The sequence below is a fragment of the Actinomadura rugatobispora genome (genome assembly GCF_055379765.1).
Genome location: NZ_AP029191.1, coordinates 57275 through 114945, shown reverse-complemented (window position 1 = coordinate 114945; position 57671 = coordinate 57275). Strand labels below are relative to the sequence as shown.

General features: G+C 72.5%; 48 protein-coding genes and 3 pseudogenes (2 of these 51 running past the window's edge). 23 read left to right on the top strand and 28 right to left on the bottom strand.

Features of this window, described 5'->3' with window-relative positions; translation table 11 throughout:
* A protein-coding gene (locus ACZ466_RS00515) for a FadR/GntR family transcriptional regulator (RefSeq protein WP_378288986.1) crosses the window boundary here: on the bottom strand, positions 1–572 show its 5' portion. It extends 241 nt beyond the left edge of the window; 572 of the gene's 813 nt are visible here — the first part of the coding sequence; it begins with the start codon at positions 570–572; the stop codon falls past the left edge of the window.
* Between the two features lie 278 nt (positions 573–850).
* On the opposite strand from ACZ466_RS00515, the pseudogene ACZ466_RS00510 reads away from it, so the two are divergent.
* Together ACZ466_RS00510 and ACZ466_RS00505 are read left to right on the top strand one after the other, a co-directional pair.
* Positions 851–1207 (top strand): annotated as a pseudogene (locus tag ACZ466_RS00510) (AMP-binding protein); the annotation flags it as partial.
* Between the two features lie 179 nt (positions 1208–1386).
* Positions 1387–1521, top strand: a complete 135-nt coding sequence (locus ACZ466_RS00505) for a hypothetical protein (protein WP_378289045.1) — start codon at positions 1387–1389, stop codon at positions 1519–1521.
* Positions 1522–1600: 79 nt separating this feature from the next.
* Here ACZ466_RS00505 and ACZ466_RS00500 read toward each other — a convergent pair whose 3' ends face one another.
* Complete coding sequence (locus ACZ466_RS00500; RefSeq protein WP_464042610.1) at positions 1601–2272, bottom strand: alpha/beta hydrolase; 672 nt, start codon at positions 2270–2272, stop codon at positions 1601–1603.
* A gap of 251 nt (positions 2273–2523) precedes the next feature.
* Here ACZ466_RS00500 and ACZ466_RS00495 point away from each other — a divergent pair, with 251 nt between their 5' ends.
* Entirely contained in the window at positions 2524–2991 is a 468-nt protein-coding gene (locus ACZ466_RS00495; protein WP_378288990.1) for a DUF4189 domain-containing protein, read from the top strand.
* A gap of 72 nt (positions 2992–3063) precedes the next feature.
* Here the strand turns inward: ACZ466_RS00495 and ACZ466_RS00490 are convergent, their stop codons facing one another.
* The gene (locus ACZ466_RS00490; RefSeq protein ID WP_378288992.1) at positions 3064–5526 is read right to left on the bottom strand and encodes a glycoside hydrolase family 2 TIM barrel-domain containing protein; all 2463 of its coding nucleotides are present in this window, start codon (positions 5524–5526) and stop codon (positions 3064–3066) included.
* A gap of 167 nt (positions 5527–5693) precedes the next feature.
* Between ACZ466_RS00490 and ACZ466_RS00485 the strand changes: the two genes are divergently transcribed.
* Positions 5694–6671: a LacI family DNA-binding transcriptional regulator gene (locus ACZ466_RS00485; RefSeq protein ID WP_378288994.1), complete on the top strand. Its 978-nt coding sequence runs from the start codon at positions 5694–5696 to the stop codon at positions 6669–6671.
* 2 nt (positions 6672–6673) lie between these two features.
* Here the strand turns inward: ACZ466_RS00485 and ACZ466_RS00480 are convergent, their stop codons facing one another.
* From ACZ466_RS00480 to ACZ466_RS00445, 8 genes and pseudogenes are all read right to left on the bottom strand, one after another.
* Positions 6674–8788: a hypothetical protein gene (locus tag ACZ466_RS00480; protein WP_378288997.1), complete on the bottom strand. Its 2115-nt coding sequence runs from the start codon at positions 8786–8788 to the stop codon at positions 6674–6676.
* Positions 8789–8814: 26 nt separating this feature from the next.
* Positions 8815–10158, bottom strand: a complete 1344-nt coding sequence (locus ACZ466_RS00475; protein ID WP_378288999.1) for an MFS transporter — start codon at positions 10156–10158, stop codon at positions 8815–8817.
* 76 nt (positions 10159–10234) lie between these two features.
* Positions 10235–11533, bottom strand: a complete 1299-nt coding sequence (locus tag ACZ466_RS00470; protein WP_378289001.1) for a glycoside hydrolase family 1 protein — start codon at positions 11531–11533, stop codon at positions 10235–10237.
* Between the two features lie 337 nt (positions 11534–11870).
* Complete coding sequence (locus ACZ466_RS00465) at positions 11871–12347, bottom strand: (2Fe-2S)-binding protein (RefSeq protein ID WP_378289003.1); 477 nt, start codon at positions 12345–12347, stop codon at positions 11871–11873.
* An 11-nt stretch (positions 12348–12358) separates the two neighbouring features.
* Entirely contained in the window at positions 12359–14662 is a 2304-nt protein-coding gene (locus ACZ466_RS00460) for a xanthine dehydrogenase family protein molybdopterin-binding subunit (RefSeq protein ID WP_378289005.1), read from the bottom strand.
* Between the two features lie 223 nt (positions 14663–14885).
* Positions 14886–16677 (bottom strand): annotated as a pseudogene (gene dnaK, locus ACZ466_RS00455) (molecular chaperone DnaK); the annotation flags it as partial.
* Positions 16678–16722: 45 nt separating this feature from the next.
* Positions 16723–17457: pseudogene (locus tag ACZ466_RS00450) on the bottom strand (serine/threonine-protein kinase); the annotation flags it as partial.
* Positions 17458–17610: 153 nt separating this feature from the next.
* Complete coding sequence (locus ACZ466_RS00445; protein ID WP_378289007.1) at positions 17611–18204, bottom strand: TetR/AcrR family transcriptional regulator; 594 nt, start codon at positions 18202–18204, stop codon at positions 17611–17613.
* 53 nt (positions 18205–18257) lie between these two features.
* Here ACZ466_RS00445 and ACZ466_RS00440 point away from each other — a divergent pair, with 53 nt between their 5' ends.
* The 3 genes from ACZ466_RS00440 to ACZ466_RS00430 all read left to right on the top strand — a co-directional run bounded on the left by ACZ466_RS00440 (position 18258) and on the right by ACZ466_RS00430 (position 21266).
* A complete protein-coding gene (locus tag ACZ466_RS00440; protein WP_464042606.1) occupies positions 18258–19667 on the top strand; it encodes an ABC1 kinase family protein in 1410 nt (469 codons plus the stop codon).
* Positions 19645–20739: a cytochrome P450 gene (locus ACZ466_RS00435; RefSeq protein WP_378289011.1), complete on the top strand. Its 1095-nt coding sequence runs from the start codon at positions 19645–19647 to the stop codon at positions 20737–20739. The genes ACZ466_RS00440 and ACZ466_RS00435 overlap by 23 nt, the downstream gene beginning before the upstream one ends.
* A gap of 149 nt (positions 20740–20888) precedes the next feature.
* Positions 20889–21266 (top strand): hypothetical protein, encoded by a 378-nt coding sequence (locus ACZ466_RS00430; RefSeq protein ID WP_378289013.1) that lies wholly within the window; start codon positions 20889–20891, stop codon positions 21264–21266.
* 72 nt (positions 21267–21338) lie between these two features.
* Here the strand turns inward: ACZ466_RS00430 and ACZ466_RS00425 are convergent, their stop codons facing one another.
* Complete coding sequence (locus tag ACZ466_RS00425; protein ID WP_378289015.1) at positions 21339–21875, bottom strand: glutathione peroxidase; 537 nt, start codon at positions 21873–21875, stop codon at positions 21339–21341.
* Between the two features lie 235 nt (positions 21876–22110).
* On the opposite strand from ACZ466_RS00425, the gene ACZ466_RS00420 reads away from it, so the two are divergent.
* Positions 22111–22917 carry an SAM-dependent methyltransferase gene (locus ACZ466_RS00420; protein ID WP_378289017.1) on the top strand — a complete coding sequence of 269 codons (807 nt, stop codon included), beginning with the start codon at positions 22111–22113 and terminating at the stop codon, positions 22915–22917.
* Positions 22918–23047: 130 nt separating this feature from the next.
* On the top strand, positions 23048–25195 hold the full coding sequence (locus ACZ466_RS00415) for an acyl-CoA dehydrogenase (protein WP_378289019.1): 2148 nt from the start codon (positions 23048–23050) through the stop codon (positions 25193–25195).
* A gap of 45 nt (positions 25196–25240) precedes the next feature.
* On the opposite strand, the gene ACZ466_RS00410 is transcribed toward ACZ466_RS00415, so the two are convergent.
* Positions 25241–28495 carry a glycoside hydrolase family 97 catalytic domain-containing protein gene (locus ACZ466_RS00410; RefSeq protein WP_378289021.1) on the bottom strand — a complete coding sequence of 1085 codons (3255 nt, stop codon included), beginning with the start codon at positions 28493–28495 and terminating at the stop codon, positions 25241–25243.
* A 198-nt stretch (positions 28496–28693) separates the two neighbouring features.
* Here ACZ466_RS00410 and ACZ466_RS00405 point away from each other — a divergent pair, with 198 nt between their 5' ends.
* The 4 genes from ACZ466_RS00405 to ACZ466_RS00390 all read left to right on the top strand — a co-directional run bounded on the left by ACZ466_RS00405 (position 28694) and on the right by ACZ466_RS00390 (position 33787).
* Positions 28694–29851: an ROK family transcriptional regulator gene (locus ACZ466_RS00405; protein ID WP_378289023.1), complete on the top strand. Its 1158-nt coding sequence runs from the start codon at positions 28694–28696 to the stop codon at positions 29849–29851.
* 245 nt (positions 29852–30096) lie between these two features.
* Positions 30097–30591, top strand: coding sequence for a (2Fe-2S)-binding protein (locus ACZ466_RS00400; protein WP_378289025.1), 495 nt, complete (start codon positions 30097–30099; stop codon positions 30589–30591).
* Positions 30592–30593: 2 nt separating this feature from the next.
* Entirely contained in the window at positions 30594–31583 is a 990-nt protein-coding gene (locus ACZ466_RS00395; protein ID WP_378289028.1) for an FAD binding domain-containing protein, read from the top strand.
* Entirely contained in the window at positions 31580–33787 is a 2208-nt protein-coding gene (locus tag ACZ466_RS00390; RefSeq protein WP_378289030.1) for a xanthine dehydrogenase family protein molybdopterin-binding subunit, read from the top strand. Before ACZ466_RS00395 ends, ACZ466_RS00390 begins: the two co-directional genes overlap by 4 nt.
* A 24-nt stretch (positions 33788–33811) precedes the next feature.
* Here ACZ466_RS00390 and ACZ466_RS00385 read toward each other — a convergent pair whose 3' ends face one another.
* The 9 genes from ACZ466_RS00385 to ACZ466_RS00345 form a co-directional block, all read right to left on the bottom strand.
* Positions 33812–35239 carry an aldehyde dehydrogenase family protein gene (locus tag ACZ466_RS00385; RefSeq protein WP_464042601.1) on the bottom strand — a complete coding sequence of 476 codons (1428 nt, stop codon included), beginning with the start codon at positions 35237–35239 and terminating at the stop codon, positions 33812–33814.
* A 56-nt stretch (positions 35240–35295) separates the two neighbouring features.
* Complete coding sequence (locus tag ACZ466_RS00380; RefSeq protein WP_378289034.1) at positions 35296–36465, bottom strand: mandelate racemase/muconate lactonizing enzyme family protein; 1170 nt, start codon at positions 36463–36465, stop codon at positions 35296–35298.
* Positions 36462–37385 (bottom strand): NAD(P)-dependent oxidoreductase, encoded by a 924-nt coding sequence (locus ACZ466_RS00375; RefSeq protein ID WP_378289036.1) that lies wholly within the window; start codon positions 37383–37385, stop codon positions 36462–36464. Before ACZ466_RS00375 ends, ACZ466_RS00380 begins: the two co-directional genes overlap by 4 nt.
* On the bottom strand, positions 37382–38431 hold the full coding sequence (locus ACZ466_RS00370; RefSeq protein WP_378289038.1) for an ABC transporter substrate-binding protein: 1050 nt from the start codon (positions 38429–38431) through the stop codon (positions 37382–37384). The genes ACZ466_RS00375 and ACZ466_RS00370 overlap by 4 nt, the downstream gene beginning before the upstream one ends.
* Positions 38428–39252 (bottom strand): ABC transporter ATP-binding protein, encoded by an 825-nt coding sequence (locus ACZ466_RS00365; RefSeq protein WP_378289041.1) that lies wholly within the window; start codon positions 39250–39252, stop codon positions 38428–38430. Before ACZ466_RS00365 ends, ACZ466_RS00370 begins: the two co-directional genes overlap by 4 nt.
* The gene (locus ACZ466_RS00360) at positions 39249–40109 is read right to left on the bottom strand and encodes an ABC transporter permease (protein ID WP_464042599.1); all 861 of its coding nucleotides are present in this window, start codon (positions 40107–40109) and stop codon (positions 39249–39251) included. The genes ACZ466_RS00365 and ACZ466_RS00360 overlap by 4 nt, the downstream gene beginning before the upstream one ends.
* Complete coding sequence (locus tag ACZ466_RS00355) at positions 40106–40822, bottom strand: GntR family transcriptional regulator (RefSeq protein WP_378286793.1); 717 nt, start codon at positions 40820–40822, stop codon at positions 40106–40108. Before ACZ466_RS00355 ends, ACZ466_RS00360 begins: the two co-directional genes overlap by 4 nt.
* A gap of 140 nt (positions 40823–40962) precedes the next feature.
* Complete coding sequence (locus ACZ466_RS00350; protein ID WP_464042598.1) at positions 40963–41184, bottom strand: hypothetical protein; 222 nt, start codon at positions 41182–41184, stop codon at positions 40963–40965.
* Between the two features lie 201 nt (positions 41185–41385).
* Positions 41386–41925: a hypothetical protein gene (locus tag ACZ466_RS00345; protein ID WP_378286796.1), complete on the bottom strand. Its 540-nt coding sequence runs from the start codon at positions 41923–41925 to the stop codon at positions 41386–41388.
* A 110-nt stretch (positions 41926–42035) separates the two neighbouring features.
* On the opposite strand from ACZ466_RS00345, the gene ACZ466_RS00340 reads away from it, so the two are divergent.
* The gene (locus ACZ466_RS00340) at positions 42036–42236 is read left to right on the top strand and encodes a LuxR C-terminal-related transcriptional regulator (protein ID WP_378286873.1); all 201 of its coding nucleotides are present in this window, start codon (positions 42036–42038) and stop codon (positions 42234–42236) included.
* Positions 42237–42330: 94 nt separating this feature from the next.
* Here ACZ466_RS00340 and ACZ466_RS00335 read toward each other — a convergent pair whose 3' ends face one another.
* A complete protein-coding gene (locus ACZ466_RS00335) occupies positions 42331–42585 on the bottom strand; it encodes a hypothetical protein (RefSeq protein ID WP_378286797.1) in 255 nt (84 codons plus the stop codon).
* 842 nt (positions 42586–43427) lie between these two features.
* Here ACZ466_RS00335 and ACZ466_RS00330 point away from each other — a divergent pair.
* The 5 genes from ACZ466_RS00330 (at position 43428) to ACZ466_RS00310 (ending at position 48987) form a co-directional block, all read left to right on the top strand.
* Positions 43428–44381, top strand: a complete 954-nt coding sequence (locus ACZ466_RS00330) for an ABC transporter permease (RefSeq protein ID WP_378286798.1) — start codon at positions 43428–43430, stop codon at positions 44379–44381.
* Complete coding sequence (locus ACZ466_RS00325; protein ID WP_378286799.1) at positions 44378–45262, top strand: ABC transporter permease; 885 nt, start codon at positions 44378–44380, stop codon at positions 45260–45262. Before ACZ466_RS00330 ends, ACZ466_RS00325 begins: the two co-directional genes overlap by 4 nt.
* Before the next feature lie 122 nt (positions 45263–45384).
* Positions 45385–46950 (top strand): ABC transporter substrate-binding protein, encoded by a 1566-nt coding sequence (locus ACZ466_RS00320; RefSeq protein WP_378286800.1) that lies wholly within the window; start codon positions 45385–45387, stop codon positions 46948–46950.
* A 26-nt stretch (positions 46951–46976) separates the two neighbouring features.
* Positions 46977–47993 carry an ABC transporter ATP-binding protein gene (locus ACZ466_RS00315; protein ID WP_378286801.1) on the top strand — a complete coding sequence of 339 codons (1017 nt, stop codon included), beginning with the start codon at positions 46977–46979 and terminating at the stop codon, positions 47991–47993.
* Complete coding sequence (locus ACZ466_RS00310; protein WP_378286802.1) at positions 47983–48987, top strand: ABC transporter ATP-binding protein; 1005 nt, start codon at positions 47983–47985, stop codon at positions 48985–48987. Before ACZ466_RS00315 ends, ACZ466_RS00310 begins: the two co-directional genes overlap by 11 nt.
* Positions 48988–49067: 80 nt before the next feature.
* On the opposite strand, the gene ACZ466_RS00305 is transcribed toward ACZ466_RS00310, so the two are convergent.
* The 5 genes from ACZ466_RS00305 to ACZ466_RS00285 all read right to left on the bottom strand — a co-directional run bounded on the left by ACZ466_RS00305 (position 49068) and on the right by ACZ466_RS00285 (position 53472).
* Positions 49068–50087, bottom strand: a complete 1020-nt coding sequence (locus tag ACZ466_RS00305; protein WP_378286803.1) for an ABC transporter permease subunit — start codon at positions 50085–50087, stop codon at positions 49068–49070.
* Positions 50084–50965 (bottom strand): ABC transporter ATP-binding protein, encoded by an 882-nt coding sequence (locus ACZ466_RS00300; RefSeq protein ID WP_378286804.1) that lies wholly within the window; start codon positions 50963–50965, stop codon positions 50084–50086. Before ACZ466_RS00300 ends, ACZ466_RS00305 begins: the two co-directional genes overlap by 4 nt.
* Before the next feature lie 136 nt (positions 50966–51101).
* Entirely contained in the window at positions 51102–51758 is a 657-nt protein-coding gene (locus ACZ466_RS00295; RefSeq protein WP_464042594.1) for a response regulator transcription factor, read from the bottom strand.
* The gene (locus ACZ466_RS00290; protein WP_378286808.1) at positions 51755–52903 is read right to left on the bottom strand and encodes a sensor histidine kinase; all 1149 of its coding nucleotides are present in this window, start codon (positions 52901–52903) and stop codon (positions 51755–51757) included. The genes ACZ466_RS00295 and ACZ466_RS00290 overlap by 4 nt, the downstream gene beginning before the upstream one ends.
* Positions 52904–52971: 68 nt before the next feature.
* Positions 52972–53472, bottom strand: a complete 501-nt coding sequence (locus tag ACZ466_RS00285; protein ID WP_378286809.1) for a hypothetical protein — start codon at positions 53470–53472, stop codon at positions 52972–52974.
* A 114-nt stretch (positions 53473–53586) separates the two neighbouring features.
* Here ACZ466_RS00285 and ACZ466_RS00280 point away from each other — a divergent pair, with 114 nt between their 5' ends.
* From ACZ466_RS00280 to ACZ466_RS00265, 4 genes are all read left to right on the top strand, one after another.
* Positions 53587–53715, top strand: coding sequence for an RNA polymerase sigma factor (locus ACZ466_RS00280; RefSeq protein ID WP_378286810.1), 129 nt, complete (start codon positions 53587–53589; stop codon positions 53713–53715).
* 308 nt (positions 53716–54023) lie between these two features.
* Complete coding sequence (locus ACZ466_RS00275) at positions 54024–55094, top strand: ferritin-like domain-containing protein (protein WP_378286811.1); 1071 nt, start codon at positions 54024–54026, stop codon at positions 55092–55094.
* 58 nt (positions 55095–55152) lie between these two features.
* The gene (locus ACZ466_RS00270; protein WP_378286812.1) at positions 55153–57408 is read left to right on the top strand and encodes a LodA/GoxA family CTQ-dependent oxidase; all 2256 of its coding nucleotides are present in this window, start codon (positions 55153–55155) and stop codon (positions 57406–57408) included.
* Positions 57405–57671 carry the beginning of an NAD(P)/FAD-dependent oxidoreductase gene (locus ACZ466_RS00265; protein WP_378286813.1) on the top strand. 804 nt of this gene lie beyond the right edge of the window, so the window shows 267 of its 1071 coding nt (coding positions 1–267); the start codon lies at positions 57405–57407; its stop codon lies beyond the right edge, outside the window. The genes ACZ466_RS00270 and ACZ466_RS00265 overlap by 4 nt, the downstream gene beginning before the upstream one ends.

Here is a 57671-nt window from a genome sequence, read left to right as displayed (position 1 = left end):
TCCTGTTCGGACCACAGGCTCTCGAGCGCGCCCAGCATCACGATGAGCGTCTCGTTGCCGCAGGCGCCCACCAGGAACTCGTGGAACCGCCGGCTCAGCATGGTGAAGCGCTCGCCGTCGCCGATCGCCGCCGTCGCCTCCTCGAGGTTCGCCCGCAGGACGGGCACGACCGCCTCGCCGCGGTCGGCACGCGCCGCGCACAGCGAGGCGGCGATCGGCTCGATCTGCTCGATCGCCGTGGCGAGGTCGCTGATCGAGGTTCGCCGGGACTGCAGGACGAGCCCGAAGGTGTAGGCCGACGTCTCGGCGGTCGGGACCTCGACGACCGATCCGCCGATGCTGCCGCGCCGGACCGTGAGCAGACCCTCGTTCTCGAGCTGCCGAAGCGCCTCGCGCAGGGTGGGCCGGCTGATGCCGAACTCCGACATCAGGTCTTCCTGCTTGGGCAGCGAGTCGCCGTTGGCCAGTTCGCCGTCGACGATGCGGTCACGGAGGATTCCGGCGATGACCTCGGCCACACGTGGCTGCCGGAACTGTGCGCGCTGCTGCTTCGGCGAGTCAGCCTCTGCCACTGCGCCTCCTTCCGATCTCCGCTCGCGTACAACATTATCCGGCCCGCGATGTGGCGGCAGAACGAGGACATGGCCGGGCCGCGCTCCTGGGCCGTGGACGCCTGACGGTGGTGGCCTGGGGCGATCTTGGCCTGCGTTTCCCTTCCGGTGCGTCAGCCAGTGCGCGTGACGGCCGGGTCCGGTTCGTTCACCCGGGGATCTCATTGACAAATGTTTTAAAGATTAACACATCACCAGGTGAGAGGAGGGGGTGGGTGTCCACCTGAACCCTGACTTCGGTGAACGCGTTGGGGGTGCGGCCGGGTGACCGTGTCGCGGCCTGCCTGCCCAACGACCTGCCGATCGTCGTGGCGTTCCACGCGTCGCAGCGCATCGGGGCGATCTGGGTCGGTGTGGCCGAGGCGTACCCGGCGGCCGAGCAGGATGAGCTCGTCGCCCTGAGCGACCCGGCCGTCGTCCTCGCCGGAGAGAAATGGAAGGGCGGGCACCCGGGCGCGGTCGATTCCGCGCGCTGGGCCCGCCTCGCCGCCGCCGGTCACCAGGCCCCCGCGCTCACCGTCGATCCGTTCGCGCCCGCGGCGATCGCCTTCACCAGCGGGACGACCGGAACGCCCAAGGGCATCGTGCACAGCCGACACAACCTCGTGCTGCCGGGTGCCAGGGGTCGTCCTACCGCATCTCGGCGCGGCGGCCCGCGACGACGCGGGTGTGCGGCTGCCCGCCGGCGTCGAGGGCGAGATCACCATCGAGGCCGCCTCCACCGGGCCGTGGGCCGGGCTCTGGCCCCCGGCTACCGCGCGACCCGGAATCGGCCGTGCACCACATCGCCGACGCCGCCCGGGTGCGCGAGTTCGCGTCGTCCCCCAACCGCGACCAGTCGATGGCCGGCGACCGTCTGCTGTTCATCGGCGACTGGGTAGGCGACCACGGCCTCACGCTCGACGTGTGACGCCGTCCCCCGCCGCGGTCACCGGCGGCTCCGGCCCGCTCGCGATCGTCCGGGCGGCCCTTCAACGGTTCTTTCATGGTCACCCGGCGGGGAGAACCCGCACCAGATAATCGGCCAGTTCGCCCGGCCGTGACAGCATCACCATGTGGCCGCCGGGCATCTCATCCGGGGTGATGCCGAGCCGCTCCTTCACGTGGCGGCGCACGAATTCGGGGACGAAGAGACGATCGTCGCGGCAGAGCAGGTATCTGGTCGTAACATCCGGCCAGGCGGCCAGCGGCCAGGGTTCGCGATGGGCGCGGTCCATGCTCGTCTTCGCCGCGAGGGCGCGGTCGTGGGCGAGCACCCGGTCGGCCAGATCGCGCGGGACGTCGTGAAAGTAGAGCTCGTATTCGTCCTCGATGCCGGACGCGGGCCGGCCGCTGCGTTCCCACCAGTCCTCGGGCGTCTCGCCTGGACTCGGGATCATGGCGGTCACCAGGACGAGCGCCGCGGCCCTGGCACGGAGGCAGGCGAGGGGGCCGACGAATCCACCCCAGGAGTGCGCCACCACCACCAGGGGCCGGTGCTCGCCGGTCGCCTGGACGACGGCGTCGGCATAGTCCCAGAGCCCTGCCTGAGGGTCGGACATCGGCAGGTCCATCGCGACCGTGCCGTGTCCGCGGCCGCGAAGCTCCGCTTCGAGCAGGTGCCAGTCGAAGGCGCTCCCGCCGCCGCCATGGATGAGAGCGAAGGTGGTCATGATGGTCATGACCGGCGGCGGCGTGAAAACTCATCGCCCCGGTGGGAAATCGCTATGATCTTTTAAATATCCACCCATCCCGGAGAGAGCCGGTCACAGTGCAGCCCCCACAGCCGCCGCAGGGTGGCTATCCACCCCCCCACGGGCCCTCGAGCGGCCCCCCTGTACCGCCCGGACCGCCGGGTTGGGGGCCGCCGCCCGGCCCTCGGCCGCCGAACAACAACGCGGTCGGCATCATCCTCGCGGTCGTCGCGGGCTTCGTGCTGCTGATCGGCGGCGGCGCCGTCCTGTGGCTGTTCGCCGGCTCCGGTGGCTCACCGAGCCGACCGATAGCCGCGACGCCCATGGTGCCGGACATCCCGACTCCGCCGAGCTACAGCCCACCGACCTTCAGCCCGCCCAGCTTGGCGCCGTCCACCCCGGCCACCACGTACTCGCCGCCGCCGCGGAACTACGGAGCCATCGCGGTGGGGCGCAACGGCGCCGTCGGCAAGGCTTGGGACTACGATTCCGAGGCCACCGCCAAACGGCGGGCGCTGAACGAGTGCCCGACCTCCGGCTGCAAGGTCCTGACGACCTTCGTCAACGGCTGCGGCGCGGTCGCGTTCAACTCCAGAACCAACAAGTACTGGGGCGGCAGAGGCGACACACGGTCCGAAGCCCAGAAGGACGCGATCTCCAACGCGGGCGGCGGCCGCTGGATCACCTGGGTGTGCACCACACGGTAGTGAGAGTCCCGCGATCCCGGCCGCGCGGACGGCATCGTCCGCCCGGTCGGGATCGGGTTCAAGGGCGCAGGCTCACGGTCGTCGCCCCTCCTCGACCGTGATCAGGACCTCCGCCGGCTCGCAGTCCGGGGCCGAGGCGAGCAGGCGGATCTTGCCGGGCCCGGTGGGACGCAGAACGGCCAGGGCTCGGCCCTCGTAGGTGCGGCGTTCGGTCGCGTCGAACCCCTCCTCGGTCGAGGGCGCGGCGGTGCCGAACCCCTGCAGGACCCCGTCCCCCGATACCTCCACGCGCACGGGCCGGTCGGCCATGGGGTGGGGTGTGCCGCCGGCGTCCCGCAGGGTGAGGGAGACGAAGGCCAGGTCGCCCGCCGCCGCGGTGATGACCGGCCTGTCGGCCTCGGCGTGCAGCCGCACCGCGCCGTCCGCGGACGTCACGGTGCTGCGGCCGGTCTCGACGCCGTTCTGGTAGGCGATGGCCAGGAGCTCGCCCGGCTCGTAGACGGTGTCGAACTCGGCGCGGAAGCGGTGCTCTTCGCCCGCCGGCCTCCGGCCGAGGGAGCGGTCGTTGACCAGGAGCTCCACTTCGTCGGCGGCGCCGTAGACCTCGACGGTGACAGGCGAGCCCTCGAAGCCGGGCCAGGTCCAGTTGGAGATCGCGTCGCTCCAGGTCCAGGGGCCTCCGGCCCAGGTCTTGCCGTGGTGCTCCGGTCGCCGTACCGCGACGTAGGGCCGGGTGCGGAGGCCGAAGACGATCTCGCGGTAGTAGGACGCGGGGCGGCGGAAACCGGTGATGTCGATGTCGCCGCAGCCCGCCACCAGGTGCGGGTACGGCGCCGTGTGCCCGGGACGCGGGTTCTCCGGGGACAGGTACTGGGGGCGGCCGATGCCGACCTCGCCCAGGTAGTCCCACCCGGTCCAGGTGAAGTCGCCTATGACGTGGCCGTGCTCCCGCACCAGGCGCCAGTTGCCGTCGATGCGGGTGGGGAAGGTCTCGGTGCCGACGATGATCCGGTTGGGGAACAGGTCGCGGTCCTGGGCGTACCGGCCCTCCGAGTAGTTCATGCCGGCGACGTCCAGCACGCCGAAGGACTCCGCCGTCCGCCGGGTCACCAGCTCGGAGGAGCTGACGCGGTCCATCGCGTCGCCGACGTCGGCCATCATCGTGTTGATGCCCCTGCCCTCCTCGGCGCCGTCCTTCTCGCGCATCATGGCGGCGAGGTCGGACATCACGGCCAGCATGCCGTTGACGCCGTTGGTGACGTAGCGGGTGCCGTCCAGCGCGCGGACCTTCTCGGCGAGCCTGCGCCCCCACGCGGCACCGGCGGCCGAGCCCGTCTCGGGGATCTCGTTGCCGATGGAGTAGAAGATGACGCTGGGGTGGTTGACGTCCTTGGCGACCATGGCCTCGATGTCGCGTTCCCACCATTCGGGGAAGCTCAGGCTGTAGTCGAAGTCGCTCTTGGACGAGGTCCACATGTCGAACGCCTCGTCCATCACCAGCACGCCGAGACGGTCGCAGGCGTCCAGCATCGCCCGGCTCATCGGGTGGTGGGACATGCGGATCGCGTTGAACCCGGCGTCCTTGAGGATCCGCACGCGCCGCTCCTCGGCGCGCGCGAACGTCGCCGCGCCCAGCGGGCCGTTGTCGTGGTGGACGCACGCGCCGCGCAGCTTGACGGTTCGACCGTTGATCCGCAGTCCCCGGACGGGGTCGAGGCCGAGCGAGCGGATGCCGAAGGCCGCCGTCTCGGAGTCGATCTGGGTGCCGGCGTCCTCCACGGTCACGGCGGCGGTGTACAGGGCCGGTGAGTCGGGGCTCCACAGTGACGGCTCGCGGACGTAGAGGCGCCGGCGGCTGACGGCCGGCTCGCCGGGCAGCACCGTGACCTTCGAGACGTCGGACGCGACGGCGGTTCCCTGGGCGTCACGTATCTCGGTGACGACGTCCACGGTCCGGATCTCCATCGAGTCGTTCTCGATCGTCGTCGCCGCCTCGACGACGGCCCCCTCGGCGTCGATCTCCGGCGTGGTGATCCGGACGCCGCCGGGGGAGACGCGGACCGGTTCGCCGATGAGCAGCCAGGTGTCGCGGTAGACGCCGGCGCCCGTGTACCAGCGGGAGTCCCGGTGGCCGCGGGCTTCGACGCGGATCTCGTTGTCCTGGCCGAAACGCAGGAAGCGGTCGATGCCGACGCGGAAGAGCGAGTAGCCGTAGGGGCGCTGCCCGGCGTAGTCACCGTTGACGTACACGGTCGCGTCGCGGTAGACGCCTTCGAACTCGAGGACGACGCGCTTCCCCCGGTGCTCCTCCGGCACGGAGAACGTCTTGCGGTAGTCGAAGACCCCTCCGGGGAAATAGGCGCCGGCCCCGCCCTCCATGGTGGCCTCGCCGTCCTGGGCGACGCGCCGCCGCCCGATCATCGCGTCGTGCGGCAGCGTCACCTCCTCGAACGGGACGGACGCCCCGCCCAGCTCGGCGAAGGGGTTCACCTTGGGCCGGGTCCGCCAGCCGTCGTTGAAGGAGAGACGGATCACGAGACCTCCTCGTGGTAGGGGACGGGGATCGCGGCGCTTCATGGTAACGCGCATTAGTGCGCCCGCGGGGGAGTGGACGCGGTCGGCGGGGGGCTCCGGACGCCCCGTCGGCAGGCCGTACGATGGGACGGCGCCGACAAGATCGGCATCCCTGTGACGAAGAGACCATGACGCGACCTGCCAAGCGCCCCACCAGCTTCGACGTTGCCCGTGCCGCCGGCGTCTCCCAGACCACCGTGAGCTTCGTGCTCAACAACAGGCCCGGCCAGTCGATCCCCGAGGGGACCAGGCGCCGGGTGCTGGAGGCGGCCAGGAGCCTGGGCTACCGGCCCCATGCCTCGGCGCGGGCGCTGGCCGCCGGGCGCAGCGACATCGTCCTGCTGGCCGTCCCCGACCTGCCCATCGGGCAGGGCATCAGCCGCTTCGTCGAGGGCCTCGCCGCGGCGCTCGCCGAGCACGGCCTGACCCTGGTCACCCACCTGGCGGGCGCGCACGGACGGCCCCTGCCCGACGTGTGCGCGGCCGTCGGCGCCTCGGCCGTCGTCGGGTTCGGGGCGTTCGACCCCGACACCGTTCAGGCACTGCATCACGCGGGCGCCGATGTCGTGATTCCCGCCCATGGCGACCAGGACGTCGCGATGCAGTCCATCGGGCACCTTCAGGCCGAACACCTCATCGCCCGCGGGCACCGGCGCATCGGTTACGCCATGCCGGCGCACACAGGTCTTGTGTCCATGGCGGAAGATCGACTGAAAGGCGTCATCCAAGCCTGCGCCGACGCCGGCGTCGATCCGCCCCTGGTGGCCCGCACGAGCCTGGACGCGGGCAGCGCCGCACAGGCCGTCACCCGATGGACGGAACGATCCATCACCGGGATCTGCGCCTTCAACGACGAGACCGCGATCGCGGTCCTGGCCGGAATGCGCGAGCACGGCCTGACCGCGCCCGCCGATCTGGCCGTCGTCGGGGTCGACGACATCCCCACGGCGGGTCTGGCGGCCCCGCCCCTCACCACCATCTCCTTCGGCATACAGGAAGTGGTCGCACGCCGCGCCGAAGCCGTCGTCGCGGAACTCGCCGGCAACCGGTTCGACGACGCCCGCCCCTGGCTCTACCCGGAGATCGTGCAGCGCGCCTCGACCTGATGTCAGGGCCACGTGGAGAAGCCCTCGTGCCGGACGCTCCAGCGCCCGTCCCGGGGGAAGCCCGGGCAGTCGGTGTCGCCGCCGTCCCAGCCCGCGGCCATGAGGGAGACGGCGGCGAGCAGGCCGCCGTTGGCCGGTAGATAGAGGGGCAGGACGCTCCCCATCTGCGGATTGTGGCCTGTGGGCAGGTAGCGGTTCTTGGGCGTGTCCATGAGCAGGGCGTCGACGGCCAGATCAGGGCGGCCGACACGGGTGGCGGTCATGGCCATGACCGGGAAGTCCCAGCCCCATGCGCTGTTCCAGTCCCAGTCGTCGCGGACGTCCAGGAGGGTGGCCCGCATGACGTCAGGGTCGATGACGGGCGTGGCGGGCACGACCCCGAGGGCGCAGAGCATCGAGGGATGGTCGTCGCGGCGCAGGTAGGGCCCGGTGGCGATCGCGGAGTAGCCGCCCGCGTCCTGGCGTGGCAGGGCCAGGCGGTCCTGGACGTCCTGCCAGTGCCGGTGGCGCGGGCGGCCGAGGCGTTCGCGCCAGCGTTGGGCGATCTCCAGGCCCCACCACCAGTAGGCGAGCTCGAAGGTGGGGTCCTCAATGGTCCTGGCGTCGTAGAACTCCTGGGCGGGGACGAGCGGCGCCGGCAGGTGGTAGGCGCCGTCGCGCTCCTCGGCGAAGGAGGCCATGAACAGGGCCGTTTCCTCGACCAGCTCGGCGAAGCGGGTCACCAGCCGGTCCCGTTCGGGTTCGGGGCGGACGCGGTGGAGCAGTTCCAGCAGGTAGAGGGGGTGCGGCTGCTGCCAGATGAGCAGCGCCCCGATGTCGGAGGGGCTCTCACGGCCGTCCGGGCCGACCTGCTTGGGCCAGCGGGCGCCGGCGTAGTGCTGGCGCCGGGCGGTGTCGCGGGCGGAGTCCAGGATGGTCAGGTACCAGCCGAGGCTCCGTTCGAGGAGTTCGGGACGTCCCCAGGCGGCGAAGTGGGCGGCGTGCCACCAGTGCATCTCCAGGTGGAACTTCCCCTGCCAGGAGTTGGTGATCAGGCCGGTCTCCTGCGGCGGGGCGGAGCCCGAGCAGTTGACCGCGGTCAGGTACTGCGACAGCACCACGCGGCGCTCCAGTTCGGCCGCGCGCGGGTCGGTGCTGCCGGAGAGGTCGATCGCGGCGCCCGAGGTCCAGAAGCGGCGCCACCGGTCGGCCGCCGTCCCGTGGATCGTCAGGAACTCGCCGCGCCCGAGGACACCGTCGTCGCCGGGGGCGAAGGCCGCCACGATCTCCAGAGTCGTCGCCGAGGTGCTCAGGACGAACGCGTGCGGAGTTTCACCGGCCCGCACACTGCCCTCCGACCAGTCCAGCCGCATGGTGTAGCCGAAGGCGTCGAGCCGTCGGCGGAACCGGCAGGCGCGTTCGCCGAGGGGCGCCAGGTCGGTCTCGTGCCTGTCAGGGGCGGCCCAGTCGGAGGTTCGGAAGAAGCCGTCGCTGGCGTAGGGGAACCTGACGGCGATCGCGGCCCGGCCGTCGGCGAGCAGGTCGGACTCGACGCGGAAGGCGATCCGGGCGTGGTACGGGTCGGCGACCGTGGTGACGCGCACCCGCTGCCCGGCGTAGTGGAACTCGCTGGTGATCGTGCCCGACCACAGGTCGAGGCGCTGGCGCGGGCCGGTGAGCGCGTCGGGGTCGTCCTCCGGCGGGGCGCCCGGCTCCGGACGGAGCAGCAGCCCGATGCGGCCCAGGTCGAGCCGGTGCGGGTTGACGTGGAGCCAGGTGCCGGCGCGGAGGTCCTCGCCCACCTGGCCGCCGAACATCGCGGCCATGTCGAACCGGTCGGGGTACTGCACCGGCCCGCGGGCGGTCTGGTAGGTGGACATCGCGTCGGCCAGCACGAAACCGTCGGGGTCGGGCATGGAATGCCAGCCCCAGGTCGACTGGGTCGCGGTGTTGATCGCGAGCCGTCCCCGGGCGCGGGCGGCGGCCTGGTCGTGAAAGCCCGTGAAGGTCTGCATGCCGGTGACGTCGGCGGTGTAGGCGAAGTCGCCGTTGCCGACCGTCAGGGCCGACGCCGGATCGGCCCGGGTGATCTCGACGGCGTGGCGGTCGACCAGGGCCTTGCGGTCGATCGTGTGCACGGGCGTCCTCCGCGGTCGTGGGCCGTTCAGCGGACGGACCTGACGCGCAGGGCGATCAGGAGACCGCCGAGCAGGCTGAGCGCGCCCGCGATGACGTACAGGAGGGTGTAGTTCTTCTCCCCGCCGGTCGCGCCGACCGTCAGGAACAGCGGTGCGACGAGGGGGGCGATCGCTTGCGGGACCGAGGTGGAGAAGGCGTAGATGCCGATGAAGCGACCGGCGGCGGTCTCCCGGTCCGGAAGGACGTCCAGCATCAGCGCCTGGTCCACCGAGGCGAAGACGCCCAGGCCGGCGTTGCCCAGGAACACGCCCGCGACGATCAGCGGCATGCCGGGCGCCAGCGCCATGACGACGGCTCCCGCGGCGAACACGCAGGCTCCGGCGAGCACGAAGACGCGGCGCCGGCGCAGCCGGTCGGAGAGGAGGCCGCCGCCGAGGGCGCCGAGCATCGTGGCCACGACACCGGCGCCGCCCAGGACCGCGACCAGGCCCGACACCTCGTCCACGCTCCGGTCCATCCGGGCGGCCACGAAGAACGCGGTGAAGGTCGTGTTGAAGGTGAGGCCGAACATGAACAGGAACTTGCCGAGCCAGTTCCAGGCGAAGTCGGGATTGCGGCGCGGGTCGAAGACGTAGGTCGAGGCCAGGCGCCGCGGTGTCAGCGGCTCGACGGCGAGGGTCGTCCCGCGGCTGTCCGGCTCGTGCACGAGGCAGACGAACAGGCCCACGGCCACCACGCCGACCATCCCCGGGACGAGGAACTGCAGGAGGGGGTTCCCGGTGAGCCCGCCCGCCACGAGGACTCCGATGATGGGCGCGATCGGCTGGACCACCCCGGACAGGGCGGCGACCTTGCCGCGCTGGAACTCCGGAAGGCGGTCGGCCTGCGAGGCGATCAGGAGCGCGACGATCGTGCCCCAGCCGAGCTGGGCCAGGGCCCACCCCATCCCCAGCACGAGAACGGTGGGCGCCTGGGCCAACACCACCAGCGCGACGACCCCGACCAGCGTTCCGGAGATCAGGAAGGGGCGGCGGCGGCCCAGCCGGCTGCGGGTGCGGTCGCTGAGCATCCCCACCAGCGGAGTCGCCAGGACGGCGCTGACGCCGCCCGCGCCGGTGATGTAGCCGAGGTACTCCTCGTGTCCGGGGGCCAGGTCGTCGACCCTGATCGCCAGCGAGATCGCGATCGGCGTGACGAACGCCATGTACACGCCGAACACGGCGAAGACGAGCAGCCGGATGTAGCCGGCCCCCGCCGGCGGCGGGTCGCCGGGGCCTCCCGGGGGCGTGCCGGCGCGTTCACCGGCGGCGTCCTGGAGACTGCCGGCGAACGATTCGTCCATCGGTGGCTGGGCGGGGGCGGGCGCCATGGTGACCTCGTCTTCGGGAGGGGGACGTCGTGGATCGATCGCGCCGGCCGACGCGCCGCCGGTACCGGCCTTCGCCTCAGGCCAGGCCGTTGCGCCGGGCGATGGCTCCCAGACGGCGTGCGCTCTCCTTGACCGTGCGCTCCTGGGTGTCACGATCGACGGCGATGAGGCCGAACGCCGGTTCGTAACCGAGCATCCACTCGAAGTTGTCCAGTGCGGACCAGTGGAAGTAGCCGCGGACGTCGAGGCCGTCGTCCACGCAGCGTTCCAGGCCCTCCAGGGCCACGCGGATGTACTCGACCCGGCGGGCGTCGTCGGCGGTGGCGATGCCGTTCTCGGTGACGAACATCGGCAGCCCCGCCGATGCCGCGCGGCGCAGGACGTTCTCCAGGGCCCGGGGGTAGAACTCGTAGCCCATCTGGGTGAGTTCGGCGCCCTCCGGGTGGGGGAGCGCGCCGTCCTCGCCGACCAGCACCCGCGTGTAGGTCTGCACGCCGAGGAAGTCGTCGCCCTCCAGCACCGCCAGGAACTCGTCGAACTCCTCGGCCCACCGCCGGCCGGCGGCCTTCTCCCCGCCCGGGCCCGGCTGGTAGTCCTGCAGGGCGAGGGTGAGGCCGACCCGGGTGGACGGGCTCGCCTCCTTGATCGCGTGACGCGCGAGCACGTGCGCCCGCTTCACCACTTCCAGGCCGGTGTCGCTGAAGGTGAACAGGAAGACCTGCGGCCTGCCGGACGGGGACCCGAACGCTGTTCCGAACACTTCGCCGATCTCCTCGCCGGGGCCGGTCTTCTCGGCCCGCGCCGAGTCCACCCCGACCGGCGCCTGCTCCGCCCCGGCCGGAGCCGGCGCGGCGTCCGTTCCGGCCCGGTCATCGATCATCCGGCGGATCAGGCAGGCGATGTTGGCCTCGTTGACGGTGGCCGCGTACGGGATCAGCGGGCCGAGTTCGCTCATCACCACTCGGCAGTAGGCGGCGAACCGTTCCGGGGTGCCCTCGTACTCCCAGCCGCCCAGCTCCATCAGCCAGCGCGGGCTGGTGAAGTGGTGCAGTGTCACCATCGGGGTGATCCCGAGCTCGTGGCAGGTCTCCAGCACGTCCCGGTAGTGCGCGATCGCCGCCCTGGAGACGAAACCGTCCTCCGGCTCGATCCTCGCCCACTCGATGGAGAACCGGTAGCCGGTGAACCCCAGCTCCTTGAGCAGGGCGATGTCCTGGCGATAGAGCCGGTAGTGGTCGCAGGCGTCCCCGCTGGGCTCGGCGAACATCGAGCCCGGGGCGTGCTCCAGCGCCCAGAAGTCGCTGGCGGTGTTGGTGCCCTCGACCTGGTGGGCGGCGGTCGCCGTGCCCCACAGGAACCCGTCGGGAAAGGCCACAGGCGCTCCTCCTCATGCCCCGCGCCCGGAGCCGACCCGGGCGCTAATGCGAATTAGCAACGCGTATTAGTATGCAAGGGCAGAGGGTGCGGCGCCCGCAAGGGAGGTCTATGTAACGAGTGGGTAACGAGCGGCGGAGCTGTTGCTCACAGGGCGATGACGGTCTTTCCGCGTGTGCGGCCGCCTTCGATGCGGTTGATCAGGTTCCGTTGCCCCGGCTGGGGCTCGCCCACGTCGCGCAGCGCGCGACGAGCGGTGGAGACGTACTGAGAACGCAGTACACGCGGCCCCGCCCGTACGGCGCGGCTCCCCGGCGGCCGGTGCGGTCGGCCGGGGGTCACATCTTCTTGGCGGCGGCCTTGATGGCCTCGCGGATCCGGGCGTAGGTGCCGCAGCGGCAGATGTTGCGGAGTTCGTCGAGGTCGGCGTCGGTGATCGTACGGCCTTCGGCGCGGGCCCGGCGGACCTTGGCCACCGCGGACATGATCTGCCCGGGCTGGCAGTAGCCGCACTGGGCGACGTCGTACTCCAGCCAGGCCTCCTGCATGGGGTGCAGCTCGCGGCCCACCGTCGCGGGGAGGCCCTCGATGGTGACGACCTCGTCGTCCGGGCCGATCCGCGAGACGGGCACGGAGCAGATGTTGACGGCCTTGCCGTTGACGTGGGAGGTGCAGGCCTGGCAGACACCGATCCCGCACCCGTACTTGGGACCGGTGACGCCGAGCAGGTCGCGCAGGACCCAGAGCAGGCGGACGTCGTCCTCGACCTCGACGGTGACCCGCTCGCCGTTGAGCTTGAAGGAGTGGTTCGGCATGTAGGGCTCCTCTAGAAGGCGCGGTCCAGGCCGTCGGTGGGGGACTGCGGGGTGGACGGCTGCAGCGGGAAGGGCTCGAAGGCCAGGGTGGCGTGGTTGATGGGGAACCGGGTCGGCATCGTCCCGGTGGCGCGGGCGTACGCGCAGGCCACCGCGGCCAGGGACGGGGCCACCGCCAGTTCGCCGGCGCCGCCGGGCTCGTCGCGGCTGGGCGGGAGCACGATGACGCGGGTTTCCGGCGGGGTGTTCCACTGCCGGGTGTAGAAGTAGTTGTCCCAGCTCCCCTCGAGCGGGACGCCGTTCTTGATGTGCAGGCTCGCGGTGAGCGCCATCGCGATGCCGTCGTTCAGGCCGCCGATCATCTGCGCTTCCAGGCCGCGCGGGTTGATCGGCAGTCCCGCGTCCACCACGACCAGGGCGCGGGTGACGCGGGGGCCGGCGACGCCGCGTTCGATGGGGCGGTTCACGGTCTCGGGACGGCAGTCGAGCTCGACGAGCACCACGCATTCCGCCCGGTATTCGGCGGCGAGGCCGATTCCCTGGGCGACTCCCGGCGGCAATGACCGTCCCCAGCCGCCTTCGGAGGCGGCCTTGTCCAGGACGGCGCGCAGCCTGGCGTTGTCCAGGAACTCGCGGCGGAACTCCACCGGGTCCTTGTCCATCTCGGCGGCGAGCCGGTCCACGACGAGTTCCCGCGCGCACACCATGTTCGGCGAGTAGACGTTGCGCATGCTGCCGGTCCTGAACTTCAGGGGGATCTCGGTCAGCGTCTGCTTGGTCGCCCCGAAGCTGTAGGGGGAGGACTGGCTCAGCAGGAAGAACGCCTGGGCCACGGTCGGATTCCCGACGAGCGGCAGCTTGGCCGCGTTCGCGGTGAGCAGGTCGCCGAATCCGTGGCTGAAGCTGGTCTCGGTGCTGACGTGCCGCTGCTCGTAGCTGAGCACGTTCCCGCCCCGGTAGGTGGCGCGGACGCGGGAGACGCACATCGGATGCGCGCGGCCCTGCCGGACGCTGTCGGTCCGCGACCACGACAGCTTGACCGGCTTGCTCATCTTCTTGGAGATCAGCGCGGCCTCCACCGCCGCGTCGGGGTGCAGCCGCCGCCCGAACGAGCCGCCGCCCTCCACGACGTGGACCGTCACGGCGCCCACCGGGAGGCCCAGCCGCTTGGCGATCTCGGTCTGCGCGTCCCCGGGGACCTTCAGGCTGGACCAGATCTCGGCCCGGCCGGCCCGCACGTCGGCGATCGCGACGTCCGGCTCCAGCGGGGAGTTGCTGGCGAACATGAAGGTGAACTCGGCATCGACGGACCTGCTGAGCAGCGGCGGCCCGGACAGCGACGGCACGGCCTTCCGCAGCTTCGCCAGCACGGTGTCGTCGGACTCGCCGGCCACCGGGCCGGGCCGCCAGGTCACCTCCAGGGCCCGCAGCGCGTCGACGCACTGGCCGAACGTCCGGCCGCGCACGGCCACACCGTGCTCGATCACCGCGACGTCGGTGATGCCGGGCATGGCCCGCACGGCGGCGGCGTTGCGGACCGACTCCACCGTGCCGTCGATGGTCGGCGGGCGCCGCACCATCGTGGGCAGGGCGTCCGGGACGTTCAGGTCCATGCCGAACTTCTTGCGCCCGGTCACGGCCGCGAGGGCGTCCACGCGCGAGGTCGGCCGGCCCACGATGGTGAACTCGGACGGGTCCTTCAGCGAGGCCGAGACCCGGGTGGTGCGGGTGGCCGCGGCGGCCTTCGCCAGCGATCCGTAGGTCGCCCGCCTGCCGCCGTACAGCACCGCGCCGTCCTTGGTGGACGGCTTCGAGGCGTCCACGTTCCAGGCGCGGGCGGCGGTGGCGACGAGCCGCCGCCGCGCGATCGCCGCCGCCGTCCGCACCGGCGTGTAGAGCGAACGGACGGAGGTGGAGCCGCCGGTGAACTGGTTGAACAGCAGCTCGGGGCGGGCGTCGGAGAGGGTGACGGTGACCTTCTCCAGCGGCAGGTCCATCTCCTCGGCGATCAGCATCGCGACGGTGGTGGTGATGCCCTGCCCCACCTCGGCCCGGGGCAGCGCGAACGACGCCGTCCCGTCCTCGTGGACCTGGACGGCGACCAGCCCGGACGTGGGCGCCGACGCCAGCTTCACCAGGTCGCCGACGTCGAGGATCTCCTCCGGCTGGGGGAGGGAGGGGATCTCCGCCGCGGCCGGGTCGCGGGGCCACTGCACGGCCACCGCCAGCGTCGGCGCCGCGACCAGATAGCCGAGGAACCGCCTGCGTCCCAGCCCTTCGTCCGGCTCGTGCGCTGGATGGAGGTCGTGGTCCATGGCGGGTCCTCCCGGTGGCGTTGTCGTGCGGCGGAGCGAGAGCAGGCCGGTGAGCTGAGTACCTGAGCACTTACTGGGGTGCGGCACAGCATTGCACACGGGAGCCCTGTGCCGGAACCTTCTATTGGCAGATCGCCAATAAGAGATTACCGCCCGGACGTCCCGCCGGCTGCCGAAGGGCCGGACGCGCTCGGCGATCCCGGTCGGCCGCTAGACGCGATCACGCCGCGCCCATCTTCTGGTTGGCGTGGGCCAGGCTCTCGGTGCTGGTGCGGATGGCATCGATGTCGGCGCCATCCAGGGCCCGTTTGACCGCGGCGACCGCCTCTTCGACCTCCTTCTCGAGGTCGGCGGGGAACGTGCCGGGGTTCTCGCGCAGGAACCTCTCGGTGATGTAGACGAGAGTCTCGGCCTGGTTGCGGACCTCGGCCTCGTCCCTGCGCCGCCGGTGCTCCTCGGCGTACCGCTCGGCCTCACGCATCATCCGCTCGAGGTCGTCCTTGGGCAGGGCCGAGCCGCCGTGCGACCATCGACTCTTTCCTGCCGGTCCCCAGGTCGTTGGCCGAGACGTTGACGATGCCGTTGGCGTCGATGTCGAAGGCGACCTCGATCTGCGGCACGCCGCGCGGCGCCGGAGGCAGGCCGGTGAGCCGGAAGGCGCCGAGCCTCTTGTTGCGGGCGGCGATCTCCCGCTCGCCCTGGAAGACCTGGATCTCCACGGACGACTGGTCGTCCTCGGCCGTGGTGCAGGTCTCCGACTGCCTGGTGGGGATGGTGGTGTTGCGCTCGATGATCTTGGTGAAGACACCGTCCCCCGCCACGGGGGCGAGACGCTCGCCGTCGCGGGTCTCGATGCCCAGCGACAGCGGGGTCACGCCCAGCAGCAGGACGTCCTTGACCTCGCCCTTGAGCACGCCTGCCTGCAGGGTCGCGCCGACCGCCACGACCTCGTCGGGATTGACCTCGCCGAGGGGGACCGTGCCGCCGGTCAGCTCCCTGACCAGGCCGGCCACCGCGGGCATCCGGGTGGCCCCGCCGACCAGCACCACACGGTCGATCTCGTCCACGCCCATTCCGGCGTCCTCGAGCACCTGGTGGAAGGGGGCCTTGCAGCGCTCCAGGAGATCGGCGGTCATCGTCTGGAACTCGGCGCGGGTGAGCTTCTCGTCCAGGTGCAGCGGGCCCGCGGCGGAGGCGGTGATGTAGGGAAGGCTGATCCACGTCTCCCGGGACGACGACAGCTCGATCCTGGCCCTCTCCGCCGCCTCGCGCAGCCGCTGCAGCGCCATCGTGTCCCTGGACAGGTCCACGCCGTGGGCCTTCTCGAACCTGGTGACCAGCCACTCGACGATCTTGCCGTCCCAGTCGCGACCGCCCAGGCGGCCGTCGCCCCCTGTTGCCCTGACCTCGACCACGCCGTCGCCGACCTCCACCACCGCGGCACCGCAGTTCTCGCCGCCCAGGTCGAAGACCAGGATCGTGGCCTCGTTCTCCTTCTCCAGGTGGTAGGCCAGCGCCGCGGAGGTGGGCTCGTCGATGAGCCGCAGCACGTTCAGCCCGGCGATCTGCGCGGCCTCCTTGGTGGCCTGGCGCTGGTGTTCGGAGAAGCAGGCCGGGACGGTGATCACCGCGTCGGTCACGGACGAGCCCAGGTAGGCCTCGGCGTCGCGCTTGAGCTTCTGCAGCACGAACGCGCTGATCTGCTGGGGGACGAGGTCCTTGCCGTCGATGGCGGTCGTCCGGCCGGTGCCCATCTCGCGCTTGACCGAACGGAGGGTGCGGTCGGCGTTGGTCACGGCCTGGCGCCTGGCGGTCTCGCCGATGAGGACTTCGCCGTTCCGGGCGAAGGCGACGACGGTCGGCGTGGTCCGCGACCCCTCCTCGTTGGCGATCACGGTGGGCTCGCCGCCCTCCAGGACCGCGACGACCGAGTGGGACGCCCCCAGGTCGATGCCGACCGCACGCCCCCCGCCCGAGCCGGACCCGCCGGCGTCTTCCGCGCGCGGGCGCCGCAGATCACGCAGGCGTCCCGCCACCGCCGTGGCGTCCCCGGGCCGCTGCCCGGGCTCCTTGGCCAGCAACGCCCGCAGGTACTCCTCGACCGCGATCGGAATGTCCGGCCGCACCGTGCGGGCTGCGGGCGGCGGCGCGGCCAGGTGCTGGGCGATCACCGCGCGGGCGTCGTCACCGGTGAAGACGAGGCGGCCGGTCAGCAGCTGGAACAGAGTGGCCCCGAGCGCGTACAGGTCGGTGCGGTGGTCGACGTCCTGGCCCAGGATCTGCTCGGGCGCCATGTACGCCAGCGTGCCGATCTTCAGGTCGCCGGTCAGCCCGGCGGTGGCGCCGTGCAGCCGGGCGATCCCGAAATCGCAGATCCGCACCGCCCCGTCGCCGCCGAGCATGAGGTTGGCCGGCTTGACGTCGCGGTGCACGATCCCGGCCGCGTGCGCGGTGGCCAGTCCCTCGGCCGCCTGCGCGCCGTAGCTCAGCGCGTCCTCGACCGGCAGCCCCTGGGGGTGCTCGCGCAGCAGGCTCTTGAGATCGCGCCCGCGCAGGTACTCCAGGACGAGGTAGGGCTGGCCCTCGTGTTCACCGACGTCGTAGACGGCGGCGATGTTGGGATGCGACAACCGCGCCGCCGCCCTGCCCTCCCGCTCGAACCGTGACAGCGCCTGCTCGCGGACCTGTCCGTGCAGCAGGTGCGGCAGCAGCACCTTGACCGCCACGGCCCGCTCCAGCCGCACGTCCTCGCCACGCCAGACCTGGCCCATGCCGCCCTCGCCGAGCAGTTCCACCACCCGGTACCGGCCCGCCACCACCGCGCCCGCAACCAGCAACCAGCACCTCCGGCGCACTCCCCGAACCCGCCCCCAATCTACGAGAACGAAGGGCCCGGGAGGCGGCCGACGGTGGCCGGAGACGGCGCGGGAGCCGCAGCCGACGCGGGATCACCGCGGTGAGAGCAGGCGGTACATCATCTCGACCCAGGTGGCGACGAAGATCTCGTCGTCCACTCCGACCGAGGGCACGCGGAGCAGGCCGGACATCATGCGGCTGGAGAACAGAGCGCCGAGCCCCACCGACGCGACGGCGGCGGCGCGCTCCTGCGGCACCCCGGCGCTGTCGCGCAGCCAGGCGGTGAACTCGGTGTAGGTGGTGTGGACGAGCTGCTGGACGGCGTCCTCCACGATCTCGGGGCGGCTGCGCGCCTCGCTCGCCATGATGCGCAGCAGCTCCTGCTCGTCGTCCAGCTCGGCGAGCACGTAGCGCGCGCTGAGGGTGAGCTCGGCGCGCAGGTCGCCGAGGTTGCCCAGCAGCCGGCGGATGTCGCGCAGCGCGTCCAGGCGGGAGAGGTTGCGTTCGATGCCCGCCCGGAGCACCGCCTCCTTGGTGCGGAAATGGTGGTAGAGACCGCCCGCGCCGGGGGTCAGCCCGGCGGCCCTCTCGATCTGCGCCACGCTCGTGCCGCGGTAGCCGTTCTCGCCGAACAGCCGCATGGCCGCGTCGATGATCCGGTCCCGGGTCGGGGTTGACGACGTCATGCGCCTAAGTAAACACTTAGGCGAAGCCATTGTCCACTGACGAGGACTCCTCGATGACTGAGCAACCCAGGCCGCCCGTCGCCCGGCGCGGCCGGATCTCCCGGGCCGCGCCCCTGCTCGGCGCCGCGGGCCGCACCGCGGGCGAGGCGGTCGTCGCCTCGCTGCGCGGCGGGCGCGGCGCCGAGTTCCACGGCCGGGCCGCCGAGCGGTACGCGCAGCGGCTCGGCCGGTCCAAAGGCGTGCTGATGAAGGCCGGCCAGCTGATGTCGTTCGCCGGCTTCGGCCCGGCCATGGAGGGGGAGTACGCGCACGTCTACCGGGCCGCGCTGTCCCGGCTGCAGGACGACGCGCCGCCCATGCCGTACCCGATGGCCGCCGGGATGGTCGCCGTCGAACTGGGCGCGCCGCCCGAGGAGCTGTTCGCCGCGTTCGACCGCGAACCGCTGGCCGCCGCCTCGATCGGGCAGGTGCACGCCGCGACGCTGCGCGACGGCCGCCGCGTCGCGGTGAAGATCCAGTACCCGGGCGTGGAGGAGGCCATCCGCGCCGACCTGTCCAACACCGAGCTGCTCGTCAGCTTCTTCAGCCTGGCCCGCTCGATGATTCCGAGCATGACCCGGATGGACATGCGCGCCCTCGCCCGCGAGGCCGCCGAACGCATCGGCGAGGAGCTCGACTACCGGGCCGAGGCCGCCCACCAGGCCGAGTTCGCGGAGATCTACCGGGGCCATCCGTTCATCCGCGTGCCGGACGTGGTCCCCGAGCTGTGCTCGGACCGGGTCCTCACGATGGAGCTGGCCGAGGGGATGCGCTGGTCGCGGGCGCTCACCGCGGACGCCGGCCTGCGCGACCGCTGGGGCGAGGCCGTCTACCGGTTCACCCTCGGCTCGCTTCGCCGGCTCGGGCTCTTCCACGCCGACCCGCACCCCGGCAACTACCTCTTCCACGAGGACGGCACGGTCACCTTCCTCGACTTCGGCTGCGTCAAGCGCTTCGCCCCGCACCAGATCCGGCAGATCCGCGCGATGGTGACGGCCGCCGTGGACGACGATCCCGCCGCGTTCGCCGGGGCGCTGCACGACGCGGGCCTCGTCACCTCCGACGGCGACGGCGCACCCGGCCCCGCCGACCTCCTGGCGTGGTTCCGCGCGACCCTGCACTCGGTGGTCGGGCCGCAGCCGCACACCTATGGGCCGGAACAGTCGGCCCGCACCATGCAGACCGCGTTCTCCGTCAGCGGGGAGCACGGGCCCGTGCTGCGGCGCGTGTCGTTGCCGCCCGACTTCCTCTTCCTGACCCGGATCGAGATGGGCATGAACGCGGTGCTCGGCGAACTGCGCTGCACCGGACCCTGGCTGGACGTCCTCAACGAGTGGGACCGCAACGGCCCTCCGGCCACCCCGTACGGGGAACTCGACCAGACCTTCTGGAAGGAGCGCCATGACGGTCGCAGCATCAGCTGAACCGGTCACCTGGGACGACGGACTCCAGGGATTCGTGGTGTCGGGGTTCGACGAGGCCGCGCAGGTCCTGCGCGGGCCCGGGTGGAGCAGCGACCCCCGGGCGCTGGGCGGCGACGTCTTCGCCGCCGTCCCGCCCGGCGTGCTGCTGTTCATGGACCCGCCCGACCACACCCGCCTGCGCCGGCTGCTCAGCCCCGCGTTCACCCCGCGCGCCCTCGAACGCTTCAGGCCCCGCGTCGCCGCGGTGGTCGAGACGGTGCTGGACGGCCTGTTCGCCGAGGCGGACGAGGCCGACCTGATGGCCGAGGCCGCCTACCTGATCCCGCTCGCGCTGATCGCCGAGCTGCTGGACGTGGGCACCGAGGGCGCGCAGGTGTTCCGGGCCGAGACGCCGGGGCTCGTCCGGATGCTGGAGGTGACCCCGACCGCCGAGGACATCGAACGCGGCGCGCGGGCGTCCAACGAGCTGATGCTGTTCCTGCTGCCGCTGCTGACCGAGCGCCGCCGCCGTCCGGGCGACGACTTCGTCAGCGCCCTGCTGCGGATGCCCGAGCTGGAACCGGAGGAGGTGATGGCGACCTGCGTCCTGCTGCTCGCCGCCGGGCACGAGACGACCGCCAACCTCATCGGCAACGGGGCCCTGGCCCTCATGCGCGACCGCTCCCAGGTGCCCGCGCTGCACGCCGGCCCGTCCCGCGCCGTCGAGGAGCTGCTGCGCGCCGAGACCCCGGTGAAGCTCGCCGGACGCGCCGCCCTGACCGACCACGACCTGGGCGGCACGCACGTCCCGGCGGGTTCACGTGTCGTCATCCGCGTCGACGCGGCCAACCGCGACCCGCGCCACTGGCCGGACCCCGGCCGGCTCGACCTCGCCCGCACCCCGCAGCCGCATCTGGCGTTCGGAGCCGGACACCACTACTGCCTCGGTGCCGCGCTGGCCCGGTTGGAGGCGACCGAAGCCCTTCCGCGCCTGTTCGCCCGGTTCCCGAACCTGACGACCACCGACCCGCAACCCCATTGGCGGCCCTCCAGCACCTTCCACGGCCTGGCCGCACTGCACGTCCGTCCGTGACTGTTCGCAGGTCACTCGAGATGGCGCGGTAATCGGCATTCTCAGGATGGCCGCGGCGCCATGCGCTTGTGACCTGGCGGCGCGTACCAAAGGCCTTTTCACCCCTGGAAACTACTCTCCGTATTTAACCGACTCCAGGAGGTGAAAAAGTGAGCCGCTGGTTCACCGCACTCGCCGCTCCGCCCCTCGCCCTCACCGTGGCCCTCGTCCCCGCCGCACCCGCCCTGGCCGCCACCGGAACCCTGGACATCCACATCATCGACACGACCAACGACAACCACTTCGTGCTCGACCTGGTCCAGCTCAAGGACCCCGCGGCCCGGAGCTGCCACGACGCTCCTCAGGAGACCTCGGACCGGAGGATCTTCAGCATCGAGAACAAGACCGACCAGCACGTCCTGCTCGCCGACCGCCCCTGCGAAGAGCTCCTGGCGGCGGACTCCTTCAGCGGCCACATCCTGGCCTCCGGAGACACCACCGACCTCCACCCCCAGAACGTCAAGGCCGTCTACTTCCCCTTCGGCTGAACGGCGTCCCGGATCGGGGAGGTCGCGTGCCGGGGCCGTGGTGATGCGCACGGCCCCGGCGTCGCGCGATCGTCAGAGGTAGTTCTCGAGGTCGGTCTTGATGTCCGAAGGGGGCACGGGGGGTTCGTAGCGCTTGATGACCTTGCCGTCGCGGCCGATCAGGAACTTGGTGAAGTTCCACTTGACCTCGTCGGTGCCGTCGGCGTCCGGGCGGATCTTGGAGATGGCGTCGTAGAAGCCGCCGTACTGCGGGCCGAAATCGCCCGGAGCCTCGGCGCGCAGGTAGCGGTACAGCGGATCGGCGTCAGGGCCGTTGACCTCGATCTTCGAGAACACCGGGAAGGTGACGTCGTACGTGGTCCGGCAGAAGTCCTGGATCTCCTCGTCGGTGCCCGGCTCCTGCTCCTTGAACTGGTTGCACGGAAAGCCCAGGACCTCCAGGCCGCGGCTCCCGGCGTCGCGGTACAGCGACTCCAGGCCCTCGTACTGCGGCGTCAGCCCGCATTTGCTCGCGACGTTCACGATGAGCAGCGTCTTGCCCGCGTACTCGCTCAGCGGAACTCGCCTGCCGTCCGCGGTCGTCGCCTCGAAGTCATGCGTACTCGTCATTTCGCAATGCTCGCAGATTCCCGCCGCCTCGATCGTGCCGGGGTCCCGCCGCGCCTTCGCCGTGCCCTTTCTCCGGCCGCCCCCCGGAAAGATCTAGCGGTTCGCCGTGGTGTTCCCGCAGCGGGGGGTGATGTCGAGGTTGTACCTTATGATCTTGCCGGATCGTTTCGGTGCACGGACGGCTGCGCTGCGTCGCCGGCACCGGTCGAGCGCGCAGCGCGAGGGGAGGCCGTGCATGGCCGATGATGGTCCCGTACCGGGGATCGACGCGACCAGGGCGAGCGTCGCCCGCATGTACGACTACTACCTGTCGGGGAAGGACAACTTCCAGGTCGACCGGGACGCCGCCGAACAGGTCAGGCGGGCGATGCCGGAGATCGGCGAGCTCGCCCGGGAGAACCGCTCGTTCCTGCGCCGCTCGGTGCGGTACATGGCGCGCCGGGGGATCCGGCAGTTCCTCGACATCGGCTCCGGGCTGCCGACCGTCGGCAACACCCACGAGATCGCCCAGCGGATCATCGCCGACGCCCGCGTCGTCTACGTCGACAGCGATCCGGTCGTGCTGACCCATGGTCGCGCCCTGCTCGCCACCAACGAGTTCACCACCGTGGCCCAGGCCGACATGCGCCGTCCCGCCGAGGTCCTCGAGCACGCCAGGAGGACGGGGCTGATCGACTTCAGCGCCCCGGTCGGGGTCCTGATGATCGCCATGACCCATTTCCTCACCCTGGACGAGCGCGGCGCGGTCATGCGGACCCTGCGCGACGCCCTCGCCCCCGGCAGCCACCTGGCCGCGACCCACGTCACCACCGAGGGGCACTCGGCCGAGGCGGTCGAGCAGATCGAGACCGTCTACGCGACCACGCCGACACCGATCTATTTCCGCTCCAAGGCCGACATCGCGCCGTTCTTCGAGGGGTTCGGCCTCGTCGAGCCCGGCCTGGTCACCATCGACGCGTGGAACCCCGAGGGCGACCTGCAGGACGAGCCGCTCAAGGACGTCGGCACGTGGCTGTACGGCGGCGTCGGCCGTAAGGGCTGAAGGCCCGCGGGACGGTCCGCGGCGGCCCGCGCCGGCGCTCGTCCGCAAAATAACCGAATCAGATTCGGGGAAGGTCTTCAGTAGGAGGCCCGGCGGCGCGATCATGGGGGTCTCGATGAGGGGAGGGCCCATGGCGATCGCCATTGGCGAGGAGCACCGCGAGCTGGCCGGGACGACCCGGGCGTTCTTGAACGATCAGGGTGCGCGCGCCGCGAACCGCGCGCTGCTGGAGGCCGACGAGGAGAAGCCGCCGGCGTTCTGGGACGGCTTCGCCGAGCTCGGCCTGCTCGGGGTTCATCTGCCGGAGGAGCACGGCGGCGGGGGAGCCGGGCTCCCCGAGCTGGTCGTGGTCGCGGAGGAGCTCGGCCGGGCCCTGGCGCCGGGGCCGATGCTGCCGACGATGGCGGCCTCCGCCGTGATCGCCGCCCGCGGGACCGACGAGCAGCGCGCCCGCCTCCTCCCCGATCTGGCCTCGGGCCGGACGGCCGCGGCGCTCGGCGTCGGCGGCGAGGTCACGGTGGACGGCGAGACCGCGACCGGCGACGCCGGGGTCGTCCTCGGAGCGGGCCTCGCCCGGCTGCTGGTGCTCCCCGCGGGCGACGACATGATCGTCGTCCGGACGGACGCGCCGGGCGTGGAGGTCGAGGTGCCGCCGAACCTCGACCCGTCCCGGCGGTCGGCCCGCGTCAGGCTCGACGGCGCGAGCGTGGCGGACGTCCTGCCGTCGGCGCGCGCCCACGCCGTCGCCGTCGCACGGACGCTCGCCGGGGCGGAGGCCGTCGGCGGGGCGCTGGAGTGCGTGGAGCGCGCCGTCGAGTACGCGAAGGTGCGCGAGCAGTTCGGGCGGCCGATCGGCACGTTCCAGGCGGTCAAGCACCACTGCGCGGACATGCTGGTGGCGGCGGAGCTCGGCACGGCGGCGGTGTGGGACGCGGCCCGCGCGGCGTCCGGCCCGGCCGACGAGTTCGAGCTGGCCGCGGCCATCGCCGGAGCGCTGGCACCGCCCGCCTTCACCAGGAACGCGGGGCTCAACACGCAGGTGCACGGCGGGATCGGGTTCACCTGGGAGCACGACGCGCATCTGCTGCTGCGGCGCGCGGCGACCCTGGAGGCGATCTTCGATCCGCGGGAGGCGGCGCGGGACGTCACGCGGCTGCGCGTCGCGGGAGTCGTCCGGGAGACGGAGCTCGACCTGCCGCCGGAGGCCGAGAACGCGCGGGCGGACGTGCGCGCGCTCGCCCGCGAGATCGCCGCGCTGCCCGAGGCCGAGCAGCGCGTGCGGCTGATCGACACCGGGTACGTGCAGCCGCACTGGCCGCGCCCGTGGGGTCTGGAGGCGAGCGCCGGACTCCAGTTGGTGATCGACGAGGAGTTCCGCGAGGCGGGGGTGAAGCGGCCCTCGTACGGGATCACGAGCTGGAACATCCTCACGCTGGTCCAGCACGGCACCCAGGAGCAGATCGACCGCTGGGTGCGGCCCGCGCTGCTGGGCGACGAGGTGTGGTGCCAGCTGTTCAGCGAGCCCGGCGCGGGGTCGGACGCGGCCGCCGTCAGGACGCGTGCGGTGAAGGTCGAGGGCGGCTGGCGCGTCAACGGGCAGAAGGTGTGGACCAGCGGCGCGCACTACAGCCGCCGCGGCCTCGCCACCGTCCGCACCGACCCGGAGGCGGCCAAGCACGCGGGCGTCACGATGATGGTGATCGACATGAAGGCGCCCGGCGTGGAGGTGCGGCCGCTGCGGCAGGCGACGGGCGGCTCGGAGTTCAACGAGGTGTTCCTCTCCGACGTGTTCGTCCCGGACGACGACGTGGTGGGCGCGCCGAACGAGGGCTGGAAGGTGGCGCGGGCGACGCTCGGGAACGAGCGGGTCAGCATCGGCGGCGGTGTCGGCGGGCCGGCCGGGCCGGACGTCGTGCGGCTGTACGCCGAGCACACGGACCTCGTCCCGGCGGAGCGGATCGGCGCGCACGCGGCGCAGGAGCGGGCGCTGAAGCTGCTCAACCTGCGCAGCGCCGAGCGGGCCGTGGCGGGGGGCGAGCCGGGGCCGGAGGGCAACATCACGAAGCTGGTCCTGGCCGAGCACGGGCACGCCACCGCCGCGCTGCTGGCCGAGTTCGCCGGACCGCAGACGGCGTTCGGCGACGGCCTCGGGCTGGTCGCGGGGCTGGCGCGGCTGGGGTCGCGGGCGATGTCGATCGCGGGCGGCACCTCGGAGATCACCCGCAACCAGATCGCCGAGCGGATCCTCGGCCTGCCCCGCGATCCGCTGATCCGTTAGCGGCGGCGCCGGTCGCCGCCGCTCCGCGGCGACCGGCGCGACCGTTCAGCGGCGGACGACGCCCGGGTCGGGTTCGAGGGTGATGGAGTCCAGGTTGACGTTGCCGTTGTCGTCCGGGCCGTACACGAAGTCCAGCGGGGTGGCCTGGCCGAGCGGAAGGCTGATCTTCTGCCCCGCGCCCGGGTGCTCCGACCAGGTGTCCCAGGTCGGCAGGGTGGGCAGCCGGAGCTGCACGGACCGCGTCCCACCGGCGAGGGTCATGGTCTGGGTGGCGCCCATGGCGTTGGCGTAGCGGACGCGGACGGTGTAGACGCCGTCGGCGGTGACCGGGGCGGTGAACCGCACGCCGCTGTCCTTGGTCTTCAGGCAGGCCACGAAGCCGGTGCCGGTGTAGCCGGGGTGGTTGGTGCGCAGGCACGCGCCGCTGACGAGCTGCGCCGACTCCGCCTCGATCCGGCGCGGCGAGAGGGAGAGCATCCGGCCGGCGGCCAGCAGACCGGCCGCGACGTCCCCGGGCACCGGCCCGGCCTCGACCAGGGTGGTGAACCGGTTGAGGGCCTCCCGCATCGCCGCCGGGTCGTTCCCGACCGCCGCGGCGATGGCGGCCTTGACCTCGGAGGTGAGCCTGCCGGACAGCGCGGGGTCGAGGGACCCGGCGTCGGCCGCCCGCCGCACCTTCAGTGCGAGGGAGAGGAGCCCCTGCGGTTCGCCGAGCCGGTCGGAGAGCCGGTCGTCGATGGCGGTGCGGGCCTGCGCGGTCACCTCGGCGAGGGGGAGGCCGTACAGGGCCAGCCGCATGTCCTGGAGGGCCAGGAGGCGGCCGGTCGTGTCGCCGTGGCGGAGCATGGTCTCGGACTTGTTGATCGCGGGCTGCAGGAGCGCCAGCGCGGACGACGACACCTCGCCGGACTTCCGCAGGTCCCGGACGAGCCCGAGCAGCGAACGCGGCTGCGCCACCCGGACCGGTTCACCGCGTTCGCCGCCGGGCGCGCCCACCGCGACCCGGAAGTCCTGGTCCGGCACCTCGGCGGCGGGGATCGTCCACTCGACGGTCCGGGTCCCGCCGCCCGCGACGCGGACGCGCCGCACCTCGCCGGCGGCGCGGCCGTCGATGAAGACACGGGCCTGGAGTTCGGCCACGGTGCTGCCTTCGTTGGAGAGCGGAGCCTTCACGGTGAGCTGCCGGGTGGACGGGTCCAGCACGGCCTCGGGGGTGCCGTGCTCCGCGCGGGGCGGGGCGTACCAGGGCAGGTCGCCGAGATCGGCGGCGGTCGCGGGCCTGATCCTGACCGCCTGGCCGCCTGCCGCGACCAGCGACATCGACAGCCGGGTGGACGATCGGACGAGCGTCCTGCGGATCTCCACCGGCAGCGGGTCGCCCTTCCAGGTGGTCTCCTGGGCGTCGGCGTAGGTCTCCGCCACGAAGGCGCCGTGCGGGAGGAACGACAGCGGCACCTGGAGGGTCCGGTCGTTCTCGTCGGTGATCGCGCCCAGGTACCAGGTGTCGCCCTTCCGCCGGGCCGTTGCGGTGTAGTCCCCGATGGCGCTGTCCAGGACGCGGGTCTCGTCCCAACTGGCGGGCATGTCCTTGAGGAAGGCGAAGCCGGGGTGGGCGGCGTAGTTCTCGGGGGTGTCCGCGAGCATCTGCATGGGGCTGAAGAACGTCGGATACAGCGCGAGCTGTGCGGCCGAGGTGGTCTGGACGCGGGTTCCGAGCCGGGCCGGGTCCCAGGTCACGTTGAGGACGCCGGGAGTGTAGTCGGCGGGCCCTCCCATGAACCGGGTGAAGGGGAGGATCGTCGCCTGCGCGGGCGGGTTGCCGCCGGCGCCCATGTAGTTCTGCTGCTCCATGCCCGCGACGCCCTCGCCCGTCATCATGTTCGGGTAGGTGCGCGACAGGCCGGTGGGCTTGATCGCCTCGTGGGCGTTGACCGTGATGCGGTGCCGGGCCGCCGCGTCGATCACCCGCTGGTAGTGCCGGACGGCCTCCTGGTCGTAGTGGCTGCGGTTGACCCCGCCGAGCAGGAACTTGGTGGCGTAGCCGGTCTTGATCGCATGGATGCCGAGTTCCTCGTAGCGAGAGAAGATCTTCTCGAGGTTCCGGTCGTAGTAGTCGACGTCGCCACGGGTCTCGTTGTGGGCGATGTAGCCGATGCCCTTCGACGCCGCGTACCGGAGCACCTCGGGGAGGTCGAAGTCGGCCTGCGGGGTCAGGAAGTCCTGGCCCGACCACGAGCCGCCGGAGTTGGTGTTCCAGCCCTCCGCCAGCACGAACTTCGCGCCCGCCTGCTCGGCCAGGTCGATGTACTGCTTGACGCGCGCGGTGGTGGCGCCGTGCTTGGGCCCGGCGTTCCAGGTCGTGTGCCGGCGCTGCAGCTCCCACCAGACACCCGTGTACGTCGCGGGCTTGATCCAGGACGTGTCGTCGCAGACCGCGCACGGGTCGTTGAGGTTCTCGATCAGATGGGACTCGCCCAGGTCGCCGGGGCGCCCGCCCACGGTCAGGGTGCGCCACGGCGTGGAGAACTCGCCGTCCAGCCTGGCCTTGGTGCCGTCGGGGAGGCCGATGAGGTCGCTGGAGAAGCGGCCGGGCCGTCCCGGCACCGCCTTCAGCGTCATGCTGGGGTAGTCGGTCAGGTCGGCCTCGTGCACCACCACGTAGGAGTCGGCGGCGGGCGCGGCGGTGATGGGCGTCTGGGCGGTCGCGACGCCGGACAGGGGCAGGTCGCGGTAGTGCTGCTCGTCGGCGGTCCAGGTCCGGCCCGCGGCGATCGACCAGCTCCGCGCGACGGGATCGAGGGTGAACTCGGTCTGCTCGGCGGTGACGGTGTAGGCGTCCAGGCCGGGCTGGCCGGGGAAGCGGTAGCGGAAGCCGACCCCGTCGTCGAAGACCCGGAACACCAGGTCGAGCTTGAACCCCGTGACGTCCTGGACCGCGTGGACGGTGAGCTCGTTCGCGTGGTTCCTGACCTTGGCGGAGGTTCCCCAGACGGGCTTCCACGTCTCGTCGATCGTGCGCCGCTCGACGGACTCGATGGACATGTCCCGCGTGAGGCTGGGGCGTCCCTGGAGATCCACGCCGAGTCCGGACGCGCCGACGAGCACCTTGTCGCGGTCGCGCACGCTGTAGGTGAGGCGCCCGTCTTCAGTGGCGATCGCGACCCGCAGATCACCGTCCGGCGACGTGACGACCCGCGCGCCCTCGGCGGCGACCTCGGCGAGGCCGCCGGCGGGCGGCGGGTTCTCGGCCCTGGCCGGGGCCGTCGCGATCCCTCCCGAGGCCAGGAGGACCGCCGTCATCGCGAGCACTCCGGTCCGTCTTTTCCGCCACGCCGTGGCTTCACGCTTCATGCACGCCTCTTCTGCCGGGGGTGGGTGGAGCGACTTAGAACGCTCCACGACAGGCTCCGTGATCGTAGATCGACAAAAGATTCCGGTCAACGCTCTTAATCTTGACTAATTAGTATGTTCAGCGTCGTAATTCGCTACCCTCGGCCGGTGGCCAACCCACCGAACCAGCGGATCGAACGCAGCAGGCGCGCGATCCTCGACGCGCTGAAACAGTCCTTCCCCGCGACCCGGCAGGAGCTGAGCCGCCGGACCGGGCTCGCGCCCAGCACGGTGGCGGGCATCGTCCGGGGCCTGCTGGCCGAAGGGCTGGTGCACGAGCACGCGGCCAGCGACCACGCGGGACGCGGCAGACCGTCGTCACGGCTGTCGCCGCGCCGCCCTCCCGGACATCTCGTCGGGATCGACTTCGGGCACACGCACATCTCGGCGGTGCTCGCCTCGACCGCGCAGGAGGTGGTCGCCGAGGGCAGGGTGCCCCTCGACGTGGACGCCTCGGCGGGCAACGCGCTCGACCAGGCGGCGGCCCTGGTCGCCGACCTGCTGGACCGGACGGGCGTCCCGGCCGGTTCGGTGCTGCGGACGGCGGCGGGGATCCCGGGACCGATCAACCAGGAGACCGGCCGGATCCAGTCGGCCACGATCCTCGCGGGCTGGGCCGGGGTCCGGCCCCGGGAGGAGCTGACCGACCGGCTCGGCGGCGAGGTCCTGATCGCCAACGACGCGGAGCTCGCCGCGCTGGCCGAGCACACGCACGGGGCCGGACGGGACGTGTCCGACCTGGTGTACGTCAAGGCGTCGCACGGCATCGGGGCCGGGCTGATCCTCGCGGGCAGGCGCTACACCGGGGCGTACGGGGCGTCCGGGGAGATCGGGCACACGCTGATCCAGGAGGGCGGGGCGCAGTGCCGGTGCGGGCAGCGCGGCTGCCTGGAGTCGGTGGTGTCGATCGACGAGGTGTGGAGGCAGCTCACCGCGGCGGGCCTGCCGCTTCCCGAACGGCCCGGCGACCTCTCCCTGGACGCCCTGGTCGACAACCCGGTGGCGGCCCGGATCGTCGCCGACGCGGGGCGCAGCATCGGACGCGTCCTGTCCGACCTGTGCAACGCCCTGGACCCCGCCATGCTCGTCATCGGCGGCGAGCTCGCGACCGGAGGGGACCCCCTCCTGGAGGGGATCCGCGAGTCCCTGCGCCGCTTCGCCCAGCCCGCGATCAGCGACCGCGTCCGAGTCCGCTCGTCCGCCCTGGGCCCCCGCGCGGGCCTGGTCGGGGCCCTGACCCTCGCCGCCACCGAATCCACTCCCTGAGAGGACTGATCGAGGTCCCGTTGAACCCTTTATGGGATGCCATTGAATTTCACGGTCGGGTCGGATTCCCGCCCTCGGTTTATCGCTCTGAGGTGCCGGTTATCTAGGGGACGATGGCCGCTCGACCAGGACCGATGGTCGGCTCGGGGAAATTCCGCGCTGGGCGAGGTCTTCTTTCATGTGCGGCACGAGGCGGCACGAGCCCGGCTCGCGAGTCCGGCTGGAGAGTTCGGAATCGAGGCACGATGAGGATGGAAGAGACGGCGCCCGCGGTCCCCCGGGTGGAGATCACTCTCAAGGTCAACGGCCGGTCTCACCGGCTGCGGCTCGACGCCCGGGTGACCCTGCTGGACGCGCTGCGCGACCATCTGGCCCTGACCGGGGCGAAGAAGGGCTGCGACCAGGGCACCTGCGGGGCCTGCACGGTGCTGGTGGACGGCAGGCGCGTGGTGGCCTGCCTGATGCTCGCGGCGCAGTGCGAGGACCGCGAGGTCACCACCATCGAGTCCCTTTCGGAGGGAGGGGCGCCGCACCCCGTGCAGGAGGCGTTCGCGCGGCACGACGCGTTCCAGTGCGGCTACTGCACGCCGGGTCAGATCATGTCGGCGCTGGCACTGATAGGCGAGGGGCGGGCCGGCTCGGAAGAGGACATCCGCGAATTCATGAGCGGCAACATCTGCCGCTGCGGCGCCTATCCGAACATCCGCGCGGCGATCCGCGACGTCGTGGCGGGAGGCTGACGATGCGCCCCTTCGAATACGCCCGCGCCGCGGACACCGAGCAGGCCGTCGCCGTGGCCACCGCCGACCCGGACACCTCCTACCTCGCCGGCGGCACCACGCAACTGGACCTGATGAAGGACGGCGTGCTCGGCCCCGGGCGGCTCCTCGACATCACCAGGCTCCCGCTGGGCGGCGTCACGCACCTGGACGACGCGGTCCGGATCGGCGCGCTGACCACGATGGAGGAGCTCGCCGCCGATCCGGTGGTGGGGCGGCGGCTGCCGTTCGTCCGGGAGGCGCTGCTGCTGGGGGCGTCGACCCAGCTGCGCAACATGGCGACGATCGGGGGCAACCTGCTGCAACGGGCCCGCTGCCGCTACTTCCGGGACCCGACCGTCCCGGCCTGCAACAAACGCGACCCCGGATCGGGCTGCGCGGCCATCGACGGCATCCAGCGCATGCACGCCATCCTGGGCACCAGTGACCACTGCATCGCCCTGCACGCCTCCGACCTCGCCGTCCCCCTGGCGGCCCTCGACGCCCTCGTCCACATCCAGGGGGTGGGCGGCCGGCGGACCGTCCCGCTGACCGAGTTCTACCTCCCGCCCGGCAGCACCCCGCACATCGAGAACGTGCTGCGACACGGCGAGCTGATCACCGAGGTCGAGGTGCCGCTGCTGCCGGAGGGGGCGCGGTCCCGCTACCTGAAGGTCCGCGACCGGGTCTCCTACGAGTTCGCGCTCACCTCCGCGGGTGTGGCCCTGGCGGTGGACGGCGGCGTCGTCCGGTGGGCGCGGATCGCGCTGGGCGGGGTCGGCACGATCCCCTGGCGCGCGTGGAAGTCCGAGGACCTCCTGCGGAACGCGCCCGCGGACCGCGGCGCCTTCCGTGCCGCGGCCGAGGCCGCCCTTGAGGGGGCCAGGCCGCTGCCCGGCACCGCGTTCAAGGTGGATCTGGCCGGACGCACGCTGGTGCGCGCGCTGGAGATGGCCGCGGGAGCCGCATCATGACCACTCTGGAGACGCGCCCGGTCATCGGCGCGGGGATCGACCGCGTGGACGCCCCGCTGAAGGTGACGGGCAAGGCGCAGTACCCCAACGACGTCGACCGTCCGGGCATGGCGCACGCCGCCCTGGTGCGCAGCACCATCGCCGCCGGGCGGATCCGCGGCATCGACGCCGCCGAGGCCGAGGCGGCCCCGGGCGTGCTCGCCGTCATCACGCATTTGAACGCGCCGAGGCTGGAGCGCGGGCCGACGACCCTGCTGGGCCCGTCCCCGCCCGCCCCGCTCCAGGACGAGCGGATCCTGCACTACGGGCAGCACGTCGCCGTCGTGGCGGCCACCACCGCGGAGCAGGCCAGGCACGCCGCGTCGCTGGTACGGGTCGACTACGAGCCCGCCAGGGCCCTGCTCGGCATCGACGAGCCGGACGCCGAGGTGCTCGTCAACCCCTGGAACCTCGACCACGAGCGCGGGGACGTGCGGGCCGGGTTCGCGGCGGCCGACGCCGTGGTCGAGGGCACCTACACCACCCCCGACAACACCAACAACCCGCTCGGCCTGATGTCCGTGGTCGCCGCCTGGGACGGCGACGCGCTCACCGTCCACGAGTCCACCCAGTGGCCGCACAACGTCCGCACCTCGCTCGCGGCGATCTTCAAGATCCCCGAGAGCCGGGTCCGGGTCCTGGCCCCCTTCGTCGGCGGCGGCTTCGGCGCCGGGCTGCGCATGTGGCCGCACGTCGTCCTCACCGTGCTGGCCGCCCGCCGGATCGGACGGCCGGTGAAGCTGGTGCTCACCCGGCCGGAGATGTTCACGGCGGTCGGGCACCGGCCCAGCAGCGTCCAGCACATCAGGCTGGGCGCCACCGCCGCCGGCGACCTCGTCGCCGTCGAGCACGAGGGCGTCTCGCCGGTGGCGATGGACGACGAGGACTACGAACCGGTGTCGCTCGGCTCGGCCGTCTCCTACGCCTGCCCCAACGCCCGCACCCGCGACCGGCAGGTACGGCTCAACATCCCGTGCCCCGGGTCGATGCGAGGCCCCGCCGAGGGCCAGGGCAACTTCGCCCTGGAGTCGGCCATCGACGAACTCGCCCACGCCATCGGCATGGACCCGCTCGAATTCCGCCTGCGGAACTTCGCGGAGGAGCACCCGCCGACCGGCCTGCCATGGTCGAGCAACGCCCTGCGCGAGTGCTACGAGCGCGGCGCCGAGCGCTTCGGCTGGTCACGCCGGAGCCCGGAGCCGGGCAGCATGCGCGACGGCCGCTGGCTCGTCGGCTACGGCCTGGCCGGGGTCGCCTACCCCGCCTACCAGGCGCCGTGCCAGGCGCGCGCCTCGCTGAACCGCGACGGGTCGGCGTACGTGCGCAGCGCGGCCACCGACATCGGCACCGGCACCTACACGGTCATGACCCAGCTGGCGGCCGACCTGCTCGGCCTGGCCACGGCGCAGGTGCGGTTCGACCTTGGCAGCTCCGACCTGCCCTACTCGCCGCAGGCCGGCGGCTCCGGCCTCACCGGCGCCCTCGGCAACGCCGTCCACGCGGCCTGCCGCGGCCTGGTGGGGGAGTTCCTCGACCTGACCGCCGCCGACCCCGGCTCGCCCCTGCGTGGAGCCGGGATCGACGACGTCGCGGTGAGCGAGGGCCGCATCCACCTGGCCGGCGACCCGCGCAGAGGCGAGGCGTACACCGACATCCTGGCCCGCCACGGCCTGGAGGGGCTGAGCGCCGACGGCCGGAGCACCCCGCCCGGCTCCGAGGACCTCGGGATGGCCGTCGCCGGCGCGTTCGGCGCCAAGTTCGTCGAGGTCCGCGTCGACCCGGACCTGGGACTCCTGCGGGTGGCGCGGGTGGTGTCGGGCATCGACGGCGGCCGCATCCTCAACGCGAAACTGGCCACCAGCCAGATCGTCGGCGGCACCGTCGGCGGCATCGGCCAGGCCATGTTCGAGGACACCGCCACCGACGCGGAGACCGGCCGCATCGCCAACGCGACCTTCGGCGACTACCTGGTGGCCGTCAACGCCGACGTCCCGGACATGGACGTGTTCTTCGCCGGCGGGCCCGACCGGGCGACGCCGATCGGCACCAAGGGCGTCGGCGAGATCGGCCTGGTCGGCATCGCCGCCGCCGTCGCCAACGCCGTCCACCACGCCACCGGACGCCGGATCCGCTCCCTGCCGATCACCATCGACCGGCTGCTCTGACGGGCCCGCCGGCGTGCCGGCGGGTCACGGGCGGGCGATGGAGAGGGTCTGCGGTGCGGTGAACTCCAGGAGACCGGCCAGCCCGCCCTCGCGGCCGTAGCCGCTCAGCCCGAACCCGCCGAACGGCACCTCGGGGGAGTTCGGGGCGCCGTTGTTGATCCCGACGATGCCGATCCGGAGCCGCTCGGCCAGCGCGGCCGCGGCCGCCGCGTCCGCGCCGCACACGTAACCGCCCAGCCCGAAGTCCCATCCGTTGACCTCCTCGACCAGCGCGTCCTCGTCGGAGTACGGGCGCACGCCGACGACAGGGCCGAAGACCTCCTCCGTCCAGACGGGCAGGTCGTCGCCGGGATCGGCCACGACGGCCGGGGCGACGAAGGATCCGGCGGAGGGGACGTCCCCGTCCTGCCGGACGTCGGCTCCGGCCGCCCGCGCCTCCTGGACGAGGGCGTCGAGCCGTTTCACGTGCGAGGCGTCGATCACCGGGCCGAGATCGGTCGCCTCGTCGCGCGGGTCCCCCACGCGCAGCGCGCGGGAGCGGGCGGTGAACGCTTCGACGAAGCCGCCGTACAGGCTCTCGTGGACGAGCACGTTGTTGGCGGCGATGCAGGACGCGCCGTTGTTGCGGTACTTCGCGACCAGGAGGGTCTCGACGGCGGCGTCCAGCTCGGCGTCGGCGCGCACGATGAAGGGGGCCCGGCCGCCGAGTTCGAGGAGCGGCTTGGTGAGCGTGGCCCCGGCGCGTCCGGCGATCAGCTTGCCGACCCGGGTCGAGCCGGTGAAGCTGACGGCGGCCACGCGCGGGTCGTCCAGGAGCGCGCCGGTCACCTCCGTTCCGGCCCCGGCGACGGTGGTCAGCGCGCCCGCGGGCAGGAAGGGTTCGAGGATCTCGGCGAAGCGCAGCCCGGACAGCGGCGTCAGCTCCGACGGCTTGAGCACGGCCGTGCACCCGGCCGCGAGCGCGGCGGCGACCTTGCGGGCCGGGATCGACAGCGGGAAGTTCCACGGGGTCACCGCCGCGACCACCCCCAGCGGCCGGTGCCCGATCAGGAAGCGGCGCCCGGCGGTCAGCCGCTGCTCGCCGTGCAGGCCGACGGCCGCGTCGGCGAACCAGTCCAGGAACGCGGCGGAGAAGCCCACCTCGGCCCGCGCCTCGGCCAGCCGCTTGCCGCTCTCCCTGGTGACCAGCAGAGCCAGGTCTTCGGCGGTGCCGGGATCGCGGAGGGCGTCCGCGGCCGCCCGCAGCCGGCGGGCACGTTCGGCCGGGGGCGTCGCCGCCCACCCGGGCTGGGCGGCGGCAGCGGCGTCCACGGCGGTGCGCGCGTCGGCCGCGCCGGCCGCCGCGACCGCGCCGAAGGGCTCGCCGTCACGCGGGTCGGCCACCTCCAGCCGGTCGCCGCCGCCGAGGGCGCCGCCGCCGAACCGGGCACCGGGCACGACGTCGAAGCTCATGCAGAACCAACTCCTTGTATCCGAGGTATCCGAGGTATCCGAGGTGTTCGAGGCGGTCAGCGCGCGGTCCACCGCGCGGAATGGACGGTGCGGGACGCGGCGCGCTCCTCGTCGATCGTCACGCCGAGCCCCGGCCCGGACGGGACGCGCAGCGCCCCGCCCGACGCCTCGGGCGGCGGGACGGTCAGCTCGGTCCGCAGCGGGTCGTCCCGGACGTCCAGTTCGACCCACGCGGCGCCGGCCGCCGCGGCCACATGGGCGGCGGCGGTGAGCCCGAGCGCGCCCGAGTAGCAGTGCGGGCTGAACCCGGTGCCGTGCGCGGCCGCCGCGCGCCCGACCGCGAGCGCGGTGGTGACGCCGCCGGTCTTGGCGGTGTCGGGCTGGACGTGCGCGACGGCGGGGGAGGCCAGGTAGCGGGTGAAGGCGTCGAGCGTGTAGACGTTCTCGCCGGTCGCGAGCGGCATCCCGGTCTCGGCGTGCACGTGCTCGAGGTCGGCGAGGGCGTTGCCGTCCACCGGTTCCTCACACCATTGGACGCCGTGGTCGCGCAGCACCGCGCACATCCGGACGGCCTCCGGCACCGACCAGGCCTGGTTGGCGTCCGCGAACAGCGCGACCCCGTCGCCGGCCGCCGCGCGGGCCGCGCGCACGATCGCCACGTCCCGCTCCTCCCCGAAGCCGATCTTGACCTTCAGCGCGCGGAACCCCCGGGCCACCGCCCGTTCGGCGAGCTCCTCGACCCGGTCGGGGCCGATCCCGCTGGCGTAGACGGGCACCTCCTGAAGCGGAGCGTCCGGGCCGTCCGGGGCCGCCAGCAGTGCCGCGAGCGGGCGCCGCGCCGCCTTGCCCGCCAGATCCCACAGCGCCATGTCCACGCCGCTGATCGCCTGCCACACCGGTCCGGGCGCCCCCCACTGCCGGCCCAGCGGGAGCAGCCTGGCGGTCAGCCGGCGGCGCAGCGCGCCGATGTCGCGGGCGTCCGCGCCGAGGAGGACCGGCACGGCGCCCTCCTCCAGCGTCGCGACCCGTTCGCGCCACGCCCAGGCCGGGTGGTTGACCCAGCTCTCCCCGATGCCGGTCAGGTCGCCGGACCGGATCTCGACCACGCAGGCGCGCCGGCTGGCCAGCGCCGCGAACGACATCCGCACCGGATCGGGGAGCGGGGCCTCGAAGACCCTGACCCGCACCTCGTCGATCGGCAGCGGCATCCAGGAGGGCACGGTCACGCGGTCCCGCCGGCGGACGCGTCCGCGCCGGTCGCCGCGCCGGATTCCGGTGCGGCGGCGAGCTCGGTGTAGAGGCGGTGGACGGCGCCGGTGTCGGCGGCCCCCAGCCCCCGGTACAGCGCCAGCCGGTTCACCTGGTCCACCGCCGTGGCGATGAAGGCGGGCGTCCCGTTCTCCCGGGCCAGCGCCAGCGCCAGCCGGTTGTCCTTCTCCAGCAGCCCGAGCGCGAACGCCGGCGTGTGGTCACCCGCGATGATCTTCGGGGCGAGCTCGCGGAACAGGTTGCTGACCGTCGCGGCACCGGAGTCGGCGACGGTGCGCGCGAACACCTCCGGGTCGACACCGGCCGGCCCGCAGAGCGCCAGGGCCTCCGCGGTGACCGCGTTGATCGCCCCGAACATCAGGTTGTTCAGCAGCTTCACCACGCTTCCGGCGCCGACGTCCCCGACGCGCACGACGGCGCGCGCGATCGTGCCCTCCAGCAGCGGCCGGACCCGTTCCACGGCCGCGGGGTCGCCCCCGGCGGTGAGCGTCCAGTTCCCGCACTTGTCGGGACGGCCGAGCACGGGCGCGTCCAGGTAGGCGGCGCCCGCCGCCTCCACGGCCCGCGCCGCCGCCCGCGCGCCGTCCGGATCGATGGTGGAGATGTCGACCACGACGCTGCCCGGCCGGAGCCGCCCGGCCAGCACCCGCTCGGCGAGCCCGGTCACGTCGTCGGGGCCGGGGAGGGAGAGGACCAGCACGTCCGCCCGCTCGGCGACCTCGCCCGCGCCGCCCGCGGGGACCACCCCGGCCTCCGCCGCCGCGGCGACCCGCTCCGGAGCCAGGTCGTGCCCGTGGGTCGGGGCGGCCGCGGCCAGCCGGACGGCCGCCCGGCCGCCCATCGCGCCCAGCCCGATGACGCCTATCGTCGTGGTCACGAGGCCTCCTTGTGCGCGCTCAGGAAGATCTGCGGATCGAAGTAGGTGGACGGCTCCTTGTACTCGGGGAGCCCGCCCAGCTCGACGAACGTGCGGGTGGTGCGGCCGAGCCAGCCCGCCGCGGTGCCGTCGGCGTAGTACGTCGCCCACTGGTCGCCGGTGAACGTCTTCTCGAACCCGAAGTCGTGCTTGACCTGCTCGAACGGGGCGTCGTTCCGGTAGGCGTGCTGGTGCACCTTGCGCAGGCTGCCGTCAGGGTCGCCGAGGAGCGCCGCGTTGATCTCGATCCAGGCGGCGGCGATCTTCTTGAGGGTGTCCTTGTCCTTCTCGTAGAAGGAGTTGCGCGCGACCCACCCGCCCGCGATCGCGGTCCGCGGGTAGTACTTCCCCGCGGAGGTGAGCAGCTTGGCGCCGGGCACGCTCTTCTTGACCTGCAGGTCGAACGGCACCCACAGCGCCACCGCGGGAACCGCGCCGCTGATGAAGGAGTTCACGGCGGCGGGCATCGGCGAGTTGACGATGGAGACCTTCTCCGGGTCGACCTTCTCGGCCTTCAGCGCGTTGTGGAGGAAGACGTGCGCGGTGGTGCCCTCGGTCGTGGCGACCTTCTTGCCCGCCAGGTCCGCGAGCGAGTCGATGCCCGAGTCCTTCCGCACGTACAGCTGCGCGGTGTCGTACTCGATGTCGTTCAGCAGGAACACCTTGCCCTGCCCGCGCGCGGGGAAGTTGGCGGCGACCGCGCCCATGATGGCGATGTCGATGGAGCCGCCGGTCAGCGCCTGGCTCTCGGCGATGCCGGTGTCGAACTTGACCGGCTGCAGCTTCAGCCCGTGCTTTTCGAACGTTCCATTGACCTGGCCGAGCCACAGGTGCGTGTCCACCGCGACCGTGTGCAGGTAGCCGACCTTGACGACCTTGAGGCCGTCCGACCCGGTCTCACCGCCGGCCGGGTCGCCCTCCAGCGCGCAGCCGGTGACGGCCAGCAGCAGGGCGAGCACCGACACGACCAGCGGCAACGGCCGCCGCCTCCGCCTGTTGACGATCACGCCGCGGTTCCTTTCTCGAGGTTCGAGGACTGCGACCGCAACACCCCTTCAAGATGGCGGCGCAGCTCGATGAATTCGGGGGTCAGCCTGGTCTCGGCGGTGCGCGGCATGCCGATGCCGACGTCCACCACCTCGCAGACCTTCGCGGGCCGGGCCGACATGACCACGACCCGGTGCGAGAGGAAGATCGCCTCCTCCACGGAATGGGTGATCAGCAGCACCGTCTTGCGCTCGGCCAGCTGGGTCCCGTGCAGCAGCTCCTGCATGAACTCGCGGGTCTGCGCGTCCAGCGCGGCGAACGGCTCGTCCATCAGCAGCACGTCGGGGTCGGGGGCGTAGGCGCGGGCGATCGCGACCCGCTGCCGCATCCCGCCCGACAGCTCCTTCGGATAGGCCCGCTCGAACCCGGTCAGGCCCATCAGGTCGACGTAACGGGCGACGATGGCCGCGTGCTCGGACCTGGGGATCGTGCACGCGCCGAGGCGCAGGCCGAACGCGATGTTGTCGGCGACGGTCAGCCAGGGGAAGATCGCGTACTGCTGGAACACCACGCCGCGGGCCGGGCTCGGACCGCCGACCTCGGCGCCGCCGGCCAGCACCCGCCCCGCGTCCGGCGACTCGAACCCGCCGGCCATGTTGAGCAGTGTGGACTTGCCGCATCCGGACGGCCCCACCACGGAGACGAACTCGCCCTGCTCGACGGCGAAGTCCACACCGTCCAGCACCCGCAGGGTCTCGCCCCGCCCGCTGAAGGACTTGCGCACCCCGCGGAAGGCGAGCGCCTCGCCGCCCTCGTGTTCCCGTGCGGCTCCGCCGCTCATTCGCCCGTCCTCTCCTGCCAGCGCGTCGCCCTCCGCATCAGCACCCGGAGCACCCGGTCCATGGCGAGCGCGACGATCCCGATGAGGGTGATGCCGACGTACACCTCGTCGATCTTGAAGAAGTTGCCCGCGTTCTGGATCACCGCGCCCAGCCCGCGCTGCGCCGCCACCAGCTCGGCGGCCACGAGCGTCGCCCAGGACACCCCGAGTGCGACCCGGACCGCGACCAGGAACTGGGGGACCGACAGCGGCAGCACGCAGCGGGTGAACACCTCGGTCCGGGAGGCGCCGAGCGACCGCGCCGCCTTGATGTAGAGCGGGTCGATCGAGGCGATGCCCTCGTGCACGACGATGACCGCGGTGAAGAACGAGGCGTACACCAGGACCGAGATCCGGGCCGGCTCGCCGATCCCGAAGTACACGACGACCAGCGGGATCAGCGCGATCGGCGGCAGCGCGCGGAAGAAGCCGATCAGCGGGTCGAGCATCGCCCGCAGCGGCCGGTACCAGGCCAGCAGGAAGCCCACCGGGACCGCGGCCGCGGTGCCGATCGCCACGCCGAGGAACACCCGGGTGACGCTGACCCGGACGTCCAGCAGCAGCCCCTGCCCGGTGAACCCGCGCCAGGCCGCGGCGACGACCTCGTCCGGGCGCGGCAGGAGGCCCGCCGCGACGAAGCCTGAGGCGTGCAGGGCGTACCAGGCCGCGATCATCAGCGCGAAGCCGGCGAGCCCGTAGCCCGCGCGCTCCAGGCCCGCCCGGACGCGCGGCCGCCCGGGGCGACCGGTGCGACCGGGGCGGCCGCGCCGCGGCCGCTCGGGCGCCGGCGCGCGGGCCGCCGTCGGAGTGGATGTCATCGTTTCCTCGCAACGTCGTCGGTCGATGAGGGGACCCGGCCGCCGTCGTCCGGAGGCACGCCGGGACGGTAGGAGGTCGCGATGCTCGCGCGGAGCCGGGCGATATGGGCGCGGGCCACCGCCTCCGCCCGCGCGGCGTCCCGCGCCCGCACGGCGGCGAGGATCTCCTCGTGCTCGGCGAGCGCCCGCGGCATCCCGCCCGGTGAGCGGCGCGTGGTGTCCATCGCGATCCGGACCTGCGCCTGCAGCCGGTCCAGCGGCTCCAGCAGCCGGCCGTTGCCGGCGGCCACCCGGAGCGACCGGTGGAACGCCTGGTCGAGTTCCATGTGCAGGGCGACGTCGCCGTCCTCGATGGCGGCGCGGTGCCGGGTGTGCAGCGCCCCCAGGTCGGCCAGCCCGTCCTCGGTGACCCGCTCGGCGGCCAGCCGGGCGGCCAGCCCCTCCAGCACCTCCCGGAGCTCGTAGATCTCCAGCAGGTCCGCCGCCGTGATCAGGGCGACGACGGCGCCCTTGCGCGGGACGAAGGTGGCAAGCCCCTCGCCCGCGATACGGGCGATCGCCTCCCGGGCCGGGCTGCGGCTGACCCCGAGCCGCCGGGCCACCGCGGGCACCGACAGCCGTGCGCCGGGCGGCAGCCTCCGCTGCAGGATCGCCTCGCGCAGGCGCAGGTACGCCTGCTCTGCCAGGGCGTCCCCGGCGACGACGGGAGCCATCTCGGGAAGGCGGGATCGGTCGGGGAGCACGGCACCTCGCAGGGGGCGGTTACATGATGCATGTAATTTAGCCGGGTTTTCCTACTTGTCAAGTTGGAAATATAGCCAAGCCGGCGACGCGGGCCCCGAGCCGAACGCGGCTAGGCGTCCCGGCGATGCAGGACCGCCGCGGTCAGCGCCAGGACGACGGCGGTGCACGCGTACAGCAGCCACAGCGACGGCCACGCCGCCAGGCTCCCCACGGCCGCCGGGCGCCCGAGCGCGGTCGCGATGCCCAGCCGCTGCGCCATCCCCGGCGAGAACCCGCCCACCCGGTGCCCGGCGGCCTCGCCCAGCCCGACCAGGTCGAGCACCTCGCCCACCCGGCGCCCGGGGATGCCGTTGCCGTGGGCCGGCCAGAGCAGATGATGGAACGCCGTGCGGCCGCCGTGCGCCGCGCGGGCGTCCAGGAGCGCCCCGACGGTGCGCAGCGGCTCCGGCAGCCGGTGGTACTCCCGGCCGCACCTGGAACGACAGCCGGTCGACCGCCCGCCTGCCGCCGAAGACCGCGGCGGCGCCGGCCCTCAGCCGTTCTCCTCCAGCACGCTCTGGATGCGGCTCCACGCGTGGGAGGCGTCGTTGTCGGGCGCCGGTTCGAAGACCAGGACGCCGTCACCGAGGTCGAGGGTCACGGTCGGGACACCGGCCTCGGTCAACATCGGCTCGCGCACGTCCACCCCGTACGGCGCCTCGAGCACGCTCATCTCCGCATCCGGCCGGAGCGGATCGAAGACCAGCAGGCCCGGCGCCACCCACAGGGCGCCGCGCTCCAGCCCGCTCTCGGGGACGCCGTCCTCACCGTGGGTCAGCGGCCCGCACAGCCGTCCGATGAGGCACAGCCGCGGCCGCCGGCGACCGGTCAGCTCCGCCACGATCTCCCCAGGGTCCCCCAGCCTGACGGGGACGACGTAGAAGGCCAGACCCGGCCGGGGCCCCGCCAGCTGCTTGCGGTACGACCGCAGCGAGCGCCGGGGCCGGCGCAAACGGTGTCCGGCTCGGCCCGCGACCACGCCCAGGCCCGCGCCGGTGCCAAAGCCCAGAAGGCACCACAAAAGGGGGGACACGCTCGGAGCCTATCCTCCGCCCCTTCCGGCCGGACGCGATCAGCCCGGGCGACGGCACCGCGCCCACGGCCGCGCCCTCGGCGGCGGAGGCCGTGGACGCCGGGACCCGCATGCCGCCGGGCCGCGAACCCGATGTACTACGCGTGCCCGTCCGTGGGCGATCGAACTCACAGATAGCCGTGGAACTGTTCATGACGGCCAACACCGTGGTCGCCCACGTTGCGGGATCCTCACCAAACTGGGTGCCGCCGCCAGAACCGAAGCCGCCACCCGAGCCCGCCAAACCGGCCTCCCCGACCCCGGAAACCTAATGGCGCCGATCCCGGGCCGGTTCGCCGCGAGTTCTGTGGCCTGCGCCACTTCACAACGTGCCATACAGGGCTTGACCTGGGTTCCTACTCGGGATTATGCGGCCCCGCGGGGCTCGTCGATCAGCTCGCCGGCGGCGGACCGGCTCCGCGGGCGGGACGGCCCGCCCGCCGTGATCGGGTGGCCGCGGTCGCCGGGGTGATCGGCGGTGGACGATGTGGAGTTGCCCTGGTCAAGCGGGGTGGCGCTCGAAGCCGCGGCCCGCGGATCGAAGGCCCGGCGCGCCGCGGCGAGCGGGTGCGGCGCGGCCGGGTCGCGGGGACCTCGCGGCCGCGCCGGTGCGAGCGTCACCGGCCCGGACCGGAATCGGCAACCTTCCGTCAGAAAGCCGTTCGCCAACCTCCCCGGGCGAGCCAGGTCCGCGCGCCGCGTCCCGAAAATCGAAACCGCCGGCCACGGAAGGCCGTCGGAGTTCGGGTATTGGGAGATCATCACTTCGGAATCGGTGTTTTGTTGGCGATGTGCTATTAACGGTGTGCGAGAACATTGTTTCCCGCGTTATGCGTCGATGTCCATTGGAGACATCAGATTGATATGGCGTGCCTGGCCCGATGGCGCATCGCCGATCTCCGCGTGCCCGCGGAGGCTCTTTGCCGGGACGGGTGTTCGCGTGGAGCCGCCATTCCGGATTCTGGTCGGCCGCCGGGGTGGTCCGGAGGGAGCACGCCTCGCCGCAGGGAAACAGTGGCCGTTGCGCCAGGTCCGGCGCTGCTCAGGGGTGTTCGGGTCCCCTCGGCCGCGCGGGGGAGGCTGACCGGTCGGTAACTCCGATGCGCGCCGCCGGCGGCCGGTCGGAGTGCCGAGCGCCCGCGGCCGCGCCGAACTCGGCGGCCCGGAACGAAAACGGCACTTTTGTTCTCTTGCCGAACGGCCGGCCGCCTCGCGTCCCTGTTCATCCACCTGCGGACGCCCCCGGCATGGCACCGACTCCCGGACACCGGAGCGCCATGGTAGAGGACCATTCTCCAAATCGCTACTTGTTTTTATCGAAACTCGTGAATATGGTTCTCGTGTGGTCGGCGCCGGGCGGCGGAGCTTCGGGCTCTTCCGTCGCGGACCACCGGCGCCGCGCCCGTATGGCACTGCGTCGGCCGCCGTCCGCTTGACAAAGTGCTTCAGGGAAAGCGAGCTGCATGATGCTCACCGTCGCGGGTCGGGTCGGCCGCAGCCTCCTCGTGGTGCTGCTGGTCACCTTCGCTGTGATGGCACTGATGGGCCTGGCGCCCGGTTCGGCCGCGTCGGTCATCCTCGGCGAGAACGCGACGCCGCAGGCGATCGCCGCGTTGAACGCGAGGCTGGGCCTGGACAAGCCGTTCTGGGAGCAGTATCTGGACTGGCTCGGCAATGCCGTCACGGGGGATCTGGGAACCTCTCCGATTACCGGCCAGCCGGTGACCGAGGCGATCGTGGACCGGTTGCCGGTGACGCTGCAACTGGCGGTCATGGCGCTGCTCATCGCGCTGGTGGTCTCGGTGCTGCTGGCCGTGGCCTCCGCGGTGCGGCCGGGCGGTCCGGTCGACCGGTCGGTCAACGTGGTGTCCTCGGTGCTGCTGTCGGTCCCGGCGTTCATCGCCGGCCCGGTACTGATCTATCTGTTCGCCCTGCAACTGGGCCTGTTCCCGGTGATCGGCTGGTCCGATCTGGGGGAGGGCCTGGGGGGGAACCTGCAGAGCGCGCTGCTGCCGGCGATCGCCATCGCGCTGATCGAGATCGCCGCGTTCCACCGCGTGCTGCGCGAGGACCTCATCGGGACGCTGCGGGAGGACTTCGTCGGGGCGGCGCGGGCCAAGGGGATGAGCCCGGCGTATGTGATGTTCCGGCACGCGCTGCGGCCGTCGTCGATGTCGCTGATCACGCTGGCGGGCATCAACCTGGGCCGGCTGGTGGGCGGAACGGTGATCGTGGAGTCGCTGTTCCTGCTGCCGGGCCTGGGGCAGCTGCTGACGTCCTCGATCCAGTCGCGTGACCTGATCACGGTGCAGGGAGTAGTGGTGTTCATCGCGGTGATCTACGTGCTGGTCAACACGGTCGTCGACCTGAGCTACCGGTTGATCGACCCCCGAGTCAGGAAGGCGGCCACGGCGTGACGCAGACTCAGGCCCCCGCGGGCCGCCTCATGGCGGTGACGGCCCCGGTCGTCCCGAAGGTGCGCAAGTCCAGGTCGGTGCTGGTGTACCTGGCCTTCGGCTGGCTGATCGCGATGATCGGCATGGCGCTGTTCGCGAACCTGCTGCCGCTGGCGCCGTACGCGACGGCGGTGGGCAGGCCCCACCAGGGCCCGGGCTGGGGGTCGCTGGACCTGCTGATGGGCACCGACTACCTGGGCCGCTCGATCCTGTCGCGGGCGATCCACGGCGCGCGGGTCTCGCTCCTGGTCGGCGCGGTCGCGGGCCTGGTCGGGTTCGTGGTCGGGGGCCTGCTGGGCATGGCCGCCGGCTACTTCGGCAAGCGGCTGGACGCGGTGCTGCGGCTGCTGACCGATGCGATGCTGGCCTTCCCGCCGCTGATCCTGCTGATGGCGCTGTCGTCCATCCTCACCCCCAGCGTGCGGACCCTGCTGGTGGGGCTGACGCTGCTGGTGATCCCGACCTTCCTGCGGCTGGCGCGGGCCAACACCCTGGCCTGGACGGCGCGCGAGTTCGTCATGGCGGCGCGGAACATGGGGGCGGGGCACCGCCGGATCCTGGTGAAGGAGATCCTGCCCAACGTGCTGCCCTCGCTCGGGGCCTACCTGCCGATCGTGATGGCCGCGCTGATCGTGGCGGAGGGATCGCTGAGCTTCCTCGGGCTGGGGATCCCGCCGCCCACCCCGAGCTGGGGCGGGATGATCAACGACGGCAAGGACGCCCTCGAGGACTCGCCGCACATGGTGCTGATGCCCGCACTGGTCATCTTCCTGACCGTGTTCTCGCTGAACCTGGCCGGCGACCACCTCCGGCGGCGGTTCGACCGCACCCTCCACGACTGACCGCGGTCCGCGCGCGACCGACCACCCCGTCCCACCCCCGGACCGCTGACAAGAGGTCAAACGATGATGCGAAACAGGCTTCTCCAGGCCACCGATAGCGCGGGGCGCCGCTGATGAGGCCGATGGTGTTCAGAACGAGGCGTTTCCCGGCGGCCGTGGCGGCGTGCGCCATGGCGCTGGTCACGGCCGCGTGCAGCGGTCCGACCGTGGCCAAGCCGGCCGGGCCCGCAGGCGACCCGGTGCCGGGCGGCACCGCCCGCGTCGTCATGATGAACGAGCCGCGCAGCCTGGATCCCGCGGCCATGTCGAACGTGTGGGCGTTCAACGCCGTCCTGGGCAACGCCCTGTACGGCGAGTTGATGGTCAACGACGTCGAGACCGGTGAGATCGGCTACAAGATGGCCGAGAGCTTCACCACCAAGGACGGCGGCGCGACCTTCGAGCTGAAGCTGCGCGACGGCCTGACCTTCACCGACGGCGACCCGCTGGACGCGCAGGCCGTGAAGTACAACTGGGACCGCATCCGGAACCCGGCGACCGGCTCCTCCTCCATCCGCGAGGCGGCGATGATCACCTCGACCGAGGTGGTGGACGCCAGGACGTTGAAGATCGGGCTGAGGATGCCGGTTCCCGGCTACGGCCAGGCCGTGCTCGCCGGGGCGATGAACTGGATCGCCTCGCCGAAGGCGCTGGCGAAGGGGCAGCGGGAGTTCAACGCCAGGCCGATCGGCGCGGGCCCGTTCACCCTGAAGTCGTGGAGCCGCCAGGACAAGATCGAGCTGGTGAAGAATCCCAAGTACTGGGACTCGCCCAAGCCCTACCTCGACCGCATCGAGCTCCGCGCGACGCCCGACAGCATGCAGCGGCTGAGCAGCCTGATCAGCGGCGGCGTGGACGTGGCCGTGGACACCAGCTGGAAGACCATCGACAAGGCGCGCAAGGCGGGCTTCCCGACCCAGGTCGTGCCGCTGAGCGGCGGCCAGAGCCTCACCATGAACACGCGCAAGCCGCCGTTCAACGACCTGCGCGCCCGCCAGGCCGTCGCCGCGGCACTGGACCTCGACTCGATGAACCTCTCCCAGTACAACGGCAAGGGCGAGGTCCCCACCCGGCTGTTCAGCAAGACCTCGCCGTTCTACGAGGACATCGTGCTGACCAGGAGCGACAAGCGGGCCGCGCAGCGGCTGTTCGACCAGCTGGCCGCCGAGGGCAAGCCCGTCTCGTTCACCTTCACCTCCCAGGTCAGCCCCGAGTCCAAGGCCGTGGCGGAGAGCATCCAGGCGCAGCTCAGCGCGTACAAGAACGTCAAGGTCAAGATCCGGAGCATCGTGTCCGCCGAGACGGCCTCGATCTACGCCAAGCGCGACTTCGAGATGCTCATCTCCTCGGCCCTGATCGTGGACCCCGAGCCGCAGCTGTGGTCGGTCCTGCACGGCCGGTCCTCCGCCAACCTGTCGGGCATCAACGACCCGCAGCTGAACGCGGCGCTGGACCAGGGCCGCAAGTCGACGTCGCCGGAAGAGCGCAAGGCGGCCTACAAGGTGGTGCAGGAGCGGCTGGTCGCCCTCATCCCGGTCATCTACTACACCCGTGCCGCGCCCGCGGTCGAGACGGCCACGAACGTCCACGGGACCAGGCAGTACGGCTTCGGATCGCTGATGCCGGAGGAACTGTGGATCCAGCGGTGACGGCGCCACCGGAGGAGGCTCAGACCATGAGTGGCGAACCCATGCTTCAGGTCCGGAACCTGCACACCTACATCGGCACGGCGCGGGGCGTCGTGCGGGCGGTGCAGGACGTGTCCCTGCACGTCGACCGCGCCCAGGCGCTGGGAGTGGTCGGCGAGTCCGGATCCGGGAAGTCGATGATGGCCAAGGCGATCATGGGCCGGCTCCCGGCCCGCGCCAAATGCTCCGGAGAGGTGCTCTTCCAGGGCAAGGACCTGCTCTCGATGCCCCGCAAGCAGCGGGCGCAGATCTGGGGCAAGCAGGTGGCCATGGTCTTCCAGGACCCCAGCCGCTCCCTCAACCCGGTCGTGCGGGTGGAGCGCCAGCTGACCGAGGGGATGCGCAAGCTGCTCGGGGTCGGCCGGTCCGAGGCGCGCGGCCGGGCCGTCGAGCTCCTGGGCGAGGTCGGCGTCCCCGATCCCGAACGGCGGCTGGGCAACTACCCGCACGAGCTGTCGGGCGGCATGCGCCAGCGCGTGATGATCGCGATCGCGCTGGCCTGCGAACCCGACCTGCTGATCGCCGACGAGCCCACGACCGCGCTGGACGTGACGATCCAGCGCCAGATCCTGGACCTGCTGCGCCGCGTCCAGCGCGACCGCGGGATGTCGCTGATGCTGATCAGCCACGACCTCGCCGTCGTCGCCGGGCAGACCGACCGGGTCGCGGTGATGTACGCCGGCCGGCTGGCCGAGGCCGGCTCCACCCGCCGCGTCTTCGAGACCCCCCGGCACCGCTACACCCACGCCCTGCTGGGGGCGACGCCGACGCTCGAGCACGAGCGGAGCGCGCCGCTCCGGTTGATCCCGGGCGCGCTGCCGGATCCGACGAACCTGCCGGAGGGGTGCCGGTTCACGGCGCGCTGCGCGCACGCCGAGGACGAGTGCCGCACCCCCGGCCCGAACATGGCGCCGGTGGCGACCGACCACCACGTGGCCTGTGTCCGCCCGGTGCCCGAGCACGCGGCCGCGGGGCCGGAAGGAGCCGATCTCAATGGCCGGTAGCGGGACCGCGCACCTGCGCGGCGACGACGCACTGCTGTCCGTGCAGGATCTGGTCGTGGAGTACCCGGGCAAGGCGGGGACCGTCCAGGCGGTCTCCAAGGTCAGCTTCGACGTCCTGCCGGGGGAGACTCTCGGGATCGTCGGCGAGTCCGGATGCGGCAAGTCCACCACCGGGCGGGCCATGCTGCGCCTGGACCGGGCGACCTCGGGGCGGATCCGCTTCGACGGCGAGCAGATCGAGCAGGCCGGCGAGAGCCGGATGCGCACGCTCCGGCGGCACATGCAGATGATCTTCCAGGACCCGGTGGCGTCGCTCAATCCGCGCCGCTCGGTCAAGGACATCGTCGTCGAGGGCCTCGCGGTCACCGGAGCGCCCGCCGCCGAGCGGGCCAAGACGTCGGCGGACGTGCTGGCCAAGGTCGGCCTCGGCGACGACCGCTTCACCGGCATGCTGCCCAGGCAGCTGTCCGGGGGCCAGGCCCAGCGGGTCGCGATCGCCCGCGCCCTGGCGGTCAATCCCCGGCTGCTACTGTGCGACGAGCCGGTGTCGGCGCTGGACGTCTCCGTCCAGGCGCAGATCCTCAACCTGATCTCCGACCTCAAGGCCGAGTACGACCTGACCGTCGTGTTCATCGCGCACGACCTCGGCGTCGTCCGCACCATCAGCGACAACGTCATGGTCATGTACCTGGGCAAGGTCTGCGAGTTCGGCGACGCCGTCGAGGTCTACGACGCCCCCGCCCACCCCTACACCCGCGCGCTGCTCGACTCGGTCCCGCTGACCGACCCGGACAAGGGCTTCGCCGGGCCCTCGCTCGAAGGCGACATGCCCTCACCGCTGTCGCCGCCCTCGGGCTGCCGGTTCCGGACCCGCTGCCCGCTGGCCCAGGACCGCTGCGCCGAGGAGGAGCCCGAGGTCCGCGAGATCCGCAAGGGCCAGTACGCCGCGTGCCACTTCCCGCTGACCTCGGCCGCCGGTGAGGAGCCGGCCTAGAGACTCATGTTCGCCTGCGAGGTCACCACCGGGGGCGGCGAGTTCTTCGCCGCCCCCGGTGGTGTTCGCCTGCGGCCGGGTCAGACGCGCCTGACGCGCCGGAGGGCGACGACGATGAGGATCCCTCCGGCCGCCAGGTAGAGCCCGGTCTCGGCCAGCTGGAACGTCCAGTAGCGGCCGCTGGGGTGGTACTCGATGTCGACGTGCAGTCCGAGCTTGGACAGGCACACCGCGGTGTCGCCGAACGTGCCGCCGGCACCGGTCTTCGGCGGGGAGCCGAGGCAGGCGTCGAAGGCGCTCCCGGCCATCGTCCGCCCGTCCGCGGTGCGCAGCGGGCTGGTCTCGCTGATCCACGCGTCGGGGGCGCCGGGCACCCGCAGGCCGCCGATGACGGGCGCGCCGGTGATGCTGCCCAGGTTCCTGGCCTGGTCGATGTTCTGCGCGGTCATCGGCAGGCTCGTCCTCTCGGGCGGCATCAGGTGCGGCCGCACCAGGTTCGGCACCGAGAACTGGAGCATGAGGAAGACGACGCCCGTGATCGCCATCGCCGGGAGCGTCCGGCGCACGAGCAGGCCGGTGACGGTGCCCAGCGCGAAGGCGAGGAAGGCGTAGCCGATCGGGACGATGTTGCGGGCGCCGAACTCCACCGTGCCGAACCGGTCCGCGGCGACCTGGTCGTACGGGGAGGCCGCCCAGGTGAGCAGCAGGCCGGCCGCGCCCGTCAGGATCATCGCGGCCAGGCCGGCGAACGCCACGCGGCCGGCCAGCCAGCGGCGGCGGGTCACGCTCTGGTTCCAGACCAGCCGGTGGGTGCCGAGCTCCAGCTCCCGGGCGACCAGCGGCGCCCCCCAGAACGCGCCGATGACGACGGGGATCAGCCCGAGCCCGGCGGCCAGGAATAGCAGGGGGTTCTGGTAGGCGCTCTGGAACTGGCTCCTGGCCTGCGCGCAGTCGCCGGGGCCGGCGCACCGGGCGCGGTAGGCGTCGTGGGCGTCCCGGATGTCCGCGCCCAGGTACAGCAGGTAGGCGGCGATCAGGGCGAGCCCGGCGGCGCCGACGAGCGCCTGGAGGCGGAACTGCCGCCAGTTCAACCAGATCATCGCGCACCCTCCCAGGCGGTCCCGGCGGGGGCGGCGGGGCCGCTGGGCGCGGCGCTCGCCCGGGCCATGTAGCCGAGCACCAGCTCCTCGAGCGTGACGGGTTCGGCCGGGTACGGGATCGACGGCGGCAGGGCGTCGATGCGCACCAGGGCCCGGCTGTGGGCGCCGTCGTGCTCCACCCGGATCACCTCGACACCGGGGAGCGGCCGGTCGAGGCCGCCCCGGGGCGCGACCAGCCGGCGGTGACCGTCCAGCAGGTCCCGCACTCTCCCGGCGACCTGCACCCGTGCCCCGCACAGCACGATGAGGTGGTCGCAGACCCGTTCGATGTCGCCGAGCAGGTGCGACGACAGCACGGCGCTGGCGCCGAGCTCGGCGACGAACTCCACCAGGTTCTCCAGGAACCCCCGGCGGGCCAGCGGGTCGAGCGCGGCCGCCGGCTCGTCGAAGATCAGCAGTTCGGGGCGCTTGGCGGCGGCGATCGTCAGCGCCAGCTGCGCGCGCTGGCCGCCCGACAGCCGTCCCGCCTTCTGGTCCGGACCCAGCCCGGCCCGCGCGACCCGCCGCTCCGCCAGCTCCCCGTCCCAGGACGGGTTCAGGCGCGCGCCCAGGCGCAGGTGGTCGGCCACGCTGAACGACGGGTACACCGGGGTGTCCTGCGCCACGAACCCGACCCTGGCCAGGTGCGCGGCGCTCTCCGCCGGCCGGGACCCCAGGACGCGCAGCGAGCCCGACGTCGGCTCCAGCAGCCCGCAGGCCAGGTGCAGCAGCGTCGACTTCCCGGCCCCGTTCGGGCCGACCAGGCCGACCACGCGACCGGCCGGAACGGTCAGGTCGACCTCGCTCAGCGCCGTCCGGCGGCCGTACTTCTTCGTCAATCCCTCGGCTTGCAGAACCGGGGCTGAATCACCATGTGACATGCCCCCATCCTCGAAACCGGCGCCCCCTCCGGGCACCGGCCCAAAGCACGGTTCGGGCCTCCGGCGACCGTACTTTCGGCCGGTTCGGCCGCCGCTACCTGCCGTCGACGAACCCGTTCTCCCACGCCCACGCGGCGATCCCCACCCGGTTGCGCACCCCCAGCTTGGTCTGGATGCCCGACAGGTGGCTCTTGACCGTGCTGAGCGAGATGAACAGCTCCGAGGCGATCTCCTGGTTGGTGCGGCCGCGCGCGAGGGCCCGGACGACCTCGAGCTCGCGGTCCGACAGCGGCGGCGGCTGCGCGGCGCGGGACGGCGCCCCGGCGGCCGCCAGGTGCCGCAGCAGCCGCACGGTGACCGACGGCGAGACCATCGCCCCGCCGCCGTGGGCGGCGCGGACCGCCTCGACGAGCAGCGCGGGCCCGGCGTCCTTGAGGACGAACCCCACCGCACCGCCGCGCAGCGCCCCGTACACGTACTCGTCGAGGTCGAACGTGGTGACCACGATGACCCGCATCGGGTCGCGCACCCCCGGACCGGCCAGCGCGCGGGTCACCTCGATGCCGTCGAGCCGGGGCATCCTGATGTCCACCAGGCACACGTCGGGGCGCAGCCGCCGGGCCATCGCGACCGCCTCGGCCCCGTCCGGCGCCTCCCCGACGACGCTGATGTCGGGCTGGTCCTCCAGGATCAGCCGCAGCCCCCGGCGGATCATCGCCTGGTCGTCGGCGAGCAGGACCGAGATGGTCATCGGGGCTCCCTGGTGGGGACGGGCAGGGTCGCCCGCACCGACCAGCCGGCACCGGGCCGCGGGCCGGCGCGCAGCGAGCCGCCGAGCGTCTCGACGCGTTCGCGCATGCCGAGCAAACCGTATCCGCCGCGGTGGTGGGGCCGGGCGGCGGCCGCCGGGGCGTCGTCGGCGACCTCGACGGTGACGCCCTCCGGGCCCTGCTCGACGACGACCGAGACCGACCGGGCCCCGGGCGCGTGCCGCAGCACGTTCGTCAGCGCCTCCCGGACGACCCGGTACACGGTGCTGGTCACCTCCGGCGGCCACTCCGCGTACCCGTCCCGCATGCTCAGCCGCACCTCCGGGCCCTGCTTGCGGAAACGCTCCACCAGCGCGCCGAGCCGCTCCGGCCCGGGGGAGGCCGGGGCGGCGTCGTCCCCGTCGCGCAAAAGCCCGACGACCCGCCGCATCGCGGCCAGCGCGTCGGTGCCGGCGGCCTCGATCTCGCCGAGGAACTCGCCGACCTCCGCGGGGTTCCGCCGTGCCACCACCTGGGCGCCCTGCGCCTGGAGGACCATGCCCGTGATGTGGTGGGCGACGACGTCGTGCAGTTCCCTGGCGAGTTCCAGCCGCTCGGCCCGCCGCACCTGCTCGGCGGCGGCGCGCGCCCGGGCGTCCAGCAGCCGCAGCGCCAGCCCGGCGCCGACGGCGGCCAGCCAGAGCAGGCCGCCCAGCGCCGTCACCGCCGCGAGGCCGGAGCCCCCCGGCCGGGGGGCGAGCTGACCGGCGGCGACCACCGCCAGCCCGGCGCCCGCGACGGCACCCGCCGGCACCGGCCGCAGGTCGCGGAGCGCGGAGCCGACCAGCACCGCCAGCCCCAGGGCCATGGCCGGGCTGGGCTCGGCGGGAAAGTCCGGGGCGACCAGGCGGATGACCGCGATCGCCAGTGCCGCGACGCCGAGCCCCGCGACCGCCGCCCCGAGCGGACGGCGCCGCGCCCGCAGCGCGAGCAGGCACACCGCCCCGGCGGAGACGCTGCCCGGCACCCAGTACCCGGCGCCCCAGCTCTGGGTGATGGCGACGGCCTGGACGGCGATCGCCGCGAGGAACACGATGCCGAGCCCGGCCACGGAGGCGGCCCTGACCCAGCGCTCCGGAACGGTCACGCCGGCCAGGGTACCGACCCGCCGCCCGCCGGCCGGCGGGACGGAGCCCGGCACGTCACGCCCCACCCCTACTCACCGTCGGACCGGCCGGGCGCGAACGCCCGCAGCAGCGGCCCCGCGACGAGGCCGCCGAGCACCGGCACGGTGGCCAAGACCGTCACGCTGGTGGGCCCGGACGCCCAGGCCAGCGCGATCACCCCGGCACCGCCCGCGGCGACGGCGACGGCCGGCAGCGCCGGGAGCGTCCTGGTCGAGGAGCCGACGAGCACGGCCAGGGCCAGGGCCGCAGGGGGCGACGGCTCCTGTGGCAGGTCCGCCACCAGGGACACCACGACGGCGACCGCCGCCACGGCCACGCCCGCCGCCGCCGTCCACAGCCGCCGCCGCTCGCGCAGCAGCGCGAGCGCGCACATCACCACCGCGACGGCGGTCGTGTAGATCCAGTAGGCCCCGCCCCAGCTGCCGATGAGCATGTACGCCGTGAAGGCGATGCCCAGGGCGAACACCATGCCGAGCCCGATGCCGACCAGCGTCCCGCCCGGTCGCGCGGGCCGTTCCACCGTATTCATGCCGTTGACGCTAGGAAGCGGGACCGGCGGCGTAACCGGCCGAAAGTACGGTAGCGGGCCGGGCCGGTCATGCTTTGGACCGGTTCCATGGAGCCGACATGCCGAGGACCCCGGATGGGTGAGGACGAGTTCACCGCGGTCTACGCCGCCACCTACAGGCCCCTGCTCGGCTACGCGCTGAGCCGCTGCGACTCTCCCGAGGACGCCGCCGACGTCGTCGCCGAGACGTTCACGATCGCCTGACGGCCGGAGCGGCTCCCGCCCCGCGCCGGACGGGGGCGACCCCGCCATCGGTACGCCCACGCTCGTCCACGGCGCGTGGATGCGCGGCTCCACCTCGGTCGGGCTCCTGGTCGGCCCGCTCAAGAACGACCCGGGGCCCCGCCCGGCCGGCTGACCGGGCCCGCCGAGCAGGGCGGGCCCGTTGCTCTGGGCGCTTTCTTGGCAGTCGGTTAACTCTCTTTATCCCTCCGGCGGGATTGTTCTCCGGTGGAGCGGATAGTGGTCGATGGGGGAACGCGTGCCGGGAAAGGCGGGGCGGTAACATGGGTGTGTCGACCATTTCGCAGGACATCGGGGAATCCCTTGCGGTGCCCGTGGAAGGGCGGGACATCACCTGGCTCCGCAATTCCCTGCAGACGGCGGTCGCGGTGGAATTGGCGACGATCCCGCCTTATCTGTACGGCCTGTGGTCCATCAAGGACTCCGCGTCGGAGGTCGCCCGGTACATCCGGCGGATCGTGCTCCAGGAAATGCTGCACATGGGGCTGGCGTGCAATCTGCTGGCCGCCGCCGGCGGGCGGCCCCAGGTCATGTCGGCGGCCCAGTCCTACCCCGCGCATCTGCCGGGCGGGATCCGCGGCGAGCTCACCGTCTACCTGGACGGGCTGGCGGCGGGGGTCAACGACGAGCAGGACGTCGTGCGGCGGGTGTTCATGGAGATCGAGATGCCGGAGCATCCGGTCGCCTTCGCCCCCGGCGGGGAGGCCGAGCAGTTCGCGACGATCGGGCTGTTCTACCAGGCGATCAAGGACTGCTTCCACGCCTGTGCGGGCCAGGTGCCGTTCGGCGGGGTGCAGATGACCTACTGGATCGGCTCGGACGAGATGTTCCAGATCGGCGACATGGGCGATGTCGACCGCGCCATCGACATCATCATCCACCAGGGGGAGGGGAAGCCGGGCACCCCCGTGCAGGACCTGGCCGACGCGCCCGCCACCGTGAGCCCGGCCGTACTCGCCCACTACTACCGCTACAAAGAGATCTGGTGCGGCCGGAGCCTGCGCTACGACGAGAGCGCGCGGGAATGGAAATTCGACGGTGACCCCGTGCCCCGTCCGGCGGTTCATCCGCTGGAGAAGATGGGGCCGGGCGGCTGGCCGGACGTCCCGCCGGGGCTGCGCCAGAAACTCGACGACTGGAACGCGAAGTACAAGAACGTCCTGGAAACGCTGGAAAAGGCGTGGCGGCCGCCCGGCGATTCCGGTGCGCTGGACGAGTCGGTCGGGCACATGTTCGAGCTCACGGGAAAGGCGGAGGATCTCATCGCCTACCAGCTTGAGCAGCACAATCCCAAGATCTACGGACCCGAGTTCAAGCCTCCCGCCACGACGGGGCCATGACACCCGCGCGGGCGCGGCGCCGCCGGCCCGCCCAGCCGGAGCGACCGAGAGGCAGCGCATGAGCAGCGTCAGCACCAACATCCTGGCCGACATCACGACGGTCCGGATCCATCCGGCGATCGGCATCGCCCGGCTGGGCAACAGCGACACGGACTTCTTCGTCGGCCCGGAGATCCCCGGCAAGCCCCCCAACCCGCCCGGGGCGACGCTGGAGGAGAAGTTCAAGGACGCGAGCAGGCGCGTCAAGCGCCAGGCCGCGCGGTTCCGCTGCTACGGCTACACCGAGCAGGGCGAGTGGGTCGACCTGACCGGACGGCCCGATGTGAAGATCAACTGGAAGGTCACCCTCGTCAACAGGAAGGCCGCCGCCCCGAACTTCATGGACTCGGGGCGCAGGAACGAGGGCCAGTCCCCGCAGGATCTGATCATCGCCCCCACGCCCCGCACCGTCACCGGGACGAACCAGCGGGCCGCGCTCGACGACGGCAGGGTGCGGTTCACGGTGGACGGGCAGCCGCACGAGTTCCCCGGCATCTATCTCGGGGAGATCCGCACCGACGACAAGGGCTGCCTGATGGTGCTCGGCGGCAGGGGGCTCTCGCAGTGCCACCCCAAGGTCGCGGGCCAGGGACTGGGCGCCTTCAACAACGACTGCTGGTACGACGACACCTCCGACGGCCCGGTCGAGGCCACGGTCACCCTCACCATCGACGGGGGCTCCCGGCAGCTGGCGGCGGAACGGGCGTGGGTGATCGCCGCACCCGCGAAGTTCGCCCCGGAGATGGACAGCCCCACCACCCTCTGGGACCAGCTCCAGTACACGCTCGGCACGGGCACCGCGCCCGCCCGCCCGTCCTACAACAAGGACATCTACCCGATCCTGCAGCGGGCGCGGACGATCAAGGGCGTGTACCCGCTGCCCGTCTCCGACCACGCGTGGCAGGACGAGGTCAAGGACCCCGACATCCGGAAGGGCATCTTCGACCGGCTGCGCAAGTGGTCGGCCACCGGCCAGAGCGGCGGCAACATGCCGTTGCTGGCGGGCCTTCAACCGTCCTACCCCAGCCTCACACCTCTGCAGTACCAGGTCATGCAGCGGTGGCGGGAGGGGAACTACGACAGCGACTGGAACGGGCACCCGCCGGACCCCGGCAACACCATCACCCCGGCCGGGCTGGACCGGGCGGCCCTGGACGCGTGCGTGGGCGCGGCCTTCTTCCCCGGCATCGAGGGCGGCCAGTTCCTCATCGACAAGAACACCCAGGGCGTGCCGAAGAACTGGAAGAAGCCCTACGAGCGGCTGCGGTTCGCCGACACCGTCATGGCCGGGGACGTCACGGCGCAGATGGCGATCCCCTGGCAGGCCGACTTCAACGCCTGCGGCCAGGGCTGGTGGCCGGTCCCTCGTCCCAACAGCGTCTTCCCCAAGGGCCAGACCACGCGCGCGACCTGGACGCGGGGCCTGCAGGGGCCCGAGGACATGGTCAAGCGGTGGAACCAGCTCGGGGTCGTGGTCCGCGACAGCACCGGCAACTACGTCGAGGTCGCCCGGACCCTGGCGATGCCGTCCCCGCACGAGCTCGTCGAGCACCCCTTCTCCGTCCAGCCGGTGGTGGCGGGCCCGCAGTCGCTGTGGTCGCACCCCGGGGAACTGGCCGCCGACGCCGCCGACTCCAACCTGATCTCCTTCGGGCAGGCCACGGCGACGGCCGGGGAGACCCAGCGCTGGCCGCTGTGGCTGACCGAGGCCGACAGCACCCTGACCGTCGAGGTCCGCAGCACCGACCTGGACTCGCTGGCGATCAGCGTGGAGTGCCCGTTCGGCCCGCGCCTGAAGTCCGGCGACGCCGGCGTGGTCACCTCGCGGCCGGACGGGCAGCGGACGGTGCTGCGCATCGGCCTGCCGCTCACCGTCCCGCCGGGCCGGTACGTCCGGGAGGGCCACTGGCAGGTGCACGTGGCCTCGCAGCGGCAGGACGGCCCGGTGACCTACCAGCTGGCGGCCACGGTCGACTCGCTGATCATGTTCCCGAGCCTGACGACCACCGCGGCGGACGGCTCGCTCAACACCAGCGTCGACTTCTCCGGCACGCCGATCAGCCAGGGGGTGGCCAGCCTGTGGCCGATGTCCACGCAGGAGGAGTACCCCGAGGTCACCCTGCAGGCCGCGGGGGCGCCCCAGCTGGAACGCGCGACGGGGCAGGTCGCGGTGGCGCCGCAGACCCAGTACCTGCGGGTCCAGGCGACCGGGCTGTCCCCGATGGGGCACCCGTTCGTCCGCGAGCGTCTCCTGCGGATGGACGAGCTCAGGTGAGAGCCGCCGACGCGACGGTGGTCGGCGGCGGCGCGGCGGGGGCGGCGGTGGCCTGGCACCTGGCTTCCGCCGGCGCCGCCGTCGCGCTGGTGCACGACCACCGGGAGCGCTGGCGACCGGTGGGGCAGCAGCTGTCGGCCGCCGCCCGGCCCGTTCTCCGGTCGCTCGGCGTGCTGGACGCCCTGACCGGCGCCGCCGTGCCCGTGCATGAGGCGCGCAGCGCGTGGGGCGGCCCCGATGTGGACTGCCGGCCCGCCATCTTC

Bases quoted from the DNA above. Each gene is read 5' to 3' on its own strand.
- ACZ466_RS00485 (WP_378288994.1), top strand. From the start codon at position 5,694: ATGACGCGACCTGCCAAGCGCCCCACCAGCTTCGACGTTGCCCGTGCC.
- ACZ466_RS00360 (WP_464042599.1), bottom strand. From the start codon at position 40,109: ATGACATCCACTCCGACGGCGGCCCGCGCGCCGGCGCCCGAGCGGCCG.
- ACZ466_RS00305 (WP_378286803.1), bottom strand. From the start codon at position 50,087: ATGATCTGGTTGAACTGGCGGCAGTTCCGCCTCCAGGCGCTCGTCGGC.
- ACZ466_RS00285 (WP_378286809.1), bottom strand. From the start codon at position 53,472: ATGAATACGGTGGAACGGCCCGCGCGACCGGGCGGGACGCTGGTCGGC.
- ACZ466_RS00330 (WP_378286798.1), top strand. From the start codon at position 43,428: ATGATGCTCACCGTCGCGGGTCGGGTCGGCCGCAGCCTCCTCGTGGTG.
- ACZ466_RS00435 (WP_378289011.1), top strand. From the start codon at position 19,645: ATGACGGTCGCAGCATCAGCTGAACCGGTCACCTGGGACGACGGACTC.
- ACZ466_RS00320 (WP_378286800.1), top strand. From the start codon at position 45,385: ATGGTGTTCAGAACGAGGCGTTTCCCGGCGGCCGTGGCGGCGTGCGCC.
- ACZ466_RS00400 (WP_378289025.1), top strand. From the start codon at position 30,097: ATGAGGATGGAAGAGACGGCGCCCGCGGTCCCCCGGGTGGAGATCACT.
- ACZ466_RS00315 (WP_378286801.1), top strand. From the start codon at position 46,977: ATGAGTGGCGAACCCATGCTTCAGGTCCGGAACCTGCACACCTACATC.
- ACZ466_RS00440 (WP_464042606.1), top strand. From the start codon at position 18,258: ATGACTGAGCAACCCAGGCCGCCCGTCGCCCGGCGCGGCCGGATCTCC.
- ACZ466_RS00415 (WP_378289019.1), top strand. From the start codon at position 23,048: ATGGCGATCGCCATTGGCGAGGAGCACCGCGAGCTGGCCGGGACGACC.
- ACZ466_RS00270 (WP_378286812.1), top strand. From the start codon at position 55,153: ATGAGCAGCGTCAGCACCAACATCCTGGCCGACATCACGACGGTCCGG.
- ACZ466_RS00420 (WP_378289017.1), top strand. From the start codon at position 22,111: ATGGCCGATGATGGTCCCGTACCGGGGATCGACGCGACCAGGGCGAGC.
- ACZ466_RS00465 (WP_378289003.1), bottom strand. From the start codon at position 12,347: ATGCCGAACCACTCCTTCAAGCTCAACGGCGAGCGGGTCACCGTCGAG.
- ACZ466_RS00295 (WP_464042594.1), bottom strand. From the start codon at position 51,758: ATGACCATCTCGGTCCTGCTCGCCGACGACCAGGCGATGATCCGCCGG.
- ACZ466_RS00475 (WP_378288999.1), bottom strand. From the start codon at position 10,158: ATGGCGCCCGCCCCCGCCCAGCCACCGATGGACGAATCGTTCGCCGGC.
- ACZ466_RS00395 (WP_378289028.1), top strand. From the start codon at position 30,594: ATGCGCCCCTTCGAATACGCCCGCGCCGCGGACACCGAGCAGGCCGTC.
- ACZ466_RS00340 (WP_378286873.1), top strand. From the start codon at position 42,036: ATGCCGCCGGGCCGCGAACCCGATGTACTACGCGTGCCCGTCCGTGGG.
- ACZ466_RS00500 (WP_464042610.1), bottom strand. From the start codon at position 2,272: ATGACCATCATGACCACCTTCGCTCTCATCCATGGCGGCGGCGGGAGC.
- ACZ466_RS00390 (WP_378289030.1), top strand. From the start codon at position 31,580: ATGACCACTCTGGAGACGCGCCCGGTCATCGGCGCGGGGATCGACCGC.
- ACZ466_RS00355 (WP_378286793.1), bottom strand. From the start codon at position 40,822: ATGGCTCCCGTCGTCGCCGGGGACGCCCTGGCAGAGCAGGCGTACCTG.
- ACZ466_RS00365 (WP_378289041.1), bottom strand. From the start codon at position 39,252: ATGAGCGGCGGAGCCGCACGGGAACACGAGGGCGGCGAGGCGCTCGCC.
- ACZ466_RS00310 (WP_378286802.1), top strand. From the start codon at position 47,983: ATGGCCGGTAGCGGGACCGCGCACCTGCGCGGCGACGACGCACTGCTG.
- ACZ466_RS00425 (WP_378289015.1), bottom strand. From the start codon at position 21,875: ATGACGAGTACGCATGACTTCGAGGCGACGACCGCGGACGGCAGGCGA.
- ACZ466_RS00445 (WP_378289007.1), bottom strand. From the start codon at position 18,204: ATGACGTCGTCAACCCCGACCCGGGACCGGATCATCGACGCGGCCATG.
- ACZ466_RS00385 (WP_464042601.1), bottom strand. From the start codon at position 35,239: ATGAGCTTCGACGTCGTGCCCGGTGCCCGGTTCGGCGGCGGCGCCCTC.
- ACZ466_RS00460 (WP_378289005.1), bottom strand. From the start codon at position 14,662: ATGGACCACGACCTCCATCCAGCGCACGAGCCGGACGAAGGGCTGGGA.
- ACZ466_RS00280 (WP_378286810.1), top strand. From the start codon at position 53,587: ATGGGTGAGGACGAGTTCACCGCGGTCTACGCCGCCACCTACAGGCCC.
- ACZ466_RS00410 (WP_378289021.1), bottom strand. From the start codon at position 28,495: ATGACGGCGGTCCTCCTGGCCTCGGGAGGGATCGCGACGGCCCCGGCC.